Source organism: Lysinibacillus sp. UBA5990 (assembly GCF_002429815.1).
Classification (GTDB): domain Bacteria; phylum Bacillota; class Bacilli; order Bacillales_A; family Planococcaceae; genus Lysinibacillus; species Lysinibacillus fusiformis.
The window spans coordinates 696,777-754,447 of record NZ_DJAY01000015.1; the positions used below are offsets into that span (position 1 = coordinate 696,777).

At 38.0% G+C, this 57,671-nt stretch carries 57 protein-coding genes and 1 riboswitch (1 of these 58 only partly in view); of the genes, 33 read left to right on the forward strand and 24 right to left on the reverse strand.

Translation table 11 applies throughout. The annotated features are described in order from the left end of the window. Positions 1-313: 313 nt before the first annotated feature. On the reverse strand, positions 314-736 hold the full coding sequence (locus B3D94_RS15860; RefSeq protein ID WP_069480807.1) for a DUF4183 domain-containing protein: 423 nt from the start codon (positions 734-736) through the stop codon (positions 314-316). Positions 737-1,000: 264 nt separating this feature from the next. Here B3D94_RS15860 and B3D94_RS15865 point away from each other — a divergent pair, with 264 nt between their 5' ends. The 5 genes from B3D94_RS15865 to B3D94_RS15885 all read left to right on the forward strand — a co-directional run bounded on the left by B3D94_RS15865 (position 1,001) and on the right by B3D94_RS15885 (position 10,185). Then, positions 1,001-4,612 carry a dynamin family protein gene (locus B3D94_RS15865; protein WP_291758291.1) on the forward strand — a complete coding sequence of 1,204 codons (3,612 nt, stop codon included), beginning with the start codon at positions 1,001-1,003 and terminating at the stop codon, positions 4,610-4,612. Positions 4,613-4,622: 10 nt separating this feature from the next. After that, positions 4,623-5,432 (forward strand): sulfurtransferase, encoded by an 810-nt coding sequence (locus tag B3D94_RS15870; protein ID WP_069480809.1) that lies wholly within the window; start codon positions 4,623-4,625, stop codon positions 5,430-5,432. Positions 5,433-5,776: 344 nt separating this feature from the next. After that, entirely contained in the window at positions 5,777-6,607 is an 831-nt protein-coding gene (locus B3D94_RS15875) for an MBL fold metallo-hydrolase (RefSeq protein ID WP_291758295.1), read from the forward strand. Positions 6,608-7,003: 396 nt separating this feature from the next. Then, positions 7,004-8,206, forward strand: a complete 1,203-nt coding sequence (locus B3D94_RS15880; RefSeq protein ID WP_069480812.1) for an NAD(P)-dependent malic enzyme — start codon at positions 7,004-7,006, stop codon at positions 8,204-8,206. A 230-nt stretch (positions 8,207-8,436) separates the two neighbouring features. Next, positions 8,437-10,185, forward strand: a complete 1,749-nt coding sequence (locus tag B3D94_RS15885; protein WP_291758297.1) for a methyl-accepting chemotaxis protein — start codon at positions 8,437-8,439, stop codon at positions 10,183-10,185. Positions 10,186-10,224: 39 nt separating this feature from the next. Here B3D94_RS15885 and B3D94_RS15890 read toward each other — a convergent pair whose 3' ends face one another. The 3 genes from B3D94_RS15890 to gdhA all read right to left on the reverse strand — a co-directional run bounded on the left by B3D94_RS15890 (position 10,225) and on the right by gdhA (position 13,287). Then, positions 10,225-10,878, reverse strand: a complete 654-nt coding sequence (locus B3D94_RS15890) for a Yip1 family protein (RefSeq protein WP_069480814.1) — start codon at positions 10,876-10,878, stop codon at positions 10,225-10,227. Positions 10,879-11,011: 133 nt separating this feature from the next. Continuing rightward, positions 11,012-11,698, reverse strand: coding sequence for a phosphoribosylaminoimidazolesuccinocarboxamide synthase (locus B3D94_RS15895; RefSeq protein ID WP_069480815.1), 687 nt, complete (start codon positions 11,696-11,698; stop codon positions 11,012-11,014). Between the two features lie 215 nt (positions 11,699-11,913). Then, a complete protein-coding gene (gene gdhA / locus B3D94_RS15900; protein ID WP_069480816.1) occupies positions 11,914-13,287 on the reverse strand; it encodes an NADP-specific glutamate dehydrogenase in 1,374 nt (457 codons plus the stop codon). A gap of 174 nt (positions 13,288-13,461) precedes the next feature. Between gdhA and B3D94_RS15905 the strand changes: the two genes are divergently transcribed. Beyond that, entirely contained in the window at positions 13,462-13,935 is a 474-nt protein-coding gene (locus B3D94_RS15905) for a YaiI/YqxD family protein (protein ID WP_069480817.1), read from the forward strand. After that, entirely contained in the window at positions 13,925-15,253 is a 1,329-nt protein-coding gene (locus B3D94_RS15910) for a D-serine ammonia-lyase (protein WP_291758302.1), read from the forward strand. Before B3D94_RS15905 ends, B3D94_RS15910 begins: the two co-directional genes overlap by 11 nt. Positions 15,254-15,356: 103 nt before the next feature. Here B3D94_RS15910 and B3D94_RS15915 read toward each other — a convergent pair whose 3' ends face one another. After that, positions 15,357-16,526: a pyridoxal-phosphate-dependent aminotransferase family protein gene (locus tag B3D94_RS15915; protein WP_069480819.1), complete on the reverse strand. Its 1,170-nt coding sequence runs from the start codon at positions 16,524-16,526 to the stop codon at positions 15,357-15,359. Positions 16,527-16,668: 142 nt separating this feature from the next. Here B3D94_RS15915 and B3D94_RS15920 point away from each other — a divergent pair, with 142 nt between their 5' ends. Then, a complete protein-coding gene (locus B3D94_RS15920; RefSeq protein WP_291758306.1) occupies positions 16,669-17,733 on the forward strand; it encodes a DUF1835 domain-containing protein in 1,065 nt (354 codons plus the stop codon). Between the two features lie 28 nt (positions 17,734-17,761). Here B3D94_RS15920 and B3D94_RS15925 read toward each other — a convergent pair whose 3' ends face one another. The 3 genes from B3D94_RS15925 to B3D94_RS15935 form a co-directional block, all read right to left on the reverse strand. Further along, on the reverse strand, positions 17,762-18,247 hold the full coding sequence (locus B3D94_RS15925; RefSeq protein WP_069480821.1) for a hypothetical protein: 486 nt from the start codon (positions 18,245-18,247) through the stop codon (positions 17,762-17,764). A 344-nt stretch (positions 18,248-18,591) separates the two neighbouring features. After that, positions 18,592-19,218: a nitroreductase family protein gene (locus B3D94_RS15930; protein WP_069480822.1), complete on the reverse strand. Its 627-nt coding sequence runs from the start codon at positions 19,216-19,218 to the stop codon at positions 18,592-18,594. A gap of 432 nt (positions 19,219-19,650) precedes the next feature. Continuing rightward, complete coding sequence (locus B3D94_RS15935; RefSeq protein ID WP_193831507.1) at positions 19,651-20,877, reverse strand: ferredoxin reductase family protein; 1,227 nt, start codon at positions 20,875-20,877, stop codon at positions 19,651-19,653. Between the two features lie 161 nt (positions 20,878-21,038). On the opposite strand from B3D94_RS15935, the gene B3D94_RS15940 reads away from it, so the two are divergent. After that, positions 21,039-21,527, forward strand: coding sequence for a metal-dependent hydrolase (locus B3D94_RS15940; RefSeq protein ID WP_069480824.1), 489 nt, complete (start codon positions 21,039-21,041; stop codon positions 21,525-21,527). Positions 21,528-21,823: 296 nt separating this feature from the next. On the opposite strand, the gene B3D94_RS15945 is transcribed toward B3D94_RS15940, so the two are convergent. After that, a complete protein-coding gene (locus B3D94_RS15945) occupies positions 21,824-22,645 on the reverse strand; it encodes a squalene/phytoene synthase family protein (RefSeq protein ID WP_291758311.1) in 822 nt (273 codons plus the stop codon). Between the two features lie 226 nt (positions 22,646-22,871). Between B3D94_RS15945 and B3D94_RS15950 the strand changes: the two genes are divergently transcribed. From B3D94_RS15950 to B3D94_RS15970, 5 genes are all read left to right on the forward strand, one after another. After that, complete coding sequence (locus B3D94_RS15950) at positions 22,872-23,606, forward strand: SDR family NAD(P)-dependent oxidoreductase (protein ID WP_008181884.1); 735 nt, start codon at positions 22,872-22,874, stop codon at positions 23,604-23,606. A 416-nt stretch (positions 23,607-24,022) separates the two neighbouring features. Continuing rightward, positions 24,023-24,859 carry a type II pantothenate kinase gene (coaW, locus tag B3D94_RS15955; RefSeq protein WP_025115070.1) on the forward strand — a complete coding sequence of 279 codons (837 nt, stop codon included), beginning with the start codon at positions 24,023-24,025 and terminating at the stop codon, positions 24,857-24,859. A 130-nt stretch (positions 24,860-24,989) separates the two neighbouring features. Next, positions 24,990-25,214 carry a hypothetical protein gene (locus B3D94_RS15960; RefSeq protein ID WP_025115069.1) on the forward strand — a complete coding sequence of 75 codons (225 nt, stop codon included), beginning with the start codon at positions 24,990-24,992 and terminating at the stop codon, positions 25,212-25,214. Positions 25,215-25,236: 22 nt separating this feature from the next. After that, positions 25,237-25,368 (forward strand): hypothetical protein, encoded by a 132-nt coding sequence (locus B3D94_RS15965; protein ID WP_004269370.1) that lies wholly within the window; start codon positions 25,237-25,239, stop codon positions 25,366-25,368. Between the two features lie 90 nt (positions 25,369-25,458). Further along, positions 25,459-25,779, forward strand: a complete 321-nt coding sequence (locus B3D94_RS15970; RefSeq protein WP_025115068.1) for a DUF3889 domain-containing protein — start codon at positions 25,459-25,461, stop codon at positions 25,777-25,779. 35 nt (positions 25,780-25,814) lie between these two features. On the opposite strand, the gene B3D94_RS15975 is transcribed toward B3D94_RS15970, so the two are convergent. Next, entirely contained in the window at positions 25,815-26,369 is a 555-nt protein-coding gene (locus B3D94_RS15975) for a DJ-1/PfpI family protein (RefSeq protein ID WP_069480827.1), read from the reverse strand. 163 nt (positions 26,370-26,532) lie between these two features. On the opposite strand from B3D94_RS15975, the gene B3D94_RS15980 reads away from it, so the two are divergent. Next, the gene (locus B3D94_RS15980) at positions 26,533-26,931 is read left to right on the forward strand and encodes a MarR family winged helix-turn-helix transcriptional regulator (RefSeq protein WP_025115066.1); all 399 of its coding nucleotides are present in this window, start codon (positions 26,533-26,535) and stop codon (positions 26,929-26,931) included. Positions 26,932-26,936: 5 nt separating this feature from the next. Then, positions 26,937-28,127, forward strand: a complete 1,191-nt coding sequence (locus B3D94_RS15985; RefSeq protein WP_025115065.1) for an MFS transporter — start codon at positions 26,937-26,939, stop codon at positions 28,125-28,127. A 39-nt stretch (positions 28,128-28,166) separates the two neighbouring features. Here the strand turns inward: B3D94_RS15985 and B3D94_RS15990 are convergent, their stop codons facing one another. From B3D94_RS15990 to B3D94_RS16005, 4 genes are all read right to left on the reverse strand, one after another. Next, positions 28,167-28,781, reverse strand: coding sequence for a C40 family peptidase (locus tag B3D94_RS15990; protein WP_069480828.1), 615 nt, complete (start codon positions 28,779-28,781; stop codon positions 28,167-28,169). Between the two features lie 437 nt (positions 28,782-29,218). Continuing rightward, complete coding sequence (locus B3D94_RS15995) at positions 29,219-30,403, reverse strand: MFS transporter (protein ID WP_291758321.1); 1,185 nt, start codon at positions 30,401-30,403, stop codon at positions 29,219-29,221. A 19-nt stretch (positions 30,404-30,422) separates the two neighbouring features. Further along, a complete protein-coding gene (locus B3D94_RS16000; RefSeq protein WP_069480830.1) occupies positions 30,423-31,244 on the reverse strand; it encodes a MerR family transcriptional regulator in 822 nt (273 codons plus the stop codon). Positions 31,245-31,320: 76 nt separating this feature from the next. Beyond that, the gene (locus B3D94_RS16005) at positions 31,321-32,331 is read right to left on the reverse strand and encodes an alpha/beta fold hydrolase (RefSeq protein ID WP_291758324.1); all 1,011 of its coding nucleotides are present in this window, start codon (positions 32,329-32,331) and stop codon (positions 31,321-31,323) included. A gap of 139 nt (positions 32,332-32,470) precedes the next feature. Here B3D94_RS16005 and B3D94_RS16010 point away from each other — a divergent pair, with 139 nt between their 5' ends. Continuing rightward, positions 32,471-33,352 carry a LysR family transcriptional regulator gene (locus B3D94_RS16010; RefSeq protein ID WP_291758326.1) on the forward strand — a complete coding sequence of 294 codons (882 nt, stop codon included), beginning with the start codon at positions 32,471-32,473 and terminating at the stop codon, positions 33,350-33,352. 461 nt (positions 33,353-33,813) lie between these two features. Here the strand turns inward: B3D94_RS16010 and B3D94_RS16015 are convergent, their stop codons facing one another. Then, complete coding sequence (locus B3D94_RS16015) at positions 33,814-34,008, reverse strand: hypothetical protein (RefSeq protein WP_291758328.1); 195 nt, start codon at positions 34,006-34,008, stop codon at positions 33,814-33,816. A gap of 93 nt (positions 34,009-34,101) precedes the next feature. Here B3D94_RS16015 and B3D94_RS16020 point away from each other — a divergent pair, with 93 nt between their 5' ends. Beyond that, positions 34,102-34,485, forward strand: a complete 384-nt coding sequence (locus tag B3D94_RS16020; RefSeq protein WP_291758331.1) for a hypothetical protein — start codon at positions 34,102-34,104, stop codon at positions 34,483-34,485. 189 nt (positions 34,486-34,674) lie between these two features. Continuing rightward, positions 34,675-34,908, forward strand: coding sequence for a hypothetical protein (locus tag B3D94_RS23045; protein WP_373568335.1), 234 nt, complete (start codon positions 34,675-34,677; stop codon positions 34,906-34,908). Between the two features lie 90 nt (positions 34,909-34,998). On the opposite strand, the gene B3D94_RS16025 is transcribed toward B3D94_RS23045, so the two are convergent. The 4 genes from B3D94_RS16025 to B3D94_RS16040 form a co-directional block, all read right to left on the reverse strand. Beyond that, positions 34,999-35,745 (reverse strand): amino acid ABC transporter ATP-binding protein, encoded by a 747-nt coding sequence (locus tag B3D94_RS16025; RefSeq protein WP_069480834.1) that lies wholly within the window; start codon positions 35,743-35,745, stop codon positions 34,999-35,001. An 11-nt stretch (positions 35,746-35,756) separates the two neighbouring features. After that, the gene (locus tag B3D94_RS16030) at positions 35,757-36,413 is read right to left on the reverse strand and encodes an amino acid ABC transporter permease (RefSeq protein WP_008181970.1); all 657 of its coding nucleotides are present in this window, start codon (positions 36,411-36,413) and stop codon (positions 35,757-35,759) included. A gap of 65 nt (positions 36,414-36,478) precedes the next feature. Beyond that, positions 36,479-37,276, reverse strand: a complete 798-nt coding sequence (locus B3D94_RS16035; RefSeq protein ID WP_258268292.1) for an amino acid ABC transporter substrate-binding protein — start codon at positions 37,274-37,276, stop codon at positions 36,479-36,481. A gap of 258 nt (positions 37,277-37,534) precedes the next feature. Beyond that, positions 37,535-37,927: a ribonuclease HI family protein gene (locus tag B3D94_RS16040; protein WP_069480836.1), complete on the reverse strand. Its 393-nt coding sequence runs from the start codon at positions 37,925-37,927 to the stop codon at positions 37,535-37,537. A gap of 191 nt (positions 37,928-38,118) precedes the next feature. Here B3D94_RS16040 and B3D94_RS16045 point away from each other — a divergent pair, with 191 nt between their 5' ends. Then, a complete protein-coding gene (locus tag B3D94_RS16045) occupies positions 38,119-38,310 on the forward strand; it encodes a zinc-finger domain-containing protein (RefSeq protein WP_012293843.1) in 192 nt (63 codons plus the stop codon). Between the two features lie 67 nt (positions 38,311-38,377). Here the strand turns inward: B3D94_RS16045 and B3D94_RS16050 are convergent, their stop codons facing one another. Further along, complete coding sequence (locus B3D94_RS16050; protein ID WP_069480837.1) at positions 38,378-39,361, reverse strand: SEC-C domain-containing protein; 984 nt, start codon at positions 39,359-39,361, stop codon at positions 38,378-38,380. 227 nt (positions 39,362-39,588) lie between these two features. Beyond that, positions 39,589-41,406 (reverse strand): oligoendopeptidase F, encoded by a 1,818-nt coding sequence (gene pepF / locus B3D94_RS16055; protein WP_069480838.1) that lies wholly within the window; start codon positions 41,404-41,406, stop codon positions 39,589-39,591. Between the two features lie 234 nt (positions 41,407-41,640). Here pepF and B3D94_RS16060 point away from each other — a divergent pair, with 234 nt between their 5' ends. After that, complete coding sequence (locus B3D94_RS16060) at positions 41,641-42,081, forward strand: Dps family protein (protein WP_025115051.1); 441 nt, start codon at positions 41,641-41,643, stop codon at positions 42,079-42,081. Positions 42,082-42,275: 194 nt separating this feature from the next. Next, on the forward strand, positions 42,276-42,713 hold the full coding sequence (locus tag B3D94_RS16065) for a general stress protein (protein WP_069480839.1): 438 nt from the start codon (positions 42,276-42,278) through the stop codon (positions 42,711-42,713). A gap of 157 nt (positions 42,714-42,870) precedes the next feature. Here B3D94_RS16065 and B3D94_RS16070 read toward each other — a convergent pair whose 3' ends face one another. Continuing rightward, the gene (locus B3D94_RS16070) at positions 42,871-43,770 is read right to left on the reverse strand and encodes a DMT family transporter (RefSeq protein ID WP_193831520.1); all 900 of its coding nucleotides are present in this window, start codon (positions 43,768-43,770) and stop codon (positions 42,871-42,873) included. A 134-nt stretch (positions 43,771-43,904) separates the two neighbouring features. On the opposite strand from B3D94_RS16070, the gene B3D94_RS16075 reads away from it, so the two are divergent. The 5 genes from B3D94_RS16075 to B3D94_RS16095 all read left to right on the forward strand — a co-directional run bounded on the left by B3D94_RS16075 (position 43,905) and on the right by B3D94_RS16095 (position 47,805). Then, positions 43,905-44,783, forward strand: a complete 879-nt coding sequence (locus B3D94_RS16075) for a LysR family transcriptional regulator (RefSeq protein ID WP_069480841.1) — start codon at positions 43,905-43,907, stop codon at positions 44,781-44,783. A gap of 74 nt (positions 44,784-44,857) precedes the next feature. Next, complete coding sequence (locus B3D94_RS16080; protein WP_069480842.1) at positions 44,858-45,532, forward strand: phosphopantothenoylcysteine decarboxylase; 675 nt, start codon at positions 44,858-44,860, stop codon at positions 45,530-45,532. Positions 45,533-45,631: 99 nt separating this feature from the next. Further along, positions 45,632-46,237, forward strand: a complete 606-nt coding sequence (locus B3D94_RS16085; RefSeq protein WP_291758341.1) for a TetR/AcrR family transcriptional regulator — start codon at positions 45,632-45,634, stop codon at positions 46,235-46,237. Further along, positions 46,221-47,315, forward strand: a complete 1,095-nt coding sequence (locus B3D94_RS16090) for a DUF418 domain-containing protein (protein WP_258268297.1) — start codon at positions 46,221-46,223, stop codon at positions 47,313-47,315. Before B3D94_RS16085 ends, B3D94_RS16090 begins: the two co-directional genes overlap by 17 nt. Positions 47,316-47,485: 170 nt before the next feature. After that, positions 47,486-47,580, forward strand: a riboswitch (SAM riboswitch). Positions 47,581-47,649: 69 nt separating this feature from the next. Beyond that, positions 47,650-47,805, forward strand: a complete 156-nt coding sequence (locus B3D94_RS16095; RefSeq protein ID WP_080709351.1) for a YezD family protein — start codon at positions 47,650-47,652, stop codon at positions 47,803-47,805. 83 nt (positions 47,806-47,888) lie between these two features. Here B3D94_RS16095 and B3D94_RS16100 read toward each other — a convergent pair whose 3' ends face one another. Then, positions 47,889-48,374, reverse strand: coding sequence for a flavin reductase family protein (locus tag B3D94_RS16100; RefSeq protein ID WP_258268298.1), 486 nt, complete (start codon positions 48,372-48,374; stop codon positions 47,889-47,891). A gap of 158 nt (positions 48,375-48,532) precedes the next feature. Here B3D94_RS16100 and B3D94_RS16105 point away from each other — a divergent pair, with 158 nt between their 5' ends. Then, on the forward strand, positions 48,533-49,318 hold the full coding sequence (locus B3D94_RS16105; RefSeq protein WP_291758347.1) for a VOC family protein: 786 nt from the start codon (positions 48,533-48,535) through the stop codon (positions 49,316-49,318). Positions 49,319-49,422: 104 nt separating this feature from the next. On the opposite strand, the gene B3D94_RS16110 is transcribed toward B3D94_RS16105, so the two are convergent. Then, positions 49,423-49,623, reverse strand: coding sequence for a cold-shock protein (locus B3D94_RS16110; protein WP_008180199.1), 201 nt, complete (start codon positions 49,621-49,623; stop codon positions 49,423-49,425). Positions 49,624-49,836: 213 nt separating this feature from the next. Between B3D94_RS16110 and B3D94_RS16115 the strand changes: the two genes are divergently transcribed. From B3D94_RS16115 to B3D94_RS16135, 5 genes are all read left to right on the forward strand, one after another. After that, positions 49,837-51,516 (forward strand): formate--tetrahydrofolate ligase, encoded by a 1,680-nt coding sequence (locus B3D94_RS16115; protein ID WP_193831526.1) that lies wholly within the window; start codon positions 49,837-49,839, stop codon positions 51,514-51,516. 438 nt (positions 51,517-51,954) lie between these two features. Further along, positions 51,955-53,991 carry a hydantoinase/oxoprolinase family protein gene (locus B3D94_RS16120; protein WP_291758352.1) on the forward strand — a complete coding sequence of 679 codons (2,037 nt, stop codon included), beginning with the start codon at positions 51,955-51,957 and terminating at the stop codon, positions 53,989-53,991. Positions 53,992-53,994: 3 nt separating this feature from the next. Continuing rightward, positions 53,995-55,674, forward strand: a complete 1,680-nt coding sequence (locus B3D94_RS16125) for a hydantoinase B/oxoprolinase family protein (RefSeq protein WP_291758354.1) — start codon at positions 53,995-53,997, stop codon at positions 55,672-55,674. A 12-nt stretch (positions 55,675-55,686) separates the two neighbouring features. Beyond that, positions 55,687-56,439: an IclR family transcriptional regulator gene (locus B3D94_RS16130; protein WP_291758356.1), complete on the forward strand. Its 753-nt coding sequence runs from the start codon at positions 55,687-55,689 to the stop codon at positions 56,437-56,439. 22 nt (positions 56,440-56,461) lie between these two features. Then, positions 56,462-57,671, forward strand: partial view of an OPT/YSL family transporter gene (locus B3D94_RS16135; protein ID WP_291758357.1) — the 5' portion only. It continues 365 nt past the right edge of the window; 1,210 of the gene's 1,575 nt are visible here — the first part of the coding sequence; it begins with the start codon at positions 56,462-56,464; its stop codon lies beyond the right edge, outside the window.

The window sequence follows — 57,671 nt, forward strand, 5'->3', positions numbered from 1 at the left end:
AACTGGATGCTGCGCTAGGGTTGAAGGACGATAAAAATAAAGTGAGTGGGCCAGCAAGTAAACCTGTAAAGTAGCTTTCAAGAAACCTCAAAAGCAGAGAAACTATCCATTATAAACCAAGTAACGGGTAACCTAATATGTAAGAAATAAAAGTAAAAGTGGCAATATAGTAATAAGAATACAGAAGCACCGATACATTCGTAGTTTTTTTACATGTATTGGTGCTTTTTAAAATGAAAGTTATAAGAAAACCTACTGTTTGCAGCACGTCAACAAATATAGAAATGCTATTCATTTACGCCCTTTATTGTCTTTATTTTATGGTGAAGCCTAATGATTCAATTATAATGGGCGTTCCTCTAAATAATGTGCCATCGTAAGGAGTAATGGTTAAGGCCGTGTTTGATAGTGAATAAATACCGCCCTCTTGCATAACAGCATTAATATACAAATTGATATAGCCATTTGGTGAAAAAATCACGAATTCAGTAATGGGATCTGTCTGATCATTCCAAAAGAGAGTAGCGGGTAGGATTGCTCCGTTTGTTAAATCAAGATCGCTTGTTAAAATGTAAAAATATCTATTAATCGTTGGAATGACTACTCCTTCTGGGACAACTTCGGTGGGAGGGACGATTGGACCGTAAGAGGCTTTTATACGGGGCCAAATAAATCGATCCTCATTGTTACAATCACAGCTTTTATTACTTATTTGACCATGCTTATGGTTGACCATGTGTTATCACACTCCATTCTTGTGAATTTAACCTTTGCCCCGAATTCAGTTACTATAAAATATGAAGAAAATAAAATTTAATCTAGTTGAGCATCTATCATTCGTTAAGGATTATTTCTGACAAACATGCTTTTTTTATAAATACTAGTCGGATAGAAGCGTTGGCATACATGCTTTTTACCGTAAATTAGTGTTATACTTTGCTAGTTGAATAAGGTAGAATACTAATTATGAATAATTAACGAAAAAGGGGTTACTGGTTTCATGAAAGATTTTGATCAACAATTGGAGGGGCTACTAAAGCAAGCCGCTTTGCAATACATAATATATCAGCATAATGGTGATACGGAGCGCATGGATAAAACATCACTTTTTGCTCGAAAAATTCAGCAAAAAGAGTATGTGATTGGTTTTGCAGGCCATTTCTCAGCCGGGAAGTCGAGTATGATTAATGCGCTGTCTGGCGAGAATTTATTAGCATCTAGCCCGATTCCAACAAGTGCAAATATCGTTAAAGTGCATAAATCAGAGGAAGACTTTGCGATTGTTTATATGCACAATGAAAAGCCTGTTAAATTTGAGGCAGGCTATGATTTTAAAACGGTCAAAGAGCTTAGCAAAAATGGGGATTTGGTATCTCAAATTGAAATTGGCCATAGCGGGTCAACACTACCGTATGGCGTTACCGTGATGGATACACCAGGGGTAGACTCAACAGATGATGCACACCGCATGTCGACAGAATCTGCACTCCATATTGCCGATATCGTATTCTATACAATGGACTACAACCATGTGCAATCGGAGTTGAATTTCCAATTCACGAAGCAATTAATGAAATATAATCCAAATGTTTATTTGATTGTTAATATGATTGATAAGCATAAAGAGAATGAATTGAGCTTTGAAGAGTTTAAAGCAACCGTTCATAATTCCTTTGCGGCATGGGGCGTTGTTCCAAAAGGTGTATTTTTTACATCATTGAGAGAGCCTGACCACCCACATAACGATTTTGAAGCTGTAAAGAAAATTGTGATGGATAGTATGAACGATTGGCAGGACCAGCTTGTCCAAACAGCAACAAATACATTACGTTTATTGCAAAGCGAGCATGACAATTATTTAATGGAAGAAAAAGAGGATCGTCTAGCGTTAGATGAAGAGATTTTAAGTGCCGATGACTGGGCAAACCACCAAGATATTTTAGAGCAATACAACAAATTAAATCGTCAGGTAGAACTGTTCTCTGTCGAGGCGTGGAATGAAACATTTGAGGAGCAGCGGAAAGAATTGCTTGCCAATGCTGCCATTATGCCAGCTGACTTACGTGATCGCTTACGTCTTTATTTAGAAAGTATGCAGGATGGCTTTAAGGTAGGCGGGCTCTTTACTGCGAAGAAAAAAACAGAGGAAGAGCGTAACCGTCGTAAAGAAGATGCTTATAGTGCCTATCAAAATGTTGTCCATGCCCAAATTACAGGGCATTTAAAAGGCCTTATGAAAAATGCATTGAAGGACGTCGGTGCCTTAAGTGAAGAACGTGCGTCAGCTATTGATGCTTATCCATTCGACCTACCTTTTGCATTAATTGAACAGCAAGTTCAAACAGGTGCACTGTTAACAGGTGATGCAGTATTAAACTTTGCCAACCGTGTGGCAGAGGCAACAAAGCGCTATTTTATTCAGGAAACAGATAGCTGGAAAAAAGCACAAGCGACAACATTAGAAGCGGTGGCAACAGAAACAGCGGCTCCTTCGAAGTTAAAAATGGCAGGCATGCAGGACAAAGTGGATGCTATTAGGGCTGTACTTGAAATCGAAGGCTACCAACAATATAGTGCGAGCATTATGCATCAAGCGAGCAATGAAATCCGGAAAGTTGCGAATGAGCAGCTAACAAATTGGGAAAATTCCTTTAAACAGGATTTAGCAGAGATTCGTTTGTTTGATGAGTCCATGCTACAACCAAAAGAACAAGTCATTCAGCAAGAAGAAGCTCAGCAAACTGTTAGTGCGACGAGTTTGCCAATAGATGGAGTTATTAATCGTGCTCTGCATACTGCCAATTCTGTAAAAGAAGTACAAGGTTTTGCTGAAGTTGCTCAATATCTAGAAAATAAAGTGGAACGCCTACAGAAAAAAGACTTTACGATTGCTTTGTTTGGGGCTTTTAGTGCTGGGAAGTCATCCTTCTCGAATGCATTAATGGGAGCGAAGGTATTACCTGTATCGCCAAACCCAACAACCGCAGCTATCAATAAAATTCGTCCAGTTACACCGGAGCATCCTCATGAAACGGCCGATGTCCAGCTTAAAACAGCTGATCAAATGTTAGAGGATATTAAAGGGTCATATGCAGCGATTGGCTTATCCGTTCATTCATTGGAGGAAGCGTATAATCGAGCTGATGAAGGGCTTGCTGTCCAGTTGACAGATGAGCGTTTAAATGTGCACAAATCATTTATTCGCGCCTATAAGGAAGGGTATCCAACGTTCAAGTCTGAGCTTGGAACTATTATTCGAGTGGATCGCGTTGAATTTGAAAAATTTGTTGCGCAAGAAAATAAATCATGCTTTGTGGACAATATCGACTTCTATTATGATAGTCCATTAACGCGCATGGGCGTTACATTGGTGGATACGCCAGGAGCAGACTCCATTAATGCTCGACATACAGGTGTAGCTTTTGAATATATTCGGAATGCGGATGCCATCCTATTTATTACGTATTATAATCATGCATTTGCCAAAGCTGACCGTGAGTTTTTAATTCAGCTTGGTCGTGTAAAAGATGCATTTGAACTGGATAAAATGTTCTTTATTGTAAATGCCATTGATTTGGCGACAACAGATGAAGAGCAGGAAGATGTAAAAGGCTATGTTCGTTCAGAATTACAGCGTTTTGGAATTCGATTCCCACGACTGTATGGTGTATCAAGTCTTCTAGCGTTAAATGAAAAGGTAGAAGGTTCAGACTTAGCATCTGGTATGCCGCCGTTTGAAAATGACTTCCATACATTCTTAAATGACGAATTGAGTGCATTAGCGGTGCAGGCTCTTGCGGAGGAAGTTGATAAAACAGAGCAACGTTTAGCGGATTTAATTGCACAAACAGAGGAAAACCTAAAACGTAAGGATGAGCGTTTAGAGGAATTAACAGTACTTGAAAAGCATATTCAATCGAAGTTTAGTGTGCTTAATACAAGTATGCTGGAAAGTGAGACAAAGCAAGAGCTTGATGAGCTTCTCTATTATGTTCTACAGCGTGTCTACTATCGTTACCCTGAATTCTTTAAGGAAGGGTATAATCCTTCAACATTTGCGGCTATGCCAGCACAGCAAGCATTGGAGCATGCATTGAAGGAAGTGATGCAAAGCTTACGTTTCGACTTTACACAAGAAATGCGTGTTACCAACTTCCGTTTATCTCAGTTTATTAGCAAAAAAATGCAGCATCGCTTTAAAGACGAAGTACGTGAGCTAAAAGAGCTTAACCGTAGCTTCTCGTTCTTAGCATTTGAATCTTCTGAGCCAAATTTACTTGATTTTGAAGGTCCATTTAGCGATATTTCAAAATATGCTAGCGTAAAATCTCACTTCCGCAACCAAAAAGCTTTCTTTGAGAAGAATGAAAAAGTGAAGCTGAGCGAGGCACTAGAAACTTTAACAAAACCAGATGCACAGGATTATTTAGATGCACAGAAAGTTTCTCTCATGACATGGGCCATTACGTTTATTGCAGAGGAAGCAGAAAAATTACGTTTATATATTTATCATCAAGCGCTTGAGCAAATTGAAACAGAAAGATTGGCGCTTCAAGAAGAAAGCCGTTTAGCTTCTTGGAAAGCGATTTACGCACAATTACAATACGCATGAGGTGATTCCTATGGGAAAAGTATTCAAATCAGTGGATGAAATTCAGTTTGATGGTGTCCGTTTTATCGATGCTCGTTTTGATTTACAAGACAAAGAAGCTGGAAAAAAAGCATTTGAAGAAGGTCATGCAATAGGAGCAATCTATATTGATTTAGAGCAGCAGCTATCTGATATGGACAGTAAAGACGGTCGTCATCCAATGCCGAACAAAGAAAAATTGATGTCGGTATTTCAAGAATTAGGCTTGCGTTATGAAGATCAAATTGTTATCTATGATCAAGGAGCAGCCCCATTCGCTCCACGTGCTTGGTGGATGCTGACGTATGCAGGTTTCCCAAATGTGGTCATTATTAATGGAGGCGCATCTGCATTGGAAATGAAAATACCATTTACAAAAGATGTCGTTAAATACCCACCAACCATCATTGATTTTGATTGGAAGGATGAGCTTTATGCTCCACGCCAAGCGGTAAAGGCAATTGTGGAAGGTGAAGTCAAAGCGACTTTACTAGATGCTCGTGCGGCTGAGCGTTACCGTGGAGAAGTTGAGCCATTAGATAAAGTAGCTGGCCATATACCAACAGCGAAAAACTTTGACTGGGAGCAATTAAAGACAGATGGTCAATTGCAGGCCAACGATACATTGCGTCAAAAAGTTGCACCAGATGAACATGTGGTGGTCTACTGTGGCAGTGGTGTAACCGCATCCCCACTCTATGCCGTATTAGCAGATGAAGGCTATGAAAACATCCAATTATATGTAGGTAGCTTTAGTGATTGGATTACACAATACGATGTTGAAAAAGGTACAAATGAATAAGGATCGAAGCAAAAACGCTCACTTAGGTGAGCGTTTTTTTTGTGGAGGTGGCTCGGTGCGGGGGAGATTGGTGGAAAGGAAGTTGGAGGTGACGGATAGAAGTTGGAAAGTGACGGATAGAGTGCCAATAGTAGCGGATAGACCCGAAAAGAGCAGGATAACTTGCTCGAAATAAATAGGTAGAGTTGCTAACGGCTCAAATCCCCGAAAATAGAAGGATAGAATAGAGGAAGTGATGGATAGAGCCAAAAAAGCGCCGGATAACATGCCCCAAAACAGCCTATAGAAATCAAAATGACTCAACATTCATTTTATGCTACACTCTTTTAAAAGGGGGAAAGTGGATGTTTAAACGTGAGACGAGCATTGTTGTTCAATGCCATGGTGATGTACAATGTGCGCTTGGAAAGGTAGCATTTCAGGGGTTTGGTATGAGTGTGTATAGCTTTTTTGTGGATGGTTTATTAATTGATACAGGCTCTAATTCTTTGTCACAGGAGTTTCAATCATTTTTTAAAGATTTGCCAATGGAGCAAATCGCCTTAACTCATGCGCATGAGGATCATGCGGGTAATGCCGCGTGGCTTCAGCAGGAAAGAGATGTTCCTATTTATCTTCACAGCGAGTCTCTTCAGATTTGTACGCAGGATGGGGATTATCCTTTGTACCGTCAAGCGTTATGGGGGGAGCGGCCAGCTTTTCTAGCGCAGCCGATAGGGACTACATTGCAGACGAAAACAGCTGTCTGGGATGTTATTGAAACACCTGGACATACGACAGATCATCTGGCTTTTTATAATCGTCAAACAGGTGCTATGTTCACGGGAGATTTATACATTCAAACGAAAACAAAGGTAGTACTCGATGAAGAAAATATTGTACATACCTTAGCATCCTTAAAGAAATTATTAAACTATGATTTTAACGAAATTTATTGTTGTCATGGAGGCTATCTAGCAAATGGCCGAAATAGAATACTAGAAAAAATAGCGTATATTGAAGAAATGGAAGAGAAGGTTCGTCAGTTGTTTCAACAAGGTTATTCAGTAGAGGAGATGACGTCCAGTATTTTCCCTCGAGAATATCCCATTGTTAAAGTGTCTGGCGATCAATGGTCTTCTAAACATATAATCAATGCATTTATCCGTCATTTTACACAAGAGTCCTTGCGATAGGGCTCTTTTTTTAGTGGGCTTAAAAGCTATAACAAAAATAATAAAAAACTCTGTGAAAAAATGTGGATAAATTGTGACAAACTCAATTGGCTCAATGGATGCGCTTACATAAGTTTGTGAAAAAATTCTCATTTACACAAGAAAAATACTATGTGAAGTGTTGAACAGCTTGAAAGGCGATAGTTGTACAAATCCCACTATTCATGACCTGATATTAACTATTTTAAGATAATTGATTGTGAAAAGTTTAATTTGACAGAAAAATGCATAAGAAGTCTTATAACACTGATTTTTCGAAAGAAAAAATAAATTGACAGAAAATTCGTTGACTATATTTTCACAAAGTAATATGATTCTAAAATATAATGAAAAACAAAGGGAAAAGGATGGGATGGAATGGATGTCATGAAGAAAGCTTTAGAAATGCATGCACACTATAGTGGTAAATTAGAGGTGATTTCAAAAGTACCAGTACAGGATTCTTATGATCTAAGTCTTGCCTATTCACCTGGAGTGGCTGCACCGTGTGTGGAAATTGAAAGAAATCCATCGTTGGTTTATGACTATACAATGAAGGGGAATATGGTGGCAGTTGTGTCAGATGGTACAGCTGTTTTAGGGTTGGGGGATATAGGACCTAAAGCTGCATTACCAGTTATGGAAGGGAAAGCGATTTTGTTAAAGCGTTTTGCCAATGTTGATGCTTTTCCAATATGTTTAGATACAAAAAGTACGGATGAAATCGTCAGCATTGTGAAGGCGCTTGCCCCTACGTTTGGGGCGGTAAATTTAGAGGATATTTCAGCACCTAGATGTTTTGAAATTGAGGATCGTCTGCGTCAGGAATGTGATATCCCAGTATTCCATGATGATCAACATGGGACAGCGATTGTAGTAGGTGCCGCTATGATTAATGCCAATCGTATTGTGCAAAAGGATATTGCGACAATGAAGGTTGTCATCAATGGCGCTGGTGCAGCAGGGATCGCAATTTTGCGAATACTTGTGCAAATGGGCTATAAAAATATTTTTATGTGTGATACAAAAGGTATTATTTATGGGGGACGTAAAGAAGGGATGAATCCGATTAAAGAGGCGGTTGCTCATTTAACAAATCCGGAGAAAATACATGGTACGCTGAATGATGCGCTCGTTGGTGCAGATGTCTTTATTGGTGTTTCGGTAGCTAATCTATTAACAGAGGCGCATATTGCGTCTATGAATGAAAACCCAGTGGTCTTTGCATTAGCTAACCCAAATCCAGAAATTACGTATGAAAATGCTAAGGCGTGGGGAGTACGGGTTATGGGTACGGGTCGTTCGGATTATCCCAATCAAATTAACAATGTCCTTGCCTTTCCTGGCATTTTCCGTGGTGCATTAGATGTGCGTGCGACGGATATCAATGAAACCATGAAACTGGCTGCAGTGGAAGCAATTGCTTCTCTTGTGAGTGATGAGGAGCTAGCGGAAGAATATATTGTTCCGAAATCTTTGGATGAGCGTGTCGTTGCAATTGTCTCTCGTGCAGTTAGCGGAGCAGCGGTCGAATCTGGCGTGTCGGAACTATTCCAACAAACTACTGCGCTATCTGTTTAATAAATAAAAGATATGGAGATTCAGCAGATGTAGAAAAGCAAAGAAATGCTTTTCTACATTTTTTTATCGAATTTGCTCGAAAAATGTTGTTGTTTAGCTTTTTATGTAATAAAATTGGTGAGTACAAGGTAATAATTTGTGCCATTTATTAAAAAGTATAAATACATAATGTTGTAATATTTTTAAAGAAAAATAGGTCTTAAGTCTATAAAAAAGAGGAGATAGAATACATGAAAAAATTCGTTCAATTCCGATCCATTAAAGCCAAGCTGATTGCTTTCTCTTTATTGCTTTTAATGATTCCCCTTATTACGTTAGGCTATCTAAGCTATCAACAAAGTAAATCAAATTTAGAGTCGGTGGGCAAAGAAAATTTAAGAAACAGTGTGGAAATGACCATTGCCATGATTGAACAATTTAATCAAGAGGTAGAGGCAGGCAATTTATCTTTAGCTGAAGCGCAAGAGAAAGTAAAGATCGCTATTTTAGGTGAAATGGATAGTGAAGGAAAGCGACCTATTAATAAAAATATTAAACTTGGTGATAGTGGTTATATCTTTGTTGTGGACCAAAAGGGTAACTCTATTGCGCATCCAAATATCGAGGGAAATAATGTCTGGGACGAGCAGGATGACAATGGTGTTAAGTATATGCAGGAAATCATTGCTAAGGGGAATGAAGGTGGTGGATTTGCCTCCTATTCGTGGCCATTACCAAATTCCGATCAACTAGAAGAAAAAGGGGTCTATGCAGAAACGGATCCGTATTGGGGATGGGTTATTGGTGCCAGTACATATTTAGCAGACTTTAATAAGCCAGCGGAGAGTATATTGAAATTAACGGTTATTGTGATTGGTGTGGCTATTATTATCGGGATTTTTGTTATTTGGCAATACGCGAGTAGTATGGCTAAACCAATTAACCGAGTGGTCCAAGCGATGGAGCGATTTGCGGAGGGTGATTTGACGCAAGAAAGTATGTCTATTCGCTCAAAAGATGAAATTGGTAAACTGGCAAACGCTATGAATCAAATGCACGCAAAATTGAAGGACATGATACACAATATTGCTCAAGCGTCTGATTTAATCAATACATCCAGTAAGGAGCTATCACAATCAGCTAATGAAGTGAATATGGGTGCTGAGCAAGTGGCTATTACGATGAATGAATTAGCATCTGGTGCCGAGGGACAAGCGCATCATTCTAACGAATTAACTTCCTTAATGGAACGTTTTACTGCGGATTTACGTGAAACAAATCAGCATGGGGAGCATATTCATCAATCTTCTGTTGAAGTATTAGGTTTAACCAATGAAGGAAGTCAGCTCATGACATCTTCGAATTCTCAAATGAGTAAGATTGATGGTATTGTACAAAATGCCGTAGAGAAAGTAAAAAATTTAGATGCCCAAGCACAGGAAATTTCAAAATTGGTAGTAGTCATTAAAGATATCGCGGATCAAACGAATTTATTAGCTTTAAATGCCGCGATTGAAGCTGCTAGAGCTGGGGAACATGGCAAAGGATTTGCAGTGGTTGCGGATGAAGTACGTAAGCTTGCAGAACAAGTAGCCTTTTCAGTCAATGATATTACATCGATTGTCACAAATATTCAGCAAGATTTTGATGTCGTTACGAGCTCATTAGAGGACGGCTATCAGGAAGTAAAAGAAGGTACCAATCAAATTAAAGCTACGAGTGAAACGTTTACGACGATTAGTAATTCTATTAATGATGTTGTAGATAGTGTTCAATTGATTTCCAGCAATTTATCAAAAGTAACCGAAGATGGCCAAAAAATGAATAGCGCAATTCAAGAAATTGCTGCGGTCGCAGAGGAATCTGCGGCAGGTGTGGAGCAAACGACAGCGACAACAGAACAGACAAGTAGCTCAATGGACGTTATGGCGGGAAAATCAGCCCAATTATCAACATTAGCTTTAGAATTAAAGACATTGATTGCCCAATTTAAACTATAAAAAAATCTCCCACTCTCTTAAATGAGAGGGGAGGTTTTTTTACATCATGCCAACACCAATAATCCCAACGAGAATAATGAAGAAAAGAACGAAGAACAAGATGAATAAAATAATTCCAGGAATAAAGATAGTGAAAAAGGCCATCCAATTAGAGATTTGGTGTGCTTCTGCTACTACACCGACTGAAATGACGAAAGACCAAATCGTTACAACAATAGAAGCTAAAAGAGCAGGCCAAAAAATCCATGGCAGTGAGCCCATAAAGTTTGGATCAAGTAAAGATTCTGGTGAAGTGAATAACCATATTAAATAAAATGGAATAAGCACTATAAATGGTACAGCTGTAAGGCTCAGCCCTTTAAATAAGTCTGAATACGTGCCAGTACCCTTAAATAGTTTACCAAATAGCCATGTGATTAGAGCGGATATAGCTGTCCCGATAATACCAGCGATTGGAGCAAGAATTACACACAGTAAAGCCAATAACCAAGGGGAAAGATCAGTGAAAAACTCCGAATCCGTCAGCCCTGACATGATAGAACCGATATAACCGATGGACATAATCAAAATAGCAAAGCCGATTGATTTTTCGTTAATCATATAGCGAGCGGTTTGCTTTGGATGTAACCAAACGGATATAAAAGGATTCACCTTTGGCCTTTCTTCTTTCTGTGTGTCATTAAAGTTTTCCATCAAACTACCTCCAAAATAATAGAATAATTGCATGTTACGCATAGTTAGTATACGAGTGATACAGTGAAAAGTTTCGTAGAAAGTAAAAATAAGTTATTTTCATAACAAAAGAGCCGCACAAAGGCGACTCTTATTAGTTACTTAACATCATTTTTTCAAGCTCTAATGGTTCAATATATTGCTCACCTTTGTAAGCACGCATATTACCACCAGAAATTTCATCGATTAATAAAATTTCATTAGTTTGGGCATCACGGCCGAATTCCAACTTAATGTCATAAAGCGCTAAGCCCTTTTTAGCAAGCTCAGTTCCTACAAATTTAGAAATTTCAATTGTACGTTGTTTTAAAATGGCATATTCTTCGTGTGTTAACAGGTTTAACATAGCTAATGCATCTTCAGAGATCGGAGGATCTTGGCGATCATCATCTTTAATGGTAACTTCCACAAAGGCATCAAGATCTTGGCCTTCCTTCACATAGGCACCGTAGCGTCGTAAGAAGGAGCCAACTGCTTTAAAGCGGCAAATTACTTCCAAACCGTTTCCGAAAACTGTTGCAGGTTTTACAGTCATTGTTGCATCATCAAAGTTTGCATCTACATAGTGAGTAGGTACACCTTGTTCATTTAATTTAGAATAGAAATAAGAAGTTAAGCGTAGACCTGCTAAGCCAGCACCATCAATTGTTAAGCCAACCGTATTAGCGCCTGGGTCGAACACACCGTTTTCACCTGTTACATCGTCTTTAAATTTTAATAAATAATGACCATCTTCTAATTTGAACACATTTTTCGTTTTCCCTGTATACATTAATTCCACAAAAAACCCTCCAATATTCATAGTACTCTAAAATTATAACACGAATATTTTAAATAATTAATATGAAAAATGTTCGTTTTGTGTGTTTGTTTCTATCATTTATTGCTAATTTACAATAAAAACACAAGTTGATAACGAATAATCGTCATCACCTTGTGTTTTTAAAATGCTCTGTAACTGGATGGTGGATTTGTGATAGTTAGCTAGGACAGTAATTAATAAATGCCTTCAGCAAGCATTCCATTTGCCACCTTAATAAAGCCAGCGATGTTTGCCCCCATAACTAAGTTGCCAGGGAAGCCATATTTTTCAGCAGCGGCTTTACTATCTGAATAAATATCTTTCATAATTTGATGAAGTTTCGCATCTACTTCTTCAAATGACCAAAATACGCGGCTTGAATCTTGTGCCATTTCAAGAGCAGATACGGCAACTCCTCCAGCATTCGCTGCTTTTGCTGGTCCGAACAATACACCAGCATTTAAGAATTCATTAATTGCTTCAAGATCAGAAGGCATGTTGGCACCTTCGCCAATTGCTTTGACCCCATTAGAAATTAATGTACGAGCTGACTCACCGTTAATTTCGTTTTGAGTAGCACATGGTAGAGCGATGTCACAAGGAATAGTCCAAATGCCAGTGCAGCCATTTGTAAAAGTAGCATTTGGTCGGTAAGTTACGTAAGTTGAAATACGATCACCTTTAACTTCCTTAATTTCTTTAATGACATCTAAATCTAAGCCTTCTGGGTCATAAATATAGCCTGCGGAATCAGAGCAAGCAACTACTTTTGCACCATATTGTTGTGCTTTCTCAATCGCATACGTCGAAACATTTCCAGAACCAGAAACGACTACTGTTTTACCTTCAAATGAATCGTTCGCATCTTTTAACATCTCATTGACGAAATAAACTGTACCGTAACCCGTTGCCTCTTTACGTGCTAAGGACCCACCATAACCAGGAATTTTCCCAGTTAATACACCTGATTCACTAGCTTTAGTTAGACGTTTATATTGACCCCATAAATAACCTACTTCACGAGCACCTACACCAATATCACCAGCAGGAACATCGACATCTGGACCAATATGACGGTATAATTCAGTCATGAAGGCTTGGCAGAAACGCATGATTTCTGAATCTGACTTACCTTTCGGATCAAAGTTAGAACCACCTTTACCGCCACCGATTGGTTGCCCTGTTAATGCATTTTTAAAGATTTGTTCAAAGCCTAGGAATTTAATGATGGATTCATTTACAGAAGGGTGGAAGCGTAAACCGCCTTTATAAGGCCCCATGACATTGCTATATTGTACACGATACCCACGATTTACTTGCACTTGGTTCGTATCATCTTGCCAAGCGACACGGAAGGAAATGATGCGATCCGGCTCAACAATACGAGATAAAATATTGGCCTTAATGTATTCAGGATGTTGGACGAATACAGGTACTAATGAAATGAAAATTTCTTCAGCTGCTTGTAGAAACTCCGCTTGATGACAGTTCTGTTGTTTAAGTTGCTCGAATACGCCATCTACGTATTCTTTAGCTAATTGTTCGTTGCTAACAGTTGTGATTGTCATAGTAAAACCCCCATTTAGTTGATAGGTGTATCGTATATTTATTTTTCAAACTATTCAATAAAATACTTTTTTAGTTTGTGAAAAATTGAGCAAGAAGGGTCGGGTAAATATTATTTTGAAATAATGTTGAGTGTGTGTATTCATCTAATTATGAGAAAGGAATGATGCCTTATTGTGAAGGTTCTTATAGACGCTGATGCCTGTCCAGTAGTGGATTTGGCGCTATCTGTATCATCTGAGTTTGAGATTGAAACTATCTTATTTTGCGATACATCCCATCGTGTAGAACGTGATAATGTAATAACAATTATCGTGCCGAAAGGTCCTGATTCGGTTGATTTTACGCTAGTGAACGCGCTTTCAAAACACGATATTGTCATTACACAGGATTATGGGCTAGCGGCAATGGTGTTAGCAAGAGGAGGATATCCCATTGATCAAAATGGACGAGAAATGTCTAATGAAAATATCGAACGCTTGCTCGATATGCGCCATGTTGGTCAAAAAATTCGACGAGCAGGTGGACGCACCAAGGGCCCTAAAAAAAGGACACAAGAAAACAATATTTCGTTTGAAATGAAATTTCGACAAATTTGTGAACGAGCGATTTCTGCACAAGAAATGGAGGACTCTACAGGTGAAAAATGAGCATAAGCATGATCTTTTAGAGCAATTTCCACAGTTAAAATCGATGGCAGCTAAAGATACTGTACTTTGGGAAAATACAAATTGGGTAAAACGGCCGGAAACGTCGCTCTTTACGATGGAAGAAGTAAAGGAAGCAGAGGAAACGTTACAACGCTTTTCTTCATATTTAAAAATGGCATTCCCTGAGCTTGTGGAAAGTAATGGACTAATTGAATCAGACATTCTAGAAATTCCTGCTTTGAAAAGTGCGCTTGAAAATAAATATGGTGTGTCGATAGAAGGTCAGTTGCTTTTAAAATCGGATCATGCTTTACCTATCTCAGGCTCCATCAAAGCACGAGGAGGCATTTATGAGGTCTTAAAGCATGCTGAAAGGCTGGCATTAGCAAGTGGGAAGCTTCTAAAAACAGATGATTATGGGCGTTTAGCATCAGCGGAGTTTCAGTCCTTCTTTCAGCAATATACCATTGCGGTTGGCTCTACAGGAAATTTAGGTTTAAGTATCGGCATTATAGGCAAGAAGCTCGGCTTTAATGTCGTTGTACATATGTCGAGTGATGCGAAGGAATGGAAAAAAGCTTTACTCAGAGAAAAAGGTGCCACGGTAGTTGAATATGAGGCTGATTACAGTGTTGCCGTTGAACAGGGGCGTCAAGAGGCAAAATTAGATCCTATGTGTCATTTCATAGATGATGAAAATTCAAAGGATTTGTTTGCAGGCTATGCAGTCGCAGCAATGCGTTTAAAAGGGCAATTAGAAAACATGAATGTTGCTGTCAATGCCACATATCCATTGTTTGTGTATTTACCGTGTGGGGTGGGGGGAGGACCAGGCGGTGTTGCCTACGGATTACGAGAAATATTTGGCGAACATGTTCATATTTTCTTCGCAGAACCTGTTGCCTCACCTTGCATGACGCTAGGCTTAATAACAGGGCTTCATGATGCTATCTGTGTAGAGGATATTGATTTAGACAATAAAACCGAAGCAGATGGTCTTGCAGTGGGCCGCGCTTCCAAGTTTGTAGGAAAAGTGATGCAGACGTATATAAGTGGCTGCTATACAGTGACAGATGAAGAGTTGTTTACCTCATTAGGTTTAGCTATCGATAGCGAAAAATTATTTTTAGAGCCATCAGCACATGCAGGAATGTTTGGCGCCATTCGCGTGCTCCAAAAAGGTCAACACTATTTAGCACAGCGTGGACTTACAAAGCATATGGCACAGGCAACCCATCTTGTGTGGGCAACGGGTGGTAGCATGGTCCCAGACAGCATGCGTTCTATGTATTTGGCTAAGAGCAGAGATTTAGGTTGAAAATGATAGTACTTTTTTGTTCGAAAAGGGAAAGCCTTGCCCAAAATCTAGTTGATTAAAAGCGCAAAAACAGGTGAAGAAAAATTCTTCACCTGTTTTTTTATTAAAGTTGCAATGCTTTACGTTGAGCTACTAAATATACTTCTTGAGCTGCAAGAACCCCTGCGCCTGGCTGGAAGTCATAATTGAAGTCTTGGAGCGCTGCCTCCAATAAGGATACTGCTTGTAGTATATCACTTGGGAAGCAATAGCCCATATGGCCGAATCTGAAAATTTTACCTTGTAGATGACCAAGGCCACCTGCAAAATCTAAGTGATATTGCTGCTTAAGGTGCGTTAAAAATTCACCAAGCTCAATTCCATTTGGTGCCTTAATAGCTGTAATGGTAGGGGAGGCATATTGATCTTCAGTTAAGAGCTCAATGTGTAATGCTTTCATAGCGCTACGTACCATGTTTTTCATAAGTTCGTGACGGGCAATTGTCTGTGAGAAGCCGCCTTCCTGTTCAATTAGCTGACAAACCTCATGTAGGCCATCAATAAGTGTGATAGCAGGAGTATTTGGCGTCATCCCCTTTTCTGCCCAACTACGATAACTTAATAGATTTAAATAATATGCTACCGTTTGATTGTTTTCAATGACTTGCCAAGCTCTTTCGCTGACACTGACAAGAGAGAGTCCAGGTGGAAGCATCATCGCTTTTTGAGAGCCTGTCACGAGAATATCAATACCCCAAGCATCCATTTCAGCCGGCGCGCCTCCGATGCAGCTTACGCCATCCACGATAACGAGAGCTTCTGTTTCGTCATGAATTACTTGTGCTAATTCAGCAACCGGATTTAAAATGCCTGTAGATGTTTCGTTATATGTGACAAAAACCGCTTTGATATTTTGTAATGGCTGTAAAAATGCTCGTAGCTCCTCAGGGGTGCAAGCTTGTCCCCATTCTTTTTCAAGCTTGTGTACATGGAAGCCGTATTGCTCACAAATGGATACGAAATAGTCACCGAATGCCCCAACAGTAATGACCACAACTTCCTCACCAGCGGCAACCGTATTAACTGCCGCAGCTTCTAGTGCAGCTGTCCCGCCTGATGGCAAAATTAAAATGTCCTGTGTCGTTCCAAAGACAGGCTTTACGGCTTCAATCGTCTCTCGGTATAATTCTACAAATTCTTGACTCCGATGACTAAAAATATCCCGACTCATCGCCAGTTGAACTCTCTTTGGAATCGGTGTTGGCCCTGGATGTCTTAAAATATTTTCATACATATTATCAATCCCCTTTACTTGACAGAAATTCAAAATTTTCTAACTATAATAATAACATACTTCTTGTATGGGCTAGCTGCTTTTTTATTAAATAATGGAAGAGATTGTCATGATACTATAATTTGAAAAGGAGACCAAGGATATGGAAACAGTGATGCACTATCCATTTATCTATTTTTTGTACGAACCCAATCAGGTACTTGTATATAAAATTCAAACCCTCTATTACATCACATTAGCAAATGTCTTGGAAAAAGGAGAATGGGAGGGGTATGAGCTTCCGCCATCAGAGCCATTTACAACATTTCGGCATGAACAAAGAGATCCTAAAGAGGGATGGTCTTTTTGGGGTGCGGCGGAACACCTTAGTTATTTGGTCGGCATTATTAATGATTACATTGGGCATCAAAGAAAGAGTAAGACGACAACAACTGCCAGGGTTGCACATATTGTGTGCTCAGAATCTGCAGCAGGTTCCTTAAGAGTGGCACTTGCTCCGCCTAAATATGTCATTGGCTTTCCAGAGGATTTGTCTATCGGACCGCTGTGGAAGCTTGATGAAGTAAGAGGACAAGCATGCCGCCAAAAGTGGTTAATGGAAAATATTAATGATGAGATGGATGAATTTGTTGGTCATACTACATTAAGAAAGGCGATTCGAGAGATACGAGATATCCCGAGTCATCTACCTGTCTATATTTGGTGTGGGGACAATATAGAAGAACAATGTGGGCTTCTGTTTTTCCTCTATTTATTGCATGATCACCACAATGAAATATTTCTTATACATACAAATGGACAGCAAGTGATTGAACGTCAGTGGAATCCAAATCTGTATGAAAAAAAGAGATTATCAGTAAAGGAACGTCAAAAATTTCTACAGCAATGGGAAGGTCTGGCAGAATCAACAGCAGTGCTTCGTCAATGGAAGCATCAGCATATTCAAGAGGTGCCTGAGAATTTTTATGACTCTCTCATCGTGATGAGGCTAAAAGAAATGCATCAGGAACAGGGAAATGTGGATTTTATTCAAACTGGAACATTTCTTTTAGAGCTACTTGCTAGAATGGAGGAACCGCCAAACATCTTTTATTTAGAATTTAGAATTCGGTATTTAGTCTATAATGGCACCCTAGCATTAAAAGGAATTCCTAAATCTATGCGGCATTATTATGTGAAAATACGCCAAAAAACCTCTTTAGTCTGAAGACTTAAAGAGGTTTTAGGATGGTGAACTAAGCGACGAATGGTCTGTTCATGCGCATTAAACCGTAAATCGCAAAGAACAACCCGCCTGTAATAACCATTAGAATTGTGTAAAGTACAGCCTTACCAGTTTCACCACACCAGCGATAGAATAGGCGATATGTGAAATACAATGTAAAGCCCACCATCCCTATAGATGCGAGTAAACCGATAACTGGTATAAACGAAACGATAAACAAGCCTGCATAAATAAGGGTATTTTTTAGAGCAGTTGCACGAATCGTTTCTCGATTATCTCCACCAGCAGTCAGTAGGAAAAGGCTGTATACATTAATGATAGGAATCCAAGCAATATAGGCTACATCTCCAAAACCATTTGTTTTAGATGTCATAAAATAAATGAGTGCACTAATAATGTAGGCGATTAGCCCAAGAACAAGAGATGCTAAAATTAGGATAATAAATAAGCCTCCCATGGCTGCATCCAAATCAGAGTTATAATAATTATAGTCCATCAGAAAAACCTCCTTTCTTAAGAAAATACCTCCTAATGATACCAATCCTACCTTGTTTAATCTACAACCATTTATATGTAATTTTTAGTAGAAATCGCACAAATGTACTAGATAAAAAATTTCTATTCGTTCTTTTATGATGATTTTTTGAGTAATGAATGAAAGAAATGCAAAAAATATCCTTGGGAAAATGAATATGCTAGTTTTGGAGAATCATTTTTCAAGTTTTTCATCTTGTACTGCTTACAAACATTACTATCCTATGTTTGTAGTGGTATCTGACATGCCATCTTATTCAGAAAAAAGTCACCTTCCCATATAGAAAGGTGACAATTTTACATGTATTACATAAATTTGGCGATATGCTCTAGCTCAATACGTGAAGAATTGTAGGCAGGGGCTGCTGCTTTACCAATCGCAATTAAAATAACGGGTACGATATGATCCGCTAATTCAAAATGTTTGGCGAAGGCTTCTTTATTGAATCCACCCATTGGTACTGTATCGTAGCCCATGTCTTTTGCTAAAAGCATGATTTGCATCGAAATTAGACCAGCATCAAATGTAACGATATTCTTTAAAACCTCCTGAGGAAGCTGAGAATATAAGTTCATAGAATTATTAATCATTAAATCCTTTGTTGCTTCATTAATATAACCAAGATCGAAATTTTTTGTAAAGATTGATTCAGCATTTTCGTACATTTTTGTATCGCCTAGGACAGCAATAACAGCTGAGGAAGTTTCCACTTGTTCTTGATTGTTAGCAATGGCACGTAACTCTTTTTTAATTGCCTCATCTTGAATGACTATAAAGCGCCATGGCTGTAAGTTACTTGAAGAAGGTGCAGAAGTGGCTTCTACTAGTAGTTCTTCTAGTTGTCCTTGAGGAATTTTATAATTTTCGTCGTATTTACGAACAGATTTACGGTCATGCATGATTTTATTTAAATTGCTTTTTGTCACTGTCATTTATTTTGACTCCTTCATTATAAGTTGCGTTTTTACTATACGATAAATGATTTCAAATTCCAAGTAAATTGCTCGAATTAAAGGGTCTTGAATATAGGATTTTTGATGAGGTGGTGATCGCCTCGATGCCATGACGCATCAAGCTCAAAATTTGCAAGAAGCAACAACTGAATTTTTCATGCTTTTAATAGAATCTATCATTGGTCTTAGAAAATATGTGTTGGAACGAAGGGCGGTGAACCTTGCGGGAAAAGCGGGAAGTCGAGGTCATGGATAGAGGGGATATTTTCTGTGTGAAAATGAAGCGAGGGAAGTAACTCGACACCGTCAGCCCGTAGTGGAAATCAACAGCCGCTTCATTTCATTATTAAAAAGACTATAGATCATCTCAAATTTTTTTGAGCTTGTCTACAGTCTGAAGGGCAACCCCCGCTATCTTAATTTAAATGCCTCCCATTCTATATGGCGAGTAGGAGCGGACGATTTGAAGTGCTTCAGCATTTTTTCGGGTCCACATAGATAAATACTTGTATGAGCTGGTATGGTCATCTGGTCAAAAGTAAGCCTATCCATCTGTGTTGTATCTATAAAAGTGACCGTAAATTGCTCATTAGATTGCGCATAGTTCAGTAGAAAATCTTTATAAACAATATTTTCTACACCATGAAAGGAATAATATAAATGAATTTTTTTAGTTGGTTTTGTTTGTAAATAGGCGATAAATGGCGTAATGCCAATGCCCCCAGCAATCCAAAGTTGTTGATTGGCTCCTTTTGCAAAGTCAAAATGGCCAAAAGGACCATCAATGGCAACAGGGGTATCCACTTGTATTTGATTGTAGACCTGCTTTGTAAAATCGCCGACTGCTTTAATCGTCACCCTAATTTTTTCTCCATCCCCACCAGAAATAGAGAAGGGGTGTGGTGCTTTTTCAATGCCTTCCTGAAAGATTTTTAGAAAGAGAAATTGTCCAGGTCGGAAATGAAGTTTTTTTGTGAGGGTTAGCTCTAATTCAATAACATGGGCATTCAGTTTTTGAATGTTGGAAATAGCTCCGTTATAAGGGAAGAACATATCTTGATACATGGTCATCATATACAGGGCAGACATAAATCCAATGGTTGTCGTAAGAGCCGTGAAAATACCTAATGCTGAGGGCTGTAATAAATCATATTCGCTCGAAAAATAAGTATGGTAAATGCCCAATGTATAAGGGAGCAGCAATAAGCGATGTAGCCAGCGCCAATGCTCATATTTTAAAAATTTTGCTAGGAATGCGAGGGCGATCAGAATAATAAAGCCATATTGTGCGAGCTCACCAAGCTCTTTCGCCCATTCACGAAAAGATGTTTGTGGCAGATCTTCATCGGGAACCATCTTTTGCAATTGTCCATGGATAATGATGAACCCAAGTGAAAACATGGCCAAAACTTTATGATAAAAATTTAGGCGCTCTAGCCCATAGAACCAGCGCTCTAATATTTTCATTCTTGTAGAGAAAAGAAACACAAGGAAGAGTCCTGTAATTGCTAAGCCCCCAATAATATGGGCAAGCCTGTTCAATGGATGAATGGGAGTCATGGGTGTAGCAAAATACCAAAGGCATGCGCTACTACCCATCGCCAAAATAATAATAAGTAGACCTCTATACGCTTTCATAAATAACCTCCATTCCTATTTTTAACCATATATTTTATGGCTATACAATTATTGGACGAAAATATTTTAGATCGTACGTTCGGAATGTATGTTCCCTTTTGGGCATATTTATGTTACATTAAGAAGGTTCGCAAAATGCGTAAGAAGGGTGGAAGTAATTTATGCAAGGGAATACCCATATTGTTGGGGGCATTACAGCAAGTTTAGCCTTTGCACAAATTTCTAATGATAATCCGCTTGTTTTGGTAGGGGCAGGCGTTATCGGTGCATTACTTCCAGATATTTGCCATGGTGGTAGCAAAATCGGAAGGAAGCTTCCCATCATTTCAAAAATAGTTAATTCGTTGTTTGGACATCGTTCCTTTACACATAGTTTACTGTTTTTATTTTTGATTGGGATGCTACTACATACATTTATACCGTATAAATCCATTTCAATAGGTATTTTATTAGGGATGGCAAGCCATGTTTTACTGGATATGGGGACCAAAAAGGGTGTTAAGCTATTTTTCCCAGTATCCATTTCGGTGCGTCTACCGCTTACTACAAAAACAGGTAGTAAAGTTGAAAAAGTAGTGTTTACATTGTTAACAATGCTTTCAGTCTTTTTTAGCTATGAAATTATTGTGCAGCTTCTTGCTACAATTTAAGGAAAGAAAAACTCACTAAAAGTGTAAGATGATGCTCCCTTTAAGTAGCAGTTTATCTAAGGGGAGTATCTTTTAGTGAATTGAAGCTTGTACGCAAAAAGTGTGCGTACCAATGGGGGTTTGTCCGAGATTTTTATGGAGTTTTTCATTAAAAAAATCTGAAACTAGCTACTGATCTTTGGGTAACACAAACCTTTATAATAAGTGCTGCTCAAAAAGAAACCCCTGTACGAGAAAATTCTCATGCAGGGGTTTTATTGTTTTTGCTGGGTCATGCTAGAAATGCAAGCCACCCATTATTCAGCCTGTACCTCTTCAACCGTTTGTTCAACCTCTGTTCGTGTTATTTTTTCACGACCATCTTGCATGGCTTTCAATGTTTTATGCGCTAATGCAAGTGGTAATCGACAGAATAATAATACGGTGCGTTTATTAATATCTTTCATATAAAGATCAGCTTTCGCGAGATTTTCCTCTGCATAAGCAAATAAATCCTCGCGTGTCCAGCCGTCAGGAACGAAACTTACGCCACGCTCATCCATATCCTCATGCTGATTGCGTAAAATATTGACAGCCTGGAGACCTCGACCATAGCCAATTGCTAAATCGCGATCTGTTTGAATGTCTGCACCCCACGCCCAAAGCTCAGACAGCATTGTCCCAACAAGCCCTGCTACGTAGTATGTATAATCATCTAAATCCTCACGTGTATGCACCTGCCAATTAGCTTTAGCCCACTTCGCCATACCATAAGCCATTTCACTTGTAGAAGCTTGGACAATTTTTCGAGATTCTGCAGGGCAGAATGTTAGCCAATCTGCTAAGCGGAGGGATACCTCAGGTAACTGTTCCGCATAAGGCGCTAACAACTCTTGGTATGCCTCTTCGTTAAATGTGTCCTTTAAAAGGTCACTAGTTGCTGATAATAAATCAAACTTTACATCATTGGAAAGCTGTTCATGATCTTCTATTTCATCAATGGCACGCATTGCTAAATAGGCAGCTGCTACCGATACCTTTAAATCATTTTTTAAGAAAGTGATAGGTATATAAAAAGTGCGACTTGTGTCTTTTAAAACTTGCATCGCCTCTTTATAAAGTCTTTTTTGATCTTTCACTTGTATTCCTCCGTTCAAATGGTTCCACATCTATAGTATATCGTATCGTAAAAATGGGGAAAGATAAAACAGATTGTTCATGAATATGGAGATATTCTTTGAAAACGGTTACTAAAAATGATATAGTTTAATAGTAAACTATTTAAACCTATACTTTTTGTGGTCTAAAAGGGTCGGTTTATACTAGTACGACAGACAAATTTTAAGTGAGAGGAAGTATAAAGTAATGGGACGTTTAAATAATAAAATCGCAATGATTACAGGTGGAGCATCTGGGATGGGGGCAGCGATGGCAAAATTGTTTGCACAAGAAGGTGCTACAGTCATTGCAGCTGATATTAACGAGGAGAACCTGGCTAAAATTTCAGAACTCGAAAATGTAGAAGGGATGAAATTAGATGTTTCTTCTGACGAAAACTGGGCAGAAGTGACAAAAGCAATTGTCGAAAAATATGGTCGAATTGATATTTTAATTAACAATGCTGGTATTTCTTCCGAAAAAGGTCCAGATGAAATTACACAAGCGGACTGGACAATCATGCATAATATCAATGCTTTTGGTCCATTCCTTGGCATTAAACATGCAGCTAAATATATGAAGGAAGCAGGAAAGGGCTCAATCGTTAATACATCATCTTACACAGCGATTATTGGTGCAGGCTTCAATGCATATACGGCATCTAAAGGCTCTTTACGTGCGATCGCTCGTGCAGCAGCTTCAGAGCTTGGTGCTTTCAATGTCCGTGTCAATACAGTATTCCCAGGTGTTATTGAAACACCGATGACAGCAAAATTATCGGAAGCAAAAGAAGCTATGGATATGTTAGTAAAAACTACGCCAATGGGACGTCTTGGTCAACCAGAAGAAGTAGCGAATGCCATCTTATTTTTAGCTTCCGATGAAGCCTCTTATATTACAGGTGCTGAATTAGTTATTGATGGTGGTTATTCAGCTCGTTAATTAATAGTAAAGAATAAGAAAGTGGAAATGCCTGTGTTCAAGCAGTGCATTTTCACTTTTTTTGTTTTTTTAGTAGAATGATGTTAAAGTATTATAATTCGTCAAGATTCCGCTGTTGATTAGAAAAATTTTGATTATTTTCGTGTTTTTTTCATGATTGTTTATGAAGTTATTGCACAATCATTTCAACAGCGTTAAAGTTTAGAAAGGGCGAAAATGTCATTACAAGATTTGGGGGACTGTACGAAGCATTATGGTTTCGTATAGTAACTAGTTAGTCAGGATTTTGGCACACCAAAAACTCCTTGCAAAATCCTTGACACCAATGAAGGCATGAAACTTAAATAGTTGCCTGACTACTAGCGTAATGGTCATTAGGTATATGAGATTACGTAATAAACACAAAGGAGAATAGTATGCCAAAGGCTATAGGTATTGATGCAGGTGGCACATTGACAAAGGTTGCTTATTTAGACGAAGACAATGAACTTATTCTAACAACCTTCCCGTCAAATGATTTGCTATCTGTGAAAAATTGGATTATTGATCATCCAGATATTGAGGATATTGGTGTGACGGGGGGACGTACAGAACAATTACTTGATGTCATTAAAACAATGAAATCGATTCATTATATAGTAGAATTTGAAGCTACATTAAAAGGTGTTCGTTTTTTATTAAATAAAGAAGGCTACTTGTTTGAACGTAGTATGATTACTAATATCGGAACGGGTACTTCTATACATTATATGGAAGATAATACACATATACGCGTTGGCGGGACAGGCGTTGGTGGCGGTACATTAATAGGATTGTCAGCGCTTACAACAGGCATTACTGACTATAATGAGATTCGTGAAATGGCTGCCAACGGTAATCGAGAAGGTATCGATTTATTGGTCAAGGACATTTATCAAGGAATGGACACACCGATTGACGGTCATTTAACTGCGAGTAATTTTGGTAAAGTGGGTATTACACAATCAATGAAGCATCCTGCTGAGGATATTATTGCCACTGTACAGGGACTTGTTGGTGAAGTGATTACAACATTAAGTATTCAATATGCCGAGGAAAAAAATACACAGCATATCGTCTATATTGGATCGACTCTCAGCAATAATGAACATCTTGCCCGCGTAATCGCCAATTATACACGCACGAAAAAGCATACACCTGTCTTTATTAATGACCATGGCTTTTCTGGAGCTGTGGGAGCATTACTAAATGTAACAGAATATACAATTGTCTAAAGACAGATAAGAATGAACATGACTAACTTGGGTTAGTGATGTTCATTTTTTTTTTTTACAAAAATGCCCGAAAAAAAGACCTCATATAAACGGTAGTACCTGAGCAAATTATAAGTAGGAGGTGATATCTGTGGGCAACCGAAATAATAAAAACAGCAAAAAAACAATGAATGCCAGAACGCATAATCCTTTTGGCACCTACAAAAGTAAAGACCTCGATAGAAGTAATAGTAATAATAACAACCCGAATGACAACTTGAATGAGGAGTTCGCGGCAGAATTTGATGCGAAAGCCAAAAATAAAAACAATAAAACGAATCATGATAAAAATCAACAATCCAATAAAAAAAGTTAATTATTAGTTGGAGGTGTAGGCAATGGCGAAGAAAAGAAAAACAAGCTTTAAAAAGAAAAAGAAAGAGGATACACATAAAAAGAATGATCGGGAAGAATACTCAGCAGAGTTCAACCAAGTCATTCATAATAATCCTCAACAGCCGAAACAATAAACAACGCCGCTCCATAAGTGAAAACCTTTTGGAGCTCTTATTTTTTACTTGCGTCATCATTCTATACCGTTTAATTTAGGAGGGTTTTCTGTGAAAAATGTATATGTAATGCTTGGACTTCTGTTTGCCGTGCCATTACATATTCCTGAGATGGTTTTGGCACAGCAAGAAACACCTGCCTATGCGAAGTGGGGGAAGATGGCGGTAGAAGAAGTGAAGGGGAAGTATCCTCATGCCAAGATTGTGGATTATTTACATGAGGGCAAGGAAGTACATGGGGCGTCAACCATTGAAAAATTTAAGCTTTGGCTGAAGCAACCTGACAAAGAATTTGGAGTTCATGTAAGAATTAGCTATTTAACCTCTACGCAAGAAGTAGAAAAAATTGAATTACAGGAAAGCCAGTCATAAAAAGGAGGATGCCTATGCTTAGGCATCCTCAATGCTTATCCCTCTAATTTTTGAATAAATTCACGCATAAGCCCTGGTAAATCTGGCCAAGCATGTCCGCTTACTAAATTTCCATCTGTGTGAAGATGGGCATCAATATAAGTGGCTCCTGCTATTTGGACTTCAGGCTTACAGGCAATATAGGCTGTTAGTTCGCGTCCTTTTAGTACTTCAGGGATGGTTGCAAAAATTTGCGCTGCGTGACAAACAGCGGCAATCGGTTTATTGGTTTCAAAGAAATGGCTAACAAGTGTCGGTACATGTTCATTTAAACGGATATATTCTGGTGCCCTACCACCTGGAATTATTAACCCATCAAATTGTGATGGATCAACATCTGCAAAAGAAGCATGCGCCTCTAAGCCATAGGCAGGACGTTCAATATACGTATCGACGCCCTCTACAAAGTCATGTAATACAGTTTGTAATTTCTTTGCCGATGGTGCCGCAATTGTGACATCAAAACCTGCCTCAAGACAACGATAATAAGGATAAAAAATCTCTAAAGCTTCTACTGCATCTCCTGCTAGTATTAAAACCTTTTTCCCCATGATTCCATCTCCTTTTCATTGTGAATCTCCTTGCTTAATTCGCCATATGCAAAAAATTTCCTGCAAAGATAGAACGCCCTTTGCCAAATTAGTTACTTTACAAAGAAAAAAATGAAGCGTATAGTTTATTTAGCTAGGTAAATAATTTTAGGAGGTAGACCATATGAATCCAATATTCCATGCTTTATTCCAAAAAAGCCGGTATTTAACGAACTGCTTAAATGAAGTATTGAAGCAGCATCATTTATATAGCTCGCAGTGGACTATTTTATATTGCTTACATAAAAATGGTCCTATGACCTTAACGCAAATATGGAAATATTTAAACGTAGAGGCGCCAAGCATCACAAGAGCTATCACAAGATTAGAAACTTTGGGCTGGGTGGAACGATTAGACGGGGAGGATAAGCGTGAAAAAATTGTAACCTTAACTGCACAGGCTAATGAGCGCTTACCAGCCATTACAGCAACAATTTTAGCTTTCGAGGAAGAAATGGTAGGATCACTTACGGCTGAGGAACAACAGCAATTTATGATATTACTGGAAAAAATGAAAGGTTGATTGACATGCAGCAAGAGGAAAATACACAAATATGGACAAAGCGGTTCATTAGTCTCTTTTTAACAAATATCTCTGTCTTTTTTGTTTTCTATGGGCTAGTAACAACTTTGCCGCTTTATGCCATCGGTGAACTACACCAAACAGATAAGGAAGCTGGCTTATTATTGTCAGGTTTTTTACTTTCAGCGATTATTGTACGTCCGTTTTCAGGTAAATTATTAGATGTGTTTGGGAAGAAAAAATTGCTAGTGCTATCTATAGCCGGCTATTTTATTTGTACGGTTTTATATTTATTCATACATCCATTTGGACTTTTACTGGGTCTTCGTTTTATTCAGGGGATTTTCTTTAGTATTATTACAACAGCCGCAGGATCATTAGCTGCAGATATTGTACCCGCTAAGCGAAAAGGGGCAGGCTTAGGGTATTTCACGATGTCTACCAATCTAGCTGTTGTCATTGGGCCATTTATCGGCTTATTATTAATTCAATATAGCACTTTTAATGTGTTATTTATTGTCATGAGTATTTGTATTCTAGCTGGGGGCATTTTAGCATTAACGGTTAATACCGACGATTTACCGCAGCCAACATATAAAGGGAAATTAACGTTCACCTTCCATGATTTATTTGAGCGTAAGGCATTGCCCGTTGCAGCCATCGCTAGTTTAGTAGCTTTTTCCTATGCAAGTGTTTTATCATTTTTATCGGTTTACGCACAGCAGAAAGATTTAATGGCGGTTGCCAGTCTTTTTTATGCCGTGTTTGCAGCAGCTATGTTAATTACACGTCCATATACAGGTAAACTTTATGATACAAAGGGGCCACAATTTGTCATACTTCCTGGTATTATCTCTTTTGCTATCGGACTTATCATGCTAGCCTTTGTTGAAGGACCCATCCTATTTTTAAGTGCAGCTATTTTTGTAGGCTTTGGCTATGGAGCGGTGACAACTAGCTTACAAGCTTTAGCTGTTCAATCAACAGCCATCCAACGAAGTGGTTACGCAACAGCAACCTATTTCACGATGTTTGACCTTGGTATTGCCCTAGGTTCTTATATATTAGGAATGGTAGCCGTACAGGCAGGATATGCTTCTGTTTACTTATCAGGAGCCGGATTATTAGGAGTGGTTTTTATCATTTATCTCTTACGTCTTGCCAAGATAAAGCCAAAAAAAGTAGTGAATATATAGTAAAACAGTTGGGATGCACCCAACTGTTTTTTGCTTTTATTATAAACGACCATAGCCAACGAAATGTTTTTTCCAATAGGCGTTATTGATATTAGCAATAGTAACGCCTCCATTACTAGCATTGATCATTTGATTATTGCCAATATAGATGCCGGCATGAGAAATTCCTGCTTTATATGTATTAGCAAAAAACACGATATCTCCGACTTGGGGTGATCCAACTTTTTTAGCGGACTGATAAAATCCAGCTGCCGTTTTACGTGGTGTTGACTTACCAGCTTGATTAAAGACATAGGTGATATAGCCTGAGCAATCAAAGCCTGTGCTCGGTTTTACCCCACCAAATGTATATTTGACACCTAATTGTTGCTTGGCGACCTGTAGTAATTTGGACGACGCGTTCGGTGTGGTAGACAGTTGTTGATTGATAGTTAATTTTTGTCCAACATAAATATGGGAAGACGATAAATGATTTAAGTTCATCAATGTTTGATAGGATACCCCGTGCTGACTGGCAATCTTCCATAAAGAATCACCAGATTGAACGGTATAGGTTGCAGCTGATGCTGATTCTACTGTTGAAAAAAGTACGGATGAGCTTAATGCCAATACCGCTAATTTCATGCCCCATCTATACTTTTTACTGCTCTTCATGCTTTCTTTCCTCCTACAATGTTAAAATTTGATACAAAAATGATTTTAACATCATATTATTACAATTAGATGTCAATAAAATAACGAATCGAAGACTTTTTAGAATGAAATTAACATGGTCCTTTTCTGATGATTTAGGGCTATATGAAGGTAGACAATGACCTACCGAAGTTTGAGAGATCTACTAGGAAACTAAGACCATAGGAACAATCTAATGAAACAGTACTATTTAGTAGCATCATCAGCTTGGACCATGTATGCTACATATTTGGTTGAGAAGCAAAATTAAGAGACCTAAAACCTATTCGATTATGTTAGAAAGGAGCTTTAATTTATCTTTCTTAAATGATAAAAACATCCTACCCTATATAAGAATAGCCCAATTTTTCATCGAGCATATCCATATAAAGGAAGGATGTAGATAAGTATGTTTCTAATTAATATTTTTCTTTAGGCACAATGGAGGTTTCAATTCCATTACTCCTTGTTTTAAATAGCAGGATGGCAAGAAATAAAGCAATGATTACTGCACTCAATCCTATCCAATTCAAATTTAGGACGGAAGTACGACTGATGACAAGACCGCCTAATCCAGAACCTAGTGCAAAACCAAATTGAATAAAGGACGTATTGATGCTTAGGGCAATGTCTGGATTTCGAGGGACCAAGGTAACCAAAAATAACTGCTGAGCAGGGGAAATACTCCAAGTTGCTAGCATAAATATCATTAAAACTAAGATCAAAACAAAGAGATTGAAACCCGCTAGAGTGAATAAAAGTAAGGTTACTCCCTGAAAGAACAGTCCGAAATAAATGGTGAATTTCGATCCTTTTGCATCTGCTAATTGCCCGCCTAGTCTTGAGCCAATGAAGCTACAAATTCCTGCTAGAAATAGAATGCCACTTATTTCAGTGATGGAAAGGCTAGATGTGGCTTGCAAGAAGGGCGTAATATACGTGAATAGAGTAGAGTATCCACCGATATAAAATAAAGTAATAGCCAGGGCAGTGAGAATTTTTGGATCTTTTAAAATAGAGAGCTGCATTTTTAGGGTAACAGTTTCTTCTTCTTTGATTGCTGGAACCCTTTTATAAACGATTAGCAATGGGAGAATCGTTAAAAAACCGATGAAAATAAATAAAACTCTCCATCCAAACAACTCACTAAAAAAGGTGCCAATCGGAACACCAAGCACAAGTGAGCTACTTAGACCCATTAAAATAATACCGATAGCACGGCCTCTTTTTTCTTTTTCAACTAGCCGATTAGCTACTGCCATAGCTACCACTGTAGCAATTCCACCGCTAACCCCTTGCATAACTCGTATCCATAATGCTGCTTCATAAGCAGGGCTTATAAACATTAGTACGTTGCTGGCAATGAACACACCTATAGTTATAATGAGTAACTTTTTACGGTCCATATTGATCGTGAGGGCGATTAGAATGGGCGCGATAATGGCCGCAGCGAGGGCAAATACAGTCACCAATAACCCAGCTTCAGAAACAGTTACTCCAAAGTCCACGGCAATCATTTCAATTACTCCTGTAATAATGTATTCGACAGTTCCAATTAGAAAAACAACAAATGCTAATATATAGATAATCACATTATTTTTCAACTCAATCCACTCCGCCTTTTTAGTTTCTATCTATAATGGGAATCTGTATTTCCATTAATTGCGCACCCTGTGAGGTAGATAACGGTAAATATATTTCCCTACCAGGTTCGTTTTCTTTAATCTGATAGTTATTTTTTTCAATCCATTTAGCTAAATCTACACAGGCTGTACTTGCAAAATGAGAATCCGAGCGAAAGGTCATGGTGGCCATCATCGGCTCAGGGGGAAGTGTTCGTAATTGAAATGTATCTGGATATGATGGAAGCTCCCGACTTAAAAAATAACCGACTTCAAATTCGAACTCATCTTCCTGATCCTCTATTTCCTGCCATAAAACGACCTGAGGACTTTGAGCCAATTGGCGAGTTTCCTTTGGTAATATGTGATTAAATGTACGAAATAGGTCCGGAATGTCTTCTTCTCTCCCGCGCGCCTTCAAAGAAAGGAACTGCTGGGCATCTTCAGCTTTGATCCTGATTTCTTGTACGGATTCCACTTGCCCCTCACTTTCTAAAAGCTGCATACGTTCCTCAATCCGAGCAAGCTTGGCTTGTTCCATATCGATAATGCGTTGGATTTCATTTTTTTTCAGCTTAAACATCCCTTGAATATCCTTGAATGTAATATCTTCATGGAGCAAATGAATGATTTGTGGCAAAGTGAATCCTAATTCCTTATAAATAAAAATTCGATTGATTTCAAGTAGCTGGTCTGCCGAATAGTAACGATAGCCGGTTTCGTGATCCACCTTTCTTGGCTTTAATAGGCCGATTTGATCATAGTAGCGCAATGTTTTTAAGGATACTTTGCTTAGTCTAGAAAACACACTAATTTTAAACAAAATATCACCTCCAATCTCTATCATAATGGAAGTATATAGTTTCCCGTGCAGGGGAAAGTCAAGAGGAAGATAATTTTTATTCAAGCAGGAATATTTTTAAGTTTTGATCAATAAAGTCAGAATCTGGCTCATGCTGTCCAATCCCTGCACAATGACCCCATTTCGATTCAATAGGGAGGAAGCGGGCATTTGGCATATGTAGTGCATCATAGTTATTATCCTCTGGAGGAAAGAAAAGATCTGTACTTCCTGGCATGACCAATGCACGAGCTGTAATCTTGCTTAATGCCAGCTCGAAATCGCCATCATATGTCGGATTGGCACTAATATTTCCAGTAATGCCGGTACGTAACATGGCGATCAGATCATTCGCGTCAAAGCTTAAAAACACTTGATCCCAGTAATCCACGAGGTATTCCTCCAATGTTTCATAGCCTTCTTGCTGATAGAGCTGTTCTAAATAATAAGCCTGTGAGAAGCCCCAAGCTGCATAGACGCGCCCCATGGCTGCCAATCCCACTTTAGGTTGCTGAGTGTAAAAACCATTTTTCCAGCTAGAATCAGCTTGAAGGGCAGCAATCATTCCTTCAAATACAACCTTGGCATGGGGTCTGGTCATGGCAGTTCCTCCGAATGGAGCGATTCGTTCGACCATATCAGGGTAACTTGCTCCCCACTGAAAAGTTTGTACAGCCCCTAACGACCAGCCAACAACGAGTGCTATTTTGCTAATACCAAACTTCTGAGTAACCAATTGATGCTGTAGTCGCACATTATCATAAATTGAAATGAGGGGGAAATTTGCTTGATGATAGGGTGCTGGTGTATTACTTGGAGAAGAGGACAATCCATTGCCAAGCATATTTGGTATGATGATAAAATACTTTTCTGGGTCCAGTGCCTTACCAGTTCCGATTAACCATTCATTATCGGTATGCAAACCTGCAAACCATGTGGGATAAACTATGACATTATTCTTTTCTGCATTGAGTGTCCCGTATGTTTTATAGGCGAGAACAGCATTTGGCAGTATGTTACCAGATTGTAGCTGAATGTCTCCCAGTTCATAAAGTTCATAATCTCTCATGTGAAAAACTCCTTTTCGTAATTAAAGATGGATTAAATGGCCTTTCTTGTCATTACTCTACGAGAATGCTATTGTGAAGTCAAAGAAACGTTTTTGAATAAAACGTTCATTTTTTTTGAATTATGGAGTGAAATATACTATGGAATTACGACAATTAAAAACCTTTTATACGCTTGCTTCGACACTCAACTTTAGCCGCGCTGCAGAGGTGCAAAACTATGTTCCATCAACGGTTACGATGCAAATGAAGGCATTGGAAGAGGAACTCGGTGTTCAACTGGTGGATAGATTAGGGAAAAAAGTAATCCTGACTGATGCGGGTAGACGTTTTCTAGATTATGTAGTCCGTATATTAGGTGACCTTGAAGAAGCACAGCATGCTGTTAAGCAATCTGGTGAAATGACGGGGACGTTGGTCATTAGCGCAGATGAAACGTTGTGTACGTACCGCCTGCCTGCTGTATTACGTTTGTTTCGTTTACGTTATCCAGGAATTCGGCTCATATTTCGGCCGTTGTCTCATTCGAACTTGAAACAGAGTTTGCGAGAAGGGGACGCGGACATTATTTTTATGCTAGATGAGGACAAAAGCGAGATGGGATTTTGCGGAGAAAAAATGCAGGATGAGCCCTTTTATATTTTGGTAGCTCCCGATCATCCATTAGCTTCACGTACTGAATTGGATATTGAAGATTTTAATGGGGAGACCTTTTTGCTGACGGAAAAGGGGTGTTCCTATCGTACATTTTTTGAACGGAGTCTTTCACAAAAGGGCATGGGAGGAATTACCGAATTGGAATTTAACAGTGCAGAGGCGATTAAACAATGTGCGAAAATAGGAATGGGCATCGCCATACTGCCTGAAATGGCTGTGACAGCAGAATTGAGTAGGGGTGAACTGATCTCGTTGCCATGGGATATGACGGCGACATCGTTTGCAACTCAAATGTTTTGGCATGAAGAGAAATGGATTTCGCCAGCCATCCATGCTTTTTTAAACTTGGCACGTGACTTTGCTTAAAGTTTAATCACAAAAAACAATTTAAACAATGATTCTCTCAATTTTCACAATCAATATTTTCTTTATCAATACATTTCGCTGTAAATTTAAATTCGCAATAAAATATGTCAGCCATATTATATCCCCAACCTTTTTATTATTTTATGTATTTAGGATACTGTTATCTTAGGTTATAAAGAAAATCCGTTTACAATGATTGTAGGTGTTCAATCAAATAGTAACCAGCATGGAACGGGATGTAATATGGCTAGAACCAACATCATTCTGTAAGGTACAGTATCTTGAGAAAACAAACACAAGATCATTAAGAATCGTTTCATTTAAAGGGTTTAATTTAGAAGTTAATGAGCTTTAAAATACGAAATTAAATAACCACTAAAAATAGAGAAAAAGCGTATTATGAAGAAATTTTTGTAACACCTTTTTCTCTATTAAATGATTTGAAAATTTAACATATAAATTTAGTTATTGAATTCTATTCTAGCTTCATTAAAAATATTTTCAATTAATTCCAGTTCTGAATCATCTAAATTTTCTTCGTAAATTTCTAATTCATCAGTGTCCAATGGCACTTTACCAACTGTAACTCCACTTGTAGCAAATACTCCGTCTTGTTCGTCTGTTAGAAACAGTAAATACTCATCACCTGTATTCATTTTTTCATATCCATTAACACTGTATAATTTTAGAATAAAAGTAAATGATGATAAAATTTAATAAGAAATACAATTAGAAGGGGTATTTATGTGTTGAAAAAAATAATTATTATTTCATTTGCATTGTTTTTTTTATGTGTGGGATGTTCTAATGATACAAAGAAAATTATTTTAGAGATGGCTGATGAAAATGGAGATTTTAAAGAAAGTTTAGAAATCCTAGATAAAGGTCAAGTTTCAATAATAAATAAAATTCTTAATAAAGTTAAATGGAAAGAAAAAAGTGAAGATTCATTTGGACTATTAAAGTATAGAATGTCTTTTGATTTTATAGACCCTGATAAGGAGTTGAAGTCTTCTTATTATTTAATCTATGTAAATTCAAAAGAACAAGTAACTCTGGTAGAAAATGATATGAAATATACTAAATTATCAAAAGAAGAATCAAAAGAATTACTTGATATACTAGCAAATTAATTACTTAATGACGACTTAACTAGCTTCAAAGATAGGGAAATTAAAAATCAATACAATTTAAGAAGAAATCCTTTAATGAAAGAATACAGATTTTTCAAAACGTGTTCACAACTATTGAGAGAGTCTTAAATGTCTCTCTTTAATTCAATAATATTTCCCTTTTATAAAATTAAATAAAAAAATACAAAACTGAAAACATACTACTCAATATTTAATAAAACAGAACCCTTTGAACGAAAACATGAAACTGATTTATATGATATGGATAATTCCATGTTGGATCTATTATTTAGACAAGCAAAAAGACAAACAAAAAGATATATAAACATATCAAAAAAATTTGATATTTTTCAAGAGTATATAAATTATCCGATAATTAATATGTTCTTAAAAACACCTTTTGGAATAATAGTTAAAAGATAGATTATTTATTCAATAGCATGTTGTTCCTAAAGAGAGAAACTTTAGCTTGATAAAGAAATGAAAAGAGAGCAGCTATGTCCGCTCTCCTTTTTATTTTAGGTTCTTTTGTAAAAATGCCTTTGTCCGTTCATTTTGTGGGTTCGTGAAGAAGTTTTCTGGGTGGTCGGATTCGATAATTTGTCCATCATCCATAAAGACAACCTTATTGGCTACTTCTCGCGCAAAGCCCATTTCATGTGTAACGACAATCATAGTCATATGGTCTTCAGCTAAGCTTTTCATGACCTTTAATACTTCTCCTGTCAGCTCAGGATCTAAGGCAGATGTTGGCTCGTCAAATAATAAAATTTGAGGGTTCATCATCAAAGCACGGGCGATAGCAACTCGTTGCTTTTGACCACCAGATAGATTAGCTGGAAAAGCGTTTGCCTTCTCGGATAGTCCAATTTTTTTCAATAAATCTAGACAACGGCTCGAAATGGCTTCAGCTGATTCTTGTTTTAATAAGCGAGGGGCCATTTCAAGGTTTTGCTGGACTGTTAAGTGGGGGAATAGGTTAAAATGTTGAAAAACCATCCCCATTTTAGCTGTCAGGTTTTTGATTTCCTGAGGCTTGGCATAAACGCCGTCCTGCACAAGATAATCACCATCTACTAAAATGCTACCACCATCAATTTCTTCTAAATGAATTAAGCTTCGAAGCATTGTACTTTTACCAGATCCAGAGGGACCGATCACCGCAATGACATCGTTCTTCTCCACTGCAAATGAAATTTGTTTAAGAACCTCGACTTGATTGAAAGATTTCTTTAAGTTTGTTACTGCCATCAATGCCATATAGATCACCTCTATTCAAATTTAAAACGTTTTTCTAGCCATTTAAAGAATACGGTCAAGATCAGCGTCATGATTAAATAAATAGCTCCAGCAATAAAGAAAGGTACAATCGTAAAGTCACGATTGACGGCTGTTTGCGCAAAATGCAGTAATTCTGGAACAGCTACAGCATAGAGTAGGGCTGTGTCCTTAATTAGCGTAACCGATTCATTCGATAAAGCTGGTAATGCTACGCGAAACATTTGTGGCAAAATGACACGTGTGGTTGTTTGCCATTTTGATAAACCGAGTACTTGTGCTGCCTCATATTGTCCTTTATCGATGGCAAGTAGACCACCACGAAAAATTTCAGCAAAGTAGGCAGCATAATTTAAAATAAAGCCAAGACATGCTGCTACAAAACGATCTAATACTAAATATTCACCGATTACTGGCAGCATTGGTAGACCAAAGCAAATTAATAATAATTGGAGTAATAGTGGTGTACCACGCATGATATAAATATACGTATGTGCAAGCCAAGAAAGTGGTTTAATGCGACTTTTCACTGCGAGTGTTAGTAAAAAGCCAAATGGAATCGATATAAGAATGGCGATGAAAAACAATATAACTGTCATTTTTGCGCCTTCTAGCATCGGCCATATCATAGTTTGCCAGTAATCTGCCATAGTGATGTCCCTCCAAAAAGAGTAAGAGTTTCGCAGAGGAAACTCTTACAAAAAATATCCTGTTCTTATTTTAATACTTTATCCTCACCGAACCATTTTGTAGAAATGTCAGCTGCTGTACCGTCTTCATTCATTTTGTCTAATGCAGCTTGCAGTTTTTCCAATAATGCTTCGTTCCCTGGTTTTACACCAATACCGTATTGTTCGGGAGCAAGTGATTCCTCTAATAATTTAAATGTATCAGGCTCTTGTGTCATGTAATATTCTGCTACAACAGCATCAATTACTACGGCATCAACACGACCTGTTTTTAAGTCTGATAAAGCTAAAACGTTATCCGAGAATTCTGTAATTGTTTTTACCTCTTTGTGGATTGGGTTACTATTTAATGCATCTGCAGCAGAAGAAAGAGATTGAATACCTACTTCTTTGCCTGCTAAATCATTTAATTTCACAATTTTAGAATCTGCTTTTGTCATAACCACCTGAGAGTTTTCAAGATAAGGCTTTGTAAATAATACTTTTTCTTTGCGCTCATCTGTAATGGTATAACCGTTCCAAATTAAATCAATACGTCCACTGAGTAATTCAGCCTCTTTCGTTTTCCAGTCGATTGGTTGGAATTCAGCTTCTACTCCCATATGCTCAGCTGCCGCGCGTGCTAAATCAATATCGAATCCCACGATTTCATTTTTTTCATCGCGGAAGCCCATTGGTGCAAATTTATCATCAATACCAATAATAATTGTTTCTTGATCAGCTGAAGATTGGTCTTTCTCTGCTGATTTTTCTTTTGATGTGCCACATGCTGCTAAAACGATTACAGCTGTTAGCATCATAACTAAAGTTAATATACGTTTCATCCTTTATTTCCCCCTATATAAATCTATCGCTTTCGTTTGCTAAACTACTAATGTGTTAAAGGATATCACCGAGGATAATGGATGTCAATATCGTTTTAGATGAATCAGAAAATTTTATGCGTTTTATAGCTATTTTAGTATGATCTTTGTAAGAAAATTGATTTCATAAAAATAATGGATCAGGGGATAGTAAGTATCTGAGTAGAAGGGGAAAGAAAAAGGACTGTTATTGATAAACAGTCCTGTGGCATGCATTGTTTAATGATTATTGTTTTGGATAGCTTTTCGTGCCAATGCATCAGCAGCTTTGTTTTGAGAATCAGGCACCCATTTAATAAAAAATAAATCGAAGGTGTTGGCGAGCGATAATGCTTTTTCCAGAAAAGGTTTAAATTCCTCGTTTTTCACATACTCTTTTTCCATAGAAGCGACTACGATTTTAGAATCAGAGCGAATGGAAACAAGTGTAGAATTAAGCTTTTGTGCTTCCTCGAGTCCACGGACTAAAGCAGTAAATTCAGCAATATGATTATTTGTTAGCCCGATATACTCACTAATTTGTATATGTTGACCTTCTCCTTTAATAAATATACCAATACCACTTGGACCAGGGTTACCTGCACTAGCAGCATCTATATAAACCTCTAACATATCATCCCTACTTTACTATTTGACTTCCATATAATTGTACAACATGGATACGCTGTAAAACATCTATGTGCTAGTAATTATGAACTTGAAAAAAATTGCTGAAGTGGATAAACAAAATAGTTGCTTGTTCAAAATGAACGCTTCATAATAGTAGGAAGTGAATTTAGGACGTGAAAGGAGCGAGAGTTCACATGGATAAAGTGACGGTTATGAAGGATATAGACGAACTGCATGATACGTATTGCGCAGATTGCTTAGTCATTCAGCAATTACGTAAAGAACGTGGTAAACCAGGAGCTCATCGCTTCTGTATTGAAGCTTGTTCAATTGGAGAAAAGCTACAGTTTTTAGGCGAAGAGCTTTTGAAAGTTTACAGTAAATAATAAGGTAACGTTTAGAAAAAGCTACATTTATTAGCAAATGCTAATAAATGTAGCTTCTTTTATAGGTTTATTTTGTTTCGACATAGCTATTTAAATCTTGGTAATACTTTGTAAGTGAAGAAGCGGAAATATCAAAAGTTGCAGCAATTTCTTTTACCGTCATAGAAAGAGATTCAAAGAGCTCTTTTTCCTGCCCATAACGAATTGCACCAGCAGCAATGGCCGCCTCTTTGCGCGCAGTAGGTTGTCCTTCTATTAAATAGTCCTCTAATAGCTCAAGCATTGGAGCTGTTTCACGATCATTTTGCTCCAAGAATTCTTTTACTTGTGTGAGGACTGTGCTTTCAAAATTAGTGAATTCTTCCCCTTTATAGCCGTTGGAGACAAGTAATTCCCAGAATGCAAGATGTTGTTCTTTTAAGAAAGCTCCAACCTTTTTCTCGGATGCTTCAAAGTTTTTCTTGAATTCTTCAAATACTTTTAAATGGTCCTCAGGGAAGAAAATCAATGTAGACACAGCTAAATAATGTGACAATTTCTTCGTTCCATCCGGTAAAATAAAGGCAAAGACATGCATGCCTTCCGGAATTGGTTTATCATTTTCACGACGAATATAAAGCTCTTCATTTGTAAGTAAATGACTAGCTTTAAAATAATTTTCCTCAACAACAGATACCGTACCAATAAATAATGCTGGGTGAGACCAGTCTTCAAGTACTTTTACTGTAGAAGGTCTTACTGCTTTTTTCTTCGTTTTCTTTAAATAACTTTTCCAAATCGATGGCTCTTGATGGAAGAAAAAGTCGTCTAAAGCGATGGCTTCAATCAGCTCACGCTGTAGCACGCTCTCTAATTTAGGTTGCCATGTGCCCACATGCTCGATATAAGCACGAACATCTTTACGCTCAGGGTATTCTAAATAAAATGTTTGTAGCACACGCTCTAATTCTTCGATTTGTACTGTTTCCACTGTTACTTGCTGTTTACCTTCACAACATTTTTTATATTTTTTGCCGCTACCGCATGGGCATGGATCATTACGTTTTACCATAATTAGAACACTTCCTTTGACAATTGTTAATCGTATATTGCTAAATAATTTGCGTACTATTAATAATAACGGTACTTTTGTATGAAGAAAAATGATTGTCTATTTTGAAATATCTAAAAAGTGTGGAGGGACGCCCTAATTCAAGTATATGTATGCAGGTTTTCACTTAGAACTAAAAAAAGAAAACGATCTGTACGTTGCAAGCACAGAACCGTTTTCTAGAGCATTTATGGTTGTTGGACAGCCTCAATTTCTAGTGTGAGGCGCTCAAGCTCGTCCACTAAATGACCGATATAGGCAATCGTATCTCGAAGTGGTTGATCCGTTGTAATATCAACGCCTGCCATTTGTGCTAATTCCACTGGGGATTTTGTTCCGCCAGCTTGCAGGACAGCTAACCATTCTTCAACAGCTGTATCACCTTCTTTTAAAATGCGCTGTGATACTTGTGTTGAAATAGTTAATCCCGCACTATAAGTGTATGGGTAAAGGCCCATATAATAATGAGGCTGACGCATCCACGTCAGTTCAGCACCTTCCGTAATATCCACTGCATCGCCCCAGAAATCTTCTAGCACCGAACGTTTTAATTGGTTTAAAATGTTCGCGTTGACAGATTCACCAGCGTCTACCAATTCATATACTTTACGTTGGTATGCGGCTTCCAGTAAGTGCGTGACAAAGTTATGATAATACGTTTTAGAAACAATATTTGAAATCACCCAACGTTTAAAGCGCACATCTTCATTATGTGTTAATAAATAATTCGCTAGCAGCATTTCATTCATAGTTGATGGTGCTTCAATAAAGTATAGGGAAGGGCGACTATTAAAATATGATTGATGCGCATACGTATTCGCAAAATGTCCTGCATGACCAAGCTCATGAACGAGTGTAAAAACTTCATTCATACGTTCATTCCATGACATTAAAATATAAGGGTGACTACCATAAGGACTTGAACAGAATGCCCCTGTGGATTTCCCTTTATTTGGTGCATAGTCGATCCAACGTTCTTTGAAGGCTCTATCCATTAGGTGATTGTAGTCTTCACCCATAACCGCTAATGATTTATCAACATATTCTTTCGCTTCGTCCATCGATAATTTAGGATCATAGGCAGAATCTAAAGCGATTTTTAAATCTGCAAATGTCATGTGCTCAATGCCATTCGCTTTTTGAATTAATTTTGCATATCGACGCATATGTGGGGCAAGCTCTTGTGAAATCAAATCGATTTGACGATTATAAAGGGAGCGATCGACATCTTGATCGAATAGTAAATAATCAAAGATGGAATCAAAGCCTCGTAGATCCGCCATTGTTTTTTCTTGTTGAATATGTGTGTTGTAAACTTGTGCTGTTGTATGTTGATAATCGCTCAACTTGCTTGAAAAAGCTTTAAAGGCAGCACGGCGGACTTCTGTATTGGCTTCAAACTCCCAATTATTTTCATAAAGGACAAAGCTTAGTGGATGCTTTTCACCATCTGCTTCAAATTCACCAAAATTCATATCTACTAATTTCGTCGTATTATACGTTTCGTATGGCGCATCAAAAGTAGAACTAAAGGCAGCAAGCGCTTTTTCAACCTCTGGATGTAGCTGATGAGGTTTTCGTTTTAATAACTCCTCTAAATAATGTTTGTAAAGAGGGCTTAATGTTGCTGCTTCTTGTAGTACCCCTTCATCCAAAGCAAGTAATTCACTCCGTACGAATGATAAGGCACTGCTTATTTTACCGATAGCTGTACTAAATTTTGCAGCACGCATTTGGGCTACATCATCCGTTCGATCTGCCTGTAGGTTTAAGCTCGCATACGTACCAATTGGAACGATACTTTTTTGCAAATTTTCGAAAGCCGTTAATACATCAATAACTTTTTGCGCATCTGTAATGGAACCTTGATACGTTTGTTCAAAGCTAAGAGCTTCCTCTACAAGCTGTGCTAAAGTAGGTTCAAAATCTGCATCATTTTTCAGTAAATCAGTTAAATCCCACGTTTCTTCAACTGCAACATCTTTTCGTAATGGTAAAACTTCCATTTATAAACACCCCTTTACATATAAGTGATTTCATTATAACGAAACTATTTCGGAAAGTGAAATAATTTAATAGAATAGTTGAAATATTCTTAAAGAAAACAGTCCTGTTTTTTAATCCAGTAAGTAGGAGTATGTTTGAAATATTGCTAGTCGGGAACAATGTGTGTATAGCCAACTTCATTTGTAACGCATACTAAAGGCTAGAACAATTGACACATTGGAGGAGAATTAATTATGACACAAAACTTAAACAAACAATTAAATAAGCTAGTATCAACATGGTCTGTGCTTTATACAAAGCTGCACAATTATCATTGGTATGTCACAGGGCACGCATTCTTTACACTGCATGCAAAATTTGAAGAATTGTATAATGAAACAACGTTGAATTTAGATGAAATTGCAGAACGCATTCTTTCAAAGGATGGCAAGCCTGTTGCGACTTTAAAAGAACATCTAGAGCTATCCTATGTGGAGGAAGCCACTGGAAATGAGTCGACGGAGGAAATGGTAGCAACGACGATTTCGGATTTCCAAAAGCTCATGAAAGCATTGAATTCCACAATGGAGCTAGCAGCAGAGGAAGGGGACGACCGTACAGAGGATTTACTTAATGCGATGTACCAATCCCTTGAGAAGCATACATGGATGTTAAAAGCCTTCCTCGACAAATAAACGGTTTAAAAGCATTCCCATACAATTTGGGAATGCTTTTTTGTAGATTTTCTATCTCTTTATGACAAAAAGAGTACTTGTATAAAAGCATAGTAACAATTATTACAGTTTGGTAACGAAGCGGCAAAAAGAGTTTGTTTCCGCATTGTCAGGGTAATTATTTAGTAAGCCATACAAATTAGGAGGAATTGAACATGATGAATGAACAAAATCCAAAAATTGAAGTGGCCCATACAAGGGACGAAATGCTTCATATTCTAGAAAATATGCGAACAGAAGGTTTCCATAAAGAGGATATCCATATTATTGCGAAGGATTCCCAGCAGTTGGAGGATGTGAAATGGGATGATGATGTCCACACACATGAGGCTGGTAACTGGGTGGACCAATTTAAATCTTGGTTTACAGGTGATTCAGCTGTAACAGAAGGCTTAAAACGCTTTAATCTTTCCGAAGGGCAAATCGCTTACTATGCTCATCTTGTAGAGCAGGGTAGTATCGTACTATTTGCAGAACGGGATGATGATTATGATACCCTACAATCACAACACCCGGAAACAGCTGCTGAGCAGGAAGAGCGTTTAAGACAAGAGCGCATGAATGAGGCTGAGCAACTTAGAAGATTTTTATAAAGAGAAAAGGCTGAGACAAAAAGAAAAAATGCTAGACCAAAATACATTTGGTCTAGCATTTTTTTAATTTAGGAAAGAATATTTAAATCAGTGAGGTGGAGAAATTATTAATCATTTTCGCTATTTTCAAAATAATCGAGTTCTGTCCCAGCCTCTTTTAATGAATTACTTTTTCTGGAGCATCTTTTTTAATAAAGCGCAATACATGGAAATGCTCTAATTGGGCAAATAAATTACCAATCAAAATAAAGCTACCACCAATAACGAGTTTCACTGTCAATCCTTCACCGATGAACATCATCGCAAACATTGCTGCAAATATAGGTTCTAGGGAAAAAATAAGACCTGTATGTGTAGCAGAAGTATACTGTTGTGCAACAGTTTGACCAACGAAACAAAACGCACTACAAATGATTCCAAGGCCTAAAATAGCAATCCAAGATGTCGTATTATTTGGTAACGTAGGTGTTTCAAATAATAAAGTTAAGATCAGCGCATAAATGCCAGCGAAGCCTAGTTGGTAAATACCATATGAAATGGACTCCACATTCCGTGTAAATGAACTGTTTAAAAGTAAATAAATAGAATAGCATAGCGCAGCAATTGCTACTAACAAATCTCCTTTATGGAAGGAGAACGAACCTTGCGCCGTTAACACTGTAATACCAATCATGGTACAAATAATCGCAAAGCTGACAGCTCTGGAGGGTAATCTTTTATCAATAAAGCTACTGAAAATCGGCACTAATACAACCGTTAGGCTTAAAATGAAGCCTGCATTTGAAACTGAAGTGGACTGTAAGCCAAATAAGCTTAATGCGAACACAATAAATAATAAAAATCCTTGGATAGCTGCATATTTTAAAGTCTTACCATTTACCTTAATCATCCGTTTATAAAAAATAAGCCCTGCTACTAAAAATGCGATGATACAACGCAAAGCCACCACATTATAAACAGCCAATGTTTCAAGCCCCATGACCATAAAGGTATAAGATAGTCCCCAAAACATTGTGACAATAACCATTAATACATTTGCTTTTCCTTGGATACTCATTATGTTCACCTACCATCTGTGTACTAAAACAGTTTTTATACTAAAAATTACTATATATCTTGTGTTGAGATTAGTAAAACGAATGTTTATAATGATTAGGATTAAAAAAATTCATGTATGTAGAGGTAATGCTGATGAGCTTAGTGAAATATGAGATTTTAACAAAGGTAGCAGAGGTAGCAAGCTTTACAAAAGCAGCAGATGCACTAGGTCTAACTCAGTCTGCTGTCAGTCACGCTGTGTCAAGTTTAGAAAAAGAATTTGGATTTGCGCTCATACATCGAAGTAGAGTGGGTGTCACACTGACAAGTGAGGGGCAAACCATGCTAAGGGCGATGCGTCAGGTTTTAGACGCACAGGAATTATTGCAACAAGAGGCAGCACATATTCATGGAGTAACAAGAGGAAACGTGCGTATTGGCGTTATTTCAAGTATATCTTCTAATTGGATGCCAGAAATTATTAGGATTATGGATAATCAGTTTCCTGGAATTCAGGTGGAATTACGCGAGGGTGATTATTATGAAATTGAACAATGGCTACTTAGTGGAGAAATAGAGGCAGGATTTTTAAATGGTCAAAAATCTGAGCAATATCAATATACGGAATTACAACAAGATCCTTTATTATGTATCGTTTCAGATCAAAGCCCACTATTTAATAAGTCAGAGATAGATATTATTGATTTGGAAGATATGCCTTTTATTATGACATCCTATAAAGGGACAAATGATGTCAAAGTTTTGTTGGAACAATATCATGTGAAGCCAAATATTCGCTTTGAGCTTTCAGAGGAGGTCGGCATTGTTTCCATGATTTCTCATCAACTAGGGATTAGTATTTTACCCCAATTGGTCATTCAGAATTTGCCGCCTACATTAAGAGCAATTCCTCTGAAGCAAGGTGCCTACCGTACGATTGGAATTGCGATGAAGCATAATGCATCACCTGTAACGAAGAAATTTGCGGAAATTTTAAGTGCATGGCTGATGGAACAAAAAAATGCACTATGATGGAATCTATTGAAGCCTATCCTTGCATTACGGTAAAATAGTAGGTGTATATATTTTAGAAAATAGGTGAGTGGATGGGGACATTACAAGGTAAAACCGTACTCATTACAAGTGGGGGAACACTTGAAAAATGGGATCGTGTACGAGGGCATACGAATTTATCGAAAGGGACAATGGGCTGTTATTTAGCGGAGGCGGCACTCGCTGCTGGTGCTAATGTAGTATATATGCATGGTTATTTTGCACAGCTTCCAGTGAATCACAATCAAATGAAATTGATTAAATTTGAAGGTATTGAGGATTTAGGAGAAAAAGTTCGTCATGCTGTCCAACATGAACTTGTTGATATCGTTATTATGGCTGCGGCTGGCTCCGATTGGGTCATTGATAAAGTATATGATCAATCAGGGAACTTGATGGAGGAAGCGGGGAAAATGCCTTCCGATGAGCCACCTATTATTCATTTTAAAAAGGCGCCAAAAGTCTTAGGGCAAATTAAGGGCTGGCAGCCAAATGTAACGTTAGTAGGGTTTAAGCTAGAAGCGACCGATGACGAGGAGTTTTTATTAGCACGTGCACGACTGCGAATGGAAACAGCTCATGCTCAATTGATGGTGGCAAATAGCTCTCAATCTTTATATGGCGGGGACGAGCCCCATTGGATTGTACCTGCTGATGGACAGCCTATGAAAGTAATGGGCAAGCAAAAAACAGCCGAAGCTTTAATGATGTATTTACAACATCAATAAATATGAACTGTGTAGAGAAATAGTTCTACACAGTTTTTTCTTGTCTAAAAGTTAAGTATCATTTAATATTTACTTAACGGTCGGTAAAAAAGGAGGGTTATGATGGGGAATAAAGAACAAACTTTTCAAAAGATCATAGAAGTTGCTTATGTGATGTTTGCAGAAAAAGGGTTTGAAAAAACTAGCTTAGCCATGATAGCTGCAGAGGTTGGTATATCAAAACCAGCCATTTATTATTATTTTCAATCAAAGGATCAATTAATCGCCTACTTATTTGATGAACTGTATAAAGTAATTGAACAGGATGTCGCTGTGGATTATAAAGAGCTTTCTCCTGTTAATTTCAAGGAGGAATTACTCGAGCTGGGCTATAAGTCTATTGAGGCGCAGGGCAAGGATCCTTATTTTAATAAAATATTTAACCAATATGTACTTTTAGCAGCTCGCGATGAAAGCTATAAGAAACAATTAGTAGAGCTAGAAACAAGCTTTTTAACAAGCTTTGTTGAAGTCCTACAATGGGGCGTGCGGCTAGGAGTTCTAGAGGATACTCCCAATATAGAAGCAAAGGCACAGATGCTAGCCTTGGTCTATGATAATATCGGTAATTTCATGTTAACAGGTAACCAATTGAACTATAGAGCTATTTGGAAGGAGGCTGTACATAGCGTTATCCAAGGGGGCAAAGATGACAAAAAGAAATGATGATCGGCGCATTGAAGGTCTTGATTTTGCAAGAGCTCTCGCTATGCTTGGTATGTTTATTGTCAATTTTGGTGTCGTAACGGGTTCTACAACGAATGGTTCAACATGGTTGATTGCTTTACAAAATATGTTTGAGGGGCGTGCCTCGGCCGTATTTGTCATGCTAGCAGGAATAGGGACAGCTTTAATGACTCGTCACGCTAGAGAGACTAAGGACCCAATGCTTCTTCGCGAGAATCGACTTACTTTGTGGAAGAGGTCATTTTTGTTATTCGTGATAGGGATAGTACTATATGCGGTCGGTTGGACAGGAGATATATTACATTATTATGGCGTGTATATGTTTGTTGCCGCATGTTTGATTGCCCAATCTAAGAAATGGATGATGTTCATAATCGGTGTCATCCTCATCCTTTCACAATGGCTTCAAATTCAATTTAATTACCTTGCTGGTTGGCATCCAACATATATATTACTAGAGTATCTGGATTTTTGGACACCAGCAGGATTTATAAGAAATTTGATGTTTAATGGCTATCACCCACTATTCCCCTGGGTTTGTTTCTTTCTGATGGGCATGTTAATCGGCACATTTGATTTAACAAATCGTACATTAAGAAAAATCCTATTTGTGACTGGTTTATTGCTAGTCATAATGACGGAGACTTTTTCAACGATATTTATTAAGATGACAACGATCCATTTATTAGATGTAGAGAGTGCATTGTATTTATTTGATACGGGACCGATTCCCCCGAATATGATGTATGTTCTATCTAATTCGGCTTCAGCTATTGTCCTTATCGTAGGCTCCATCTATCTTGTTGAGACATCTAAAAATAAAGTGATTGAAGCTTTGATCTTAACGGGACAAATGTCTTTAACGCATTATGTTGGCCATGTTTTTATTGGGATTGGAATATTAATTGTTTGCCAAAAGTTGGAGAATCAAACGCTTGCTTTTTCCATGCTATACGCCTGCTGTTACTTTTTAGGATGTGTGTTTGTTTCTGTATGGTGGAGAGCTAAACATCGTCGAGGTCCTCTTGAATTCATGATGAGGAAATGGAGTTCGTAATAAATTAATGGATAGCCATCTATTTCTCACTGATTAGGCATAAAATACTTTAGATATAGATAGTTTTCTAATCAAAAATAATCATTACAAAGTATTCAGCTAGGTTTTCTAATATTTTATATTGACAATCGTATAACAGAATTATAGAATTATTTTCAAGAAACGCAGTACTCTTATCAAGATAGGTGGAGGGACTTGGCCCAATGAAGCCACGGCAACCGAAAAATAGGTGCCAATTCCAACAGATGTATCTGAGAGATAGGAGGGGCTATCAATCAGCTTGATGCATTGGCCTCTTTTGTACAACAAGGATGATAAAGAAGGGGTGTATCGTATGGCTCAGTCGGCAAAGGTAGAAGATAAGAAATTAGAGGCTATTGCAAAGGCCATTCAAAATCTTGAATTTGGTGAAGTGCATATTACGATTCAGGATGGTGTAATTGTTCAAATTAATAGGCTTGAAAAGCAGAGATTTCCTCAGAAGAAATAAATGATCATTTCAGTTGAACGATGTGAAAAGGCCACCAATAAGCATGATTTCCGTTGCTTACAAGTGGCCCTTTTTTTATGGCATTAGCTATAAAAGCTTTTTGGAATCTGACCGATATGACGGCGATGATAGAGAAGCGGTTCCTTTTGAGTATTAGTAATATCTAGCACTTGCCCAATAAAAATAGTGTGATCACCTGCATCTATTTGCTGAAATGATTTACATTGTAAAATAGCTGCTGTATCATGTAAAATCGGTAGCCCTAAAGAAGAAGTAGACCATTTTGCTTGAGCAAAGCGATCCGGGACTTTACTTGCAAATAATGTACATAAATGCTCTTGATCACTCGCTAACATATTAACAGCGAATTTTTCCGCACTCATAAAGTAAGGATAGAGCTGAGATTTTTTATCGAGTGACCATAAAATAAGTAGTGGGTCAATGGAAACAGATGCAAAAGAATTGACTGTTAAGCCAATAGGATTCGTTTCATGACATGCTGTAACAACCGTTACACCTGTAGGATAGTTACCTAATGCCAATTTAAAAGCAGCTACATGATCTGTCATTCAAATCACCTCTTTATAGTTAGTAATAAATTAGTTAACGGAGTTAGTAGGTAAATTGCACTTTTTTTCATACCATATAGTAACTCCTTTTCTTAAGTAAATATTAAATCAATTACACATCCAGGTAAAGCTAATGGGGGAAAGAAAGGGGAATTGCCATGACTTTATATTTTGATCATCTGGTACATCAAGTAGAATTACCGGAAAATATAAAGGTTTTCTTCAATAAACGAAATGTCCATACAGTGAACGGTGGTCAACACACGATGTGGGGGACTTACAATACGCTAAGCTATTTTGGCTTAAGCTATATTGAACAAATCGCTATTTATGATCGTGATTTATTTGAGCAAGCGGCCCTGTACCCATATTCCCTACATTATACGTTTAAACGTGATCATGAGCGCCAAGGATTTTCACGAATTGCCTTGCGCACTAAAAATATTGAAGACGAGGGTCAACGATTGCGTGCATTGGGCTATGAAGTATATGGTCCGGATGCTTGTAGCCGCACAAGACCAGACGGCACGATAATTGAATGGAAGCTATTGCATTTTGGCATGTCTGGCCTTTCAGTGGATTTTCCATTCTTAATTGAATGGGCAGATGACGATGAGGAACGTTTGGCTCAATTAAAGGCTAGTGGCGCGATCGATGAAAAACAAGCCATTACAATGGAATCCATCCAGTTTTTTGTCAAGGATGTGGAGGAAACGGTGCAGCTTTGGCAGAAGGTATTACAATTACCCGATTTTGAGCAGCATGAGCAGTTTATATCTCTACAGCTACCGAATATGCGCTTGGATTTTTATGAGGAGGCGGCAGCATCTAGCATGACGCTTGGGCATTTAAAAGAAGGGCCAATCGGTGTAACACTGAAAGATCCACACCGAACAAAGGAAACATTAGTTTGCCCAGGTGCTTTTTATTGGATTAATAGATAAATTAAAAATCCACTTCAATTGTTGAAGTGGATTTTTATGTGCAAACATGTAAAAAAGCGGATTGAGCTATTTTCAAATACTTCATCCACTTACTATTTTGTAGCTTATAATTTTACAACATTTGATGCTTGCGGGCCGCGATTGCCTTCCACAACATCAAATGAAACCTTTTGACCTTCTTCAAGTGTACGGAAGCCTTCCTCCTGGATGCCCGTAAAATGTACAAATACATCTTCTCCATCATCACATTCAATAAAGCCATAACCCTTTTCATTATTGAACCACTTTACGATCCCATGTTGCATAAGCATTCGCCTCCAATGCGCTTGAATGTAAAATAAAGTTAATAAAGTCGTGCTATCAATGATAAAATGTGAAAAAATTGCATTTTCTCTTAGAACATACATGAATTGAACAAAAATGTCAATTGATTGTCGGAATGCTAGCATATCTGACTTTCTTTTTTTTCACAATTAAGACTATAATGGAAATGACCAACATAGAAAGTAGGATGCCAAATGACAACGAAAAATCAACCATTATCAGATTTAGAAATCGCGAGTCAAGCAGTGATCAAACCTATTACGGAAATTGCCAATGCTGCAGGTATTCCAGAGGATGCACTTGAGCAGTATGGCCGCTACAAAGCGAAGATTGACCCATTAAAAATTACAGCTCAAGGTGAGGACGCAAAGGTTGTATTAGTGTCAGCTATTAGTCCAACCCCAGCAGGTGAAGGGAAGTCGACTGTGACTGTAGGACTAGCTGATGCCCTTCATCAATTAAATAAGAAAGTGATGGTAGCTTTACGTGAACCATCTCTTGGTCCAGTAATGGGCGTAAAAGGTGGCGCAACAGGCGGAGGCTATGCACAGGTAGTACCAATGGAGGATATTAACTTACACTTCACTGGTGACCTTCATGCGATAACAACAGCCAATAATGCTTTATCCGCATTTATTGATAATCATATCCACCAAGGGAATGTCTTAAACATTGATCCACGACGTATTATTTGGAAACGTGTAATGGACTTGAATGATCGTTCATTACGGAAAGTGATTGTAGGATTAGGAGGGCCTGTTCAAGGCATGCCACGTGAAGACGGCTTTGATATTACGGTTGCCTCCGAAATTATGGCAGTGTTCTGTTTAGCAACAAGCATTGAGGATTTACGCGAGCGCATCGCTAGCATTGTAATTGGCTACACATTTGAGCGTGAGCCTGTTTTTGTGCGTGATTTACAGGTAGAGGGTGCCTTAACATTATTATTGAAGGATGCCTTTAAGCCAAACTTAGTACAAACATTAGAAGGGACACCAGCTATTATACATGGTGGTCCATTTGCTAATATTGCCCATGGCTGTAATTCTATTATGGCGACACAAACTGCTCGTAAGCTAGCTGATATTGTGGTGACAGAAGCGGGCTTCGGGTCTGATTTAGGTGCCGAAAAGTTCATGAACATTAAAGCTCGTAAAGCGGGCTTCAAGCCAAGTGCCGTTGTCATCGTAGCAACGATTCGTGCATTAAAAATGCATGGTGGTGTTCCAAAAACATCACTTGTAGGTGAAAATGTGGAAGCCCTACTCCAAGGAATTGAAAATTTAGCTAAACACGTCGACACGGTACGTACATTTGGTGTTGAACCGATTATTGCATTAAATCGTTTCATTACAGACACAGAAGCAGAGCTAGAAGCAGTTCTGAACTGGTGCCAAGAAAATCATGTACGTATAGCCCGAACAAATGTCTGGGAAGAGGGCGGTAAAGGTGGAGTAGCCTTAGCTGAACAAGTACTAGCTGTGTTGGAAGAAGAAAACAACTTCTCACCATTATATGATGTAACAGAGTCCATTGAAGAAAAAGTACGTACTATTGTACAAAAGGTATATGGTGGGAAAGATGTCCAATTCACTGACCAAGCTAAAAAACAAATGGCTCAAATCGAAAAATTTGGCTGGGATTCTCTGCCGATTTGCATGGCAAAAACGCAATACTCTTTATCCGATCAACCAAGTTTACTTGGACGTCCAGAAGGCTTCACGGTCACAATTCGTGAGGTGATTCCAAAGCTTGGTGCTGGTTTCTTAGTTTGTCTGACAGGCGATATTATGACAATGCCAGGACTACCAAAAGCTCCTGCAGCCTTACGCATGAATGTCGATAATGACGGACATGCGGTCGGATTGTTCTAATAAATGTTGAAAAGCTGCCCTTTAAAAAAGGTGCAGCTTTTTTTAGTTATTGGCTGATAAAAGTCTAGTCATTTTAACATATCCTTCCTTAAATTCCGCTAAAAAGTATTCTGATATCTTCCTTCTATACTTGATAACCTGTCTTAGCATTCATCATCGCCATTTTTTTTAGAAAATTTACGATTCTAGTTGAAAAACTAGGATTTTTTTTCATGCGATTAAAAACTCGAGAAGCTTCCTTATATAAATGTGTTTGGTATTTTTTATCAATAGTTCTCTGTTATTGGAAGGAAAAAGCGGATTTTTACAAAGAGAAGCAATTGTCAAATGAATTTTTATTTAAAAAATACATTGAATTTTCTTTTTCTTTTAAATATAATTTACTTAATTCTAATTCGGAACACTGTTCCGATTATAGGAACACGGAGGGATGAAGTCTTGAAAATCGCAACAGATATTGGCGGTACTTTTACCGACCTAGTTTATACAGATGAGAAAGGAAATCTTCATTTTGACAAGGGGCATACGACACCAGGGCATTTTGAGGATGGTATATTAAACGTATTAGGACGACATGTAACAGAGGATTCTCTCATTGAATCATTTATTCATGGTTCTACGGTAATTATTAATACATTAACAGAGAGAAAAGGTGGCGTAGTTGGATTAATTACAACAAAAGGCTTCCGTGATATTTTAGAAATTGCACGTGGTAACCGACCAGACTTATATAATTTTAAATATAAAAAGCCAGAGCCATTTGTAGAGCGTTATTTACGACAAGAAATCGATGAACGCATTGATTTTAAAGGAAATATTATGAAAGCGCTTAATAGGGACGAGGTTGGAGAGATTGTCCGTCAATTTAAGGAATCAGGTGTAGAGGCAATTGCCATTTCGTTGATTCATGGCTATAAAAACCCTATTCACGAGCAGCAATTAAAAGAAGAAATATTAAAAATTTGGCCTGAGGTGTATATTACACTTTCGAGCGAAACCATTAAGGAATATCGCGAATATGAAAGAACAAATACAACGGTTTTAAATTCATATGTGAAGCCCATTGCTCACGCTTATTTAAAAAGCTTAAAAGAAAAATTAAGTACAGTTGGTATTACGGATCATTTAAAAATTATGCAATCGAATGGTGGGACAACAAGCTTTGATAAAGCGATGGAGTTACCAATCAATCTAGTAGAATCTGGTCCTGTAGCAGGAATGTTTGGAGCTGCAAAATTAGGTGAGCTTCTAAATGAATCCAATATTATCGCCTTTGATGTGGGTGGTACGACAGCGAAATGCTCACTTATTACAGATGGCAAAGTAAATGTTACGACAGAGTACTATATTGAAAGAAATGAAAAATTTGCTGGCTATCCAATTAAAACTCCGGTTGTAGATATTGTTGAAATCGGCAATGGTGGGGGCTCTATCGCTCGTGTGGATCAGTTCGGTTCCTTAAAGGTAGGTCCAGATTCTGCTGGGGCAAACCCAGGTCCAGTAGCCTATGGTTTAGGCAATACACAGCCAACGATTACGGATGCTAATGTTTATTTAGGAAGATTATCATTAGCAAACTTCGATAATCCAGTATCTATCGACAAAGTAGAGGAGGCACTTGTTGAAGCGATTGCAAAACCATTTAATGTTTCAGCCGAGGAAGCAGCGCAAGGTATTTTAGATATTGCGAATTCCAATATGTTAAATGCGTTGAAGCTAATTTCCATTCGTAAAGGCTATGATCCAGAAGACTTTACAATGGTTGCCTTTGGTGGTGGCGGTCCACTACATGCTATTAATTTAGCAGAGGAATTAGGCATGAAAAAGGTCATTATACCTTATGGCTCTTCTGTTTTTTCAGCATTAGGAATGATGATGACAGAATATCGACAAGACTATATCCAAACAAGTTTAATGGACTTTGATCACGCGCATCTTGCGGAAATTCAAGCGAATATTGATCAAGCTATTGAAAGTGCCTATGAAGACGTACCTTTATCGAAAGAGCATTATTATTTCGAAATTAATTATGATTTACGTTATAAAGGCCAAGAGCACGCAGTCAAATTGAACGCATCGAATATCACGATTGATGATGAAGGGCTTCTTCAATTGGCTGATGCGTTCCATGTAAAACATAAACAAGAATTTTCATTTGATTTACCAACTACTCCAATAGAATTAGTAAATCTACACCTTACCATCTATGGAAAAGATGAGGCTGTTCAATTTAAAGAATTAGATTTCTCTCATATTGATGTGTCAACATGTATCAAAACAAAGCGCAACTTATATGTGAAAGAAAAGGGTTGGGTTGAGGTCAATGTTTATGACCAGCAAAAGCTTGCTCCGGGTTATGTCATTACAGGTCCTGCTATCGTTGAAAACCCAACATCTACAGTCGTGATCAATGAAAAGCAATCCATAGAAATTGATAAATATGGAAATTTGATTGTAGAGATGGAGGGGGAATAAATCATGAAAAAAGACGTTTTTGCTGTAGAGATTATTCAGGATTCATTGCTAGCCATAGGGGATGAAATGTTTGTCGCTCTAGCACGCTCCTCTATGAGTCCAGTAATCTATGAAGTATTAGACTATGCTTGTGGTTTAACAGATGCACAGGGGAACTTAATTAGCCAAGGAAATGGTGTTACAAGCTTTATTGGTATGCTAAGTCCAATGGTGCAGCGGGTCATTGAAAAATTTGATCATGGCCAAAAGTTGCATGAGGGCGATGTCATTATTATTAATGATCCGTATGTAGGGGGAGGCTCGCATTTATCAGATGTTGGCTTAGTGCTTCCCATTTTTTATAATGGTGAAGTCATTGCTTACTCTGCCAATAAAGCACACTGGACAGAAGTTGGAGGCATGGACCCTGGTTCATTTACAAGTAATTCTAATGAAATCTATCAGGAAGGTCTACAACTGCCAGGTGTCAAACTTTATCATAAAGGTGAATTGAACGAAGCCGTTTATGAGATTATCTCGACGAATGTTCGTTTACCAGAGCTATCTATTGGCGATATGTTTGCACAAGTGGCTGCTTTAAAAACAGGCGAAAAACGAATTACAGAGCTTTGTCAGAAGTTTGGTGCTGAATCAGTGAAATTGTCCATTCAAAAACTATTGGACAAAGGTGAGAAAATTGTAGAGCTGGAGCTTCAGCATTTGCCAAAAGGTGAGTTTTACGCGGAGGACTTTATTGAGGGAGATCCTGTAAAAGGCGGACCATACCCGATTAAAGTGAAAGTAACAATTAGTAATGAAGAATTTATTTGTGATTTTAGAGGCTCCCACCCAGCGGTGAATGTGCCAGTAAACTGTTCCCAATTTGGTTTAATGGCAAGCGTGCGTGTGATGTTCCTAGCATTACTAGGTGATATTGATGTCATTAATGAGGGAGTCTTTAAACGCTTAACTATTTTAACGGATGAAAATTCCATTGTCTCTGCTAAGCGCCCACATCCAGTATCCATGAACTTTGAGGCTCGTATTGGGGCAGCAGATTTAATTTGGAAAGCACTTGCGTCACATTTACCAGAAAGATTATCAGCAGGACACTTACAATCCGTTTGTACATTTATTCTGACAGGTAAAAATCCTGAAAATGATGAGTCATTCCTTATCGTTGAACCATCTGTTGGTGGTTGGGGAGCATCGAATGATGAAGATGGTCAAAGCGGGCAATATTGTATGGGAGATGGTGAAACTTATAATCTACCTGTGGAAATTGCCGAAACGAAATATGGCATTCAAATTGATGAATATAGCTTAAACTGTGACGGTGCAGGTACAGGCCAATTTAGAGGTGGCTTAGGTGTACGTCGTGTATATACCATCAATAATGATGGTCAAAAGGTTTCAGTCAACTTAGGGAGACACCAATTCGCTCCATTCGGTTTAAGTGGAGGAGGCGAAGGGTCTCATAACTATTTAATCGTTCATAAAAAGGGTGGTTCCACAATTGGACCAGTTGGCGTACTAGCCAATTATGAATTGCAAAAAGGCGATCGTATCGAGCTAGTTACAGCAACAGGTGGTGGCTATGGTAATCCACTTGAAAGAAGTAAAGAGGCTATAGAGCGTGATGTGTTAAATGAATATATTTCTGTAGAAGTAGCGAAAAAGCATTACGGTTATCAAAACGCTTAAAGGGAGAAATGAATGACTGTCAAGACATTAAAAAACTCATTAGATATACTAGAGTGTTTTGCGACGACAGAAAATGCATTAGGTGTTCGTGAAATTTCGCGCATGATGAAAATGCCGACAAGTGTCGTACAAAGAGCCATTAATACATTTACAGAAACGGGTTATTTAATTCAGGATGAAGGCACGAAAAAGTATAAATTAGGCTACAAAATGTTCCTTTTTTATGATGTGCTCTCACATACAATGGACCCACACTCGACTATTTATGAATTAATGCAAAATCTTGCAAGTGAAATAAACGAATCGGTGTTTCTCACTTATATGGACAATGAATACGGTGTCACAACAAAAATTGCCGAAAGTAATAAAAATGTAAAGTATGCGGTGTCTTTAGGAACAAAGACACCCCTTTACATCGGTGCTTCCTGTAAAGTCATGTTCGCCTTTTTAGAAGAAGATAAACAGCTTGAATTAATAGCTTTTTTTCAAAACAAGCAATCGAAAGAGGAGCATAATGAATTTCTTGAGACATTAAGGGAAGAGCTACAAAGTATACGCCAAAATAAATGGTGTGTAACCGTTGGTGAATACAATGAACACGCTTTTGGCATCAGTGTACCGTTATTCAACTATAAAAAAGAAATCAACGCATCTCTTACAATTTCTGGATTAGTATACGATATAGATGATCAAAGGGAGAAATATATGCTTGACCAGTTAGTGAAAGTAGTTCATCAGATACAATCGCATATTTCAAAACTATAACAGCAATAGGGGAGCTGACAGTATGAATAATAAAGTATTACATCCACGGGCTTTGGAGCCTGTAACGCTACTAATGATTGTTTTAACATCTGTAGTTGGGGCTATTATCGGGATACAGCTGATTACGACTTTGGGGATTTCTGCTAATACATCAATCGTTGGGGCAATATTTGCGATGATTTTAGGAAGAATTCCAATTGGCAAATTAATTGCATTTAAATCGGTGCATAGACAAAATATTATTCAAACGGCCATTTCATCAGCTACTTTTAGTGCAGCGAGTAGCTTAATGTTGCCAATTGGTATTCCATACGTTTTGGGCTATGAAAATTTAGTATTACCGTTGTTTATCGGTGTTATTTTAGCGATGTTTGTGGATGCTTTATTATTATATAAATTTTTTGATACAAAAATTTTCCCAGCAGCAGGTACTTGGCCACCAGGGATTGCGACAGCTGAAGCAATTAAGGCTGGCGATAAAGGTGGTAAAAATGCCAAAGTATTAATTGGTGGTGTATTAATCGGTATCGTGGGATCTATTCTTAAAATTCCGATGTCTGCTTTTGGGGTAGCGTTTATCGGTAATATTTGGGCGCTTACGATGTTTGGGATTGGGCTTTTACTTAGAGGTTATTCGGTTCAATTATTTAATATTGATTTAAATGCTTATTATATTCCACATGGCATTATGATTGGTGCAGGCATCGTAGCTCTATTCCAAGTAGCTTTCACCCTATTAGGGAAACGCGCTGCTAAAAAGTCAGAAGAGTTAAGCTATTCGAAAGATACGAAAGAAATTCGCCGAGGGTTCGGTGTTGGGTTTATTGCCTATTTAGCGATTGCCTTATTAATTGCAGTTTTAGGCGGTATTATTACACATATGTCATTTGGAATGTTAATAGGTTTCATCCTCTTTGCAACGATCGCAGCATTTGTCCATGAGCTTATCGTTGGTATCGCAGCAATGCATGCGGGTTGGTTCCCAGCGTTTGCAGTGGCATTTATTACACTGATTGTTGGTATTTTAATAGGCTTCCCTGCACCAGCGCTTGCTTTGTTAGCAGGTTATAGTGCAGCTACAGGGGTAGCATTTGCGGATATGGGCTATGATTTGAAAACTGGTTTTATTCTTCGTGGAAATGGTAGTGATCCAGCACTAGAAAAGGAAGGGCGTAAACAGCAAATGATCGCTGGTATGTTGGCGTTCTCCATTTCTGCTATTGTTGTTTTAC

Excerpts from the sequence above, each read along its gene's own strand:
- B3D94_RS16095 (WP_080709351.1), top strand. The coding sequence starts at position 47,650 with ATGGCTCAGTCGGCAAAGGTAGAAGATAAGAAATTAGAGGCTATTGCA.
- B3D94_RS16075 (WP_069480841.1), top strand. The coding sequence starts at position 43,905 with ATGAGCTTAGTGAAATATGAGATTTTAACAAAGGTAGCAGAGGTAGCA.
- B3D94_RS15890 (WP_069480814.1), bottom strand. The coding sequence starts at position 10,878 with ATGGAAAACTTTAATGACACACAGAAAGAAGAAAGGCCAAAGGTGAAT.
- B3D94_RS15965 (WP_004269370.1), top strand. The coding sequence starts at position 25,237 with ATGGCGAAGAAAAGAAAAACAAGCTTTAAAAAGAAAAAGAAAGAGGAT.
- B3D94_RS16045 (WP_012293843.1), top strand. The coding sequence starts at position 38,119 with ATGGATAAAGTGACGGTTATGAAGGATATAGACGAACTGCATGATACG.
- B3D94_RS16040 (WP_069480836.1), bottom strand. The coding sequence starts at position 37,927 with ATGTTAGAGGTTTATATAGATGCTGCTAGTGCAGGTAACCCTGGTCCA.
- B3D94_RS15915 (WP_069480819.1), bottom strand. The coding sequence starts at position 16,526 with ATGTATGAAAATATTTTAAGACATCCAGGGCCAACACCGATTCCAAAG.
- gdhA (WP_069480816.1), bottom strand. The coding sequence starts at position 13,287 with ATGACAATCACAACTGTTAGCAACGAACAATTAGCTAAAGAATACGTA.
- B3D94_RS16060 (WP_025115051.1), top strand. The coding sequence starts at position 41,641 with ATGACACAAAACTTAAACAAACAATTAAATAAGCTAGTATCAACATGG.
- B3D94_RS15935 (WP_193831507.1), bottom strand. The coding sequence starts at position 20,877 with ATGAAAGCGTATAGAGGTCTACTTATTATTATTTTGGCGATGGGTAGT.
- B3D94_RS15980 (WP_025115066.1), top strand. The coding sequence starts at position 26,533 with ATGAATCCAATATTCCATGCTTTATTCCAAAAAAGCCGGTATTTAACG.
- B3D94_RS15880 (WP_069480812.1), top strand. The coding sequence starts at position 7,004 with ATGGATGTCATGAAGAAAGCTTTAGAAATGCATGCACACTATAGTGGT.
- B3D94_RS15930 (WP_069480822.1), bottom strand. The coding sequence starts at position 19,218 with ATGACAGTGACAAAAAGCAATTTAAATAAAATCATGCATGACCGTAAA.
- B3D94_RS16050 (WP_069480837.1), bottom strand. The coding sequence starts at position 39,361 with ATGGTAAAACGTAATGATCCATGCCCATGCGGTAGCGGCAAAAAATAT.
- B3D94_RS15990 (WP_069480828.1), bottom strand. The coding sequence starts at position 28,781 with ATGAAGAGCAGTAAAAAGTATAGATGGGGCATGAAATTAGCGGTATTG.
- B3D94_RS16010 (WP_291758326.1), top strand. The coding sequence starts at position 32,471 with ATGGAATTACGACAATTAAAAACCTTTTATACGCTTGCTTCGACACTC.
- B3D94_RS15925 (WP_069480821.1), bottom strand. The coding sequence starts at position 18,247 with ATGGACTATAATTATTATAACTCTGATTTGGATGCAGCCATGGGAGGC.
- B3D94_RS16005 (WP_291758324.1), bottom strand. The coding sequence starts at position 32,331 with ATGAGAGATTATGAACTTTATGAACTGGGAGACATTCAGCTACAATCT.
- coaW (WP_025115070.1), top strand. The coding sequence starts at position 24,023 with ATGCCAAAGGCTATAGGTATTGATGCAGGTGGCACATTGACAAAGGTT.
- pepF (WP_069480838.1), bottom strand. The coding sequence starts at position 41,406 with ATGGAAGTTTTACCATTACGAAAAGATGTTGCAGTTGAAGAAACGTGG.
- B3D94_RS16090 (WP_258268297.1), top strand. The coding sequence starts at position 46,221 with ATGACAAAAAGAAATGATGATCGGCGCATTGAAGGTCTTGATTTTGCA.
- B3D94_RS16030 (WP_008181970.1), bottom strand. The coding sequence starts at position 36,413 with ATGGCAGATTACTGGCAAACTATGATATGGCCGATGCTAGAAGGCGCA.
- B3D94_RS15940 (WP_069480824.1), top strand. The coding sequence starts at position 21,039 with ATGCAAGGGAATACCCATATTGTTGGGGGCATTACAGCAAGTTTAGCC.
- B3D94_RS16100 (WP_258268298.1), bottom strand. The coding sequence starts at position 48,374 with ATGACAGATCATGTAGCTGCTTTTAAATTGGCATTAGGTAACTATCCT.
- B3D94_RS15860 (WP_069480807.1), bottom strand. The coding sequence starts at position 736 with ATGGTCAACCATAAGCATGGTCAAATAAGTAATAAAAGCTGTGATTGT.
- B3D94_RS16115 (WP_193831526.1), top strand. The coding sequence starts at position 49,837 with ATGACAACGAAAAATCAACCATTATCAGATTTAGAAATCGCGAGTCAA.
- B3D94_RS15870 (WP_069480809.1), top strand. The coding sequence starts at position 4,623 with ATGGGAAAAGTATTCAAATCAGTGGATGAAATTCAGTTTGATGGTGTC.
- B3D94_RS15950 (WP_008181884.1), top strand. The coding sequence starts at position 22,872 with ATGGGACGTTTAAATAATAAAATCGCAATGATTACAGGTGGAGCATCT.
- B3D94_RS16125 (WP_291758354.1), top strand. The coding sequence starts at position 53,995 with ATGAAAAAAGACGTTTTTGCTGTAGAGATTATTCAGGATTCATTGCTA.
- B3D94_RS16065 (WP_069480839.1), top strand. The coding sequence starts at position 42,276 with ATGATGAATGAACAAAATCCAAAAATTGAAGTGGCCCATACAAGGGAC.
- B3D94_RS15985 (WP_025115065.1), top strand. The coding sequence starts at position 26,937 with ATGCAGCAAGAGGAAAATACACAAATATGGACAAAGCGGTTCATTAGT.
- B3D94_RS15975 (WP_069480827.1), bottom strand. The coding sequence starts at position 26,369 with ATGGGGAAAAAGGTTTTAATACTAGCAGGAGATGCAGTAGAAGCTTTA.
- B3D94_RS16070 (WP_193831520.1), bottom strand. The coding sequence starts at position 43,770 with ATGAGTATCCAAGGAAAAGCAAATGTATTAATGGTTATTGTCACAATG.
- B3D94_RS15920 (WP_291758306.1), top strand. The coding sequence starts at position 16,669 with ATGGAAACAGTGATGCACTATCCATTTATCTATTTTTTGTACGAACCC.
- B3D94_RS15865 (WP_291758291.1), top strand. The coding sequence starts at position 1,001 with ATGAAAGATTTTGATCAACAATTGGAGGGGCTACTAAAGCAAGCCGCT.
- B3D94_RS16035 (WP_258268292.1), bottom strand. The coding sequence starts at position 37,276 with ATGAAACGTATATTAACTTTAGTTATGATGCTAACAGCTGTAATCGTT.
- B3D94_RS16110 (WP_008180199.1), bottom strand. The coding sequence starts at position 49,623 with ATGCAACATGGGATCGTAAAGTGGTTCAATAATGAAAAGGGTTATGGC.
- B3D94_RS16085 (WP_291758341.1), top strand. The coding sequence starts at position 45,632 with ATGATGGGGAATAAAGAACAAACTTTTCAAAAGATCATAGAAGTTGCT.
- B3D94_RS16105 (WP_291758347.1), top strand. The coding sequence starts at position 48,533 with ATGACTTTATATTTTGATCATCTGGTACATCAAGTAGAATTACCGGAA.
- B3D94_RS16015 (WP_291758328.1), bottom strand. The coding sequence starts at position 34,008 with ATGAATACAGGTGATGAGTATTTACTGTTTCTAACAGACGAACAAGAC.
- B3D94_RS16080 (WP_069480842.1), top strand. The coding sequence starts at position 44,858 with ATGGGGACATTACAAGGTAAAACCGTACTCATTACAAGTGGGGGAACA.
- B3D94_RS15885 (WP_291758297.1), top strand. The coding sequence starts at position 8,437 with ATGAAAAAATTCGTTCAATTCCGATCCATTAAAGCCAAGCTGATTGCT.
- B3D94_RS15875 (WP_291758295.1), top strand. The coding sequence starts at position 5,777 with ATGTTTAAACGTGAGACGAGCATTGTTGTTCAATGCCATGGTGATGTA.
- B3D94_RS16025 (WP_069480834.1), bottom strand. The coding sequence starts at position 35,745 with ATGGCATTGATGGCAGTAACAAACTTAAAGAAATCTTTCAATCAAGTC.
- B3D94_RS16130 (WP_291758356.1), top strand. The coding sequence starts at position 55,687 with ATGACTGTCAAGACATTAAAAAACTCATTAGATATACTAGAGTGTTTT.